At 64.8% G+C, this 57,671-nt stretch carries 51 protein-coding genes and 1 pseudogene (1 of these 52 running past the window's edge); 43 read left to right on the forward strand and 9 right to left on the reverse strand.

The genetic code is table 11. The features are described 5' to 3' along the window. Nucleotides 1-252: 252 nt before the first annotated feature. Nucleotides 253-1,236, reverse strand: a complete 984-nt coding sequence (locus F6X40_RS14715; RefSeq protein ID WP_184051339.1) for a fumarylacetoacetate hydrolase family protein — start codon at nt 1,234-1,236, stop codon at nt 253-255. Nucleotides 1,237-1,382: 146 nt separating this feature from the next. On the opposite strand from F6X40_RS14715, the gene F6X40_RS14720 reads away from it, so the two are divergent. From F6X40_RS14720 to F6X40_RS14750, 7 genes and pseudogenes are all read left to right on the forward strand, one after another. Then, entirely contained in the window at nt 1,383-2,315 is a 933-nt protein-coding gene (locus F6X40_RS14720) for an IclR family transcriptional regulator (RefSeq protein WP_187628326.1), read from the forward strand. 42 nt (nt 2,316-2,357) lie between these two features. Then, nucleotides 2,358-3,677, forward strand: coding sequence for a DUF3108 domain-containing protein (locus F6X40_RS14725; protein ID WP_187628327.1), 1,320 nt, complete (start codon nt 2,358-2,360; stop codon nt 3,675-3,677). A 150-nt stretch (nt 3,678-3,827) separates the two neighbouring features. After that, complete coding sequence (locus F6X40_RS14730) at nt 3,828-4,616, forward strand: alpha/beta fold hydrolase (protein WP_184068629.1); 789 nt, start codon at nt 3,828-3,830, stop codon at nt 4,614-4,616. Between the two features lie 118 nt (nt 4,617-4,734). Beyond that, on the forward strand, nt 4,735-4,992 hold the full coding sequence (locus F6X40_RS14735) for a DUF3567 domain-containing protein (protein ID WP_062125693.1): 258 nt from the start codon (nt 4,735-4,737) through the stop codon (nt 4,990-4,992). A gap of 293 nt (nt 4,993-5,285) precedes the next feature. Further along, nucleotides 5,286-6,356, forward strand: a complete 1,071-nt coding sequence (locus tag F6X40_RS14740; protein ID WP_090802800.1) for a homocysteine S-methyltransferase family protein — start codon at nt 5,286-5,288, stop codon at nt 6,354-6,356. 68 nt (nt 6,357-6,424) lie between these two features. Then, a pseudogene (gene metH, locus F6X40_RS14745) lies at nt 6,425-9,154 on the forward strand (methionine synthase); the annotation flags it as partial. Between the two features lie 189 nt (nt 9,155-9,343). After that, on the forward strand, nt 9,344-9,541 hold the full coding sequence (locus F6X40_RS14750) for a hypothetical protein (protein WP_018419250.1): 198 nt from the start codon (nt 9,344-9,346) through the stop codon (nt 9,539-9,541). Between the two features lie 131 nt (nt 9,542-9,672). Here the strand turns inward: F6X40_RS14750 and F6X40_RS14755 are convergent, their stop codons facing one another. After that, the gene (locus F6X40_RS14755; RefSeq protein ID WP_018419249.1) at nt 9,673-9,999 is read right to left on the reverse strand and encodes a DUF1840 domain-containing protein; all 327 of its coding nucleotides are present in this window, start codon (nt 9,997-9,999) and stop codon (nt 9,673-9,675) included. Nucleotides 10,000-10,457: 458 nt separating this feature from the next. On the opposite strand from F6X40_RS14755, the gene argS reads away from it, so the two are divergent. From argS to F6X40_RS14795, 8 genes are all read left to right on the forward strand, one after another. Beyond that, nucleotides 10,458-12,248, forward strand: a complete 1,791-nt coding sequence (gene argS / locus F6X40_RS14760) for an arginine--tRNA ligase (protein ID WP_187628329.1) — start codon at nt 10,458-10,460, stop codon at nt 12,246-12,248. 79 nt (nt 12,249-12,327) lie between these two features. After that, complete coding sequence (locus F6X40_RS14765) at nt 12,328-13,131, forward strand: SPOR domain-containing protein (protein ID WP_187628330.1); 804 nt, start codon at nt 12,328-12,330, stop codon at nt 13,129-13,131. A 176-nt stretch (nt 13,132-13,307) separates the two neighbouring features. Then, nucleotides 13,308-13,946 carry a thiol:disulfide interchange protein DsbA/DsbL gene (locus tag F6X40_RS14770; RefSeq protein WP_187628331.1) on the forward strand — a complete coding sequence of 213 codons (639 nt, stop codon included), beginning with the start codon at nt 13,308-13,310 and terminating at the stop codon, nt 13,944-13,946. A gap of 15 nt (nt 13,947-13,961) precedes the next feature. Continuing rightward, the gene (locus F6X40_RS14775) at nt 13,962-14,735 is read left to right on the forward strand and encodes an SDR family oxidoreductase (RefSeq protein ID WP_187628332.1); all 774 of its coding nucleotides are present in this window, start codon (nt 13,962-13,964) and stop codon (nt 14,733-14,735) included. A 3-nt stretch (nt 14,736-14,738) separates the two neighbouring features. Continuing rightward, nucleotides 14,739-15,557, forward strand: coding sequence for a helical backbone metal receptor (locus tag F6X40_RS14780; protein ID WP_187628333.1), 819 nt, complete (start codon nt 14,739-14,741; stop codon nt 15,555-15,557). A gap of 281 nt (nt 15,558-15,838) precedes the next feature. Continuing rightward, a complete protein-coding gene (locus F6X40_RS14785) occupies nt 15,839-17,425 on the forward strand; it encodes an ABC transporter substrate-binding protein (protein WP_184026385.1) in 1,587 nt (528 codons plus the stop codon). Between the two features lie 155 nt (nt 17,426-17,580). Continuing rightward, entirely contained in the window at nt 17,581-18,228 is a 648-nt protein-coding gene (locus tag F6X40_RS14790; protein ID WP_316251810.1) for a LysM domain-containing protein, read from the forward strand. A 154-nt stretch (nt 18,229-18,382) separates the two neighbouring features. Next, entirely contained in the window at nt 18,383-18,826 is a 444-nt protein-coding gene (locus F6X40_RS14795) for a lysozyme inhibitor LprI family protein (RefSeq protein WP_187628334.1), read from the forward strand. Nucleotides 18,827-18,894: 68 nt separating this feature from the next. Here F6X40_RS14795 and F6X40_RS14800 read toward each other — a convergent pair whose 3' ends face one another. Next, nucleotides 18,895-19,968 (reverse strand): MBL fold metallo-hydrolase, encoded by a 1,074-nt coding sequence (locus tag F6X40_RS14800; protein WP_187628335.1) that lies wholly within the window; start codon nt 19,966-19,968, stop codon nt 18,895-18,897. Between the two features lie 158 nt (nt 19,969-20,126). Here F6X40_RS14800 and F6X40_RS14805 point away from each other — a divergent pair, with 158 nt between their 5' ends. The 17 genes from F6X40_RS14805 to F6X40_RS14885 all read left to right on the forward strand — a co-directional run bounded on the left by F6X40_RS14805 (nt 20,127) and on the right by F6X40_RS14885 (nt 37,419). Then, nucleotides 20,127-20,531, forward strand: coding sequence for a MerR family transcriptional regulator (locus F6X40_RS14805; protein ID WP_184026376.1), 405 nt, complete (start codon nt 20,127-20,129; stop codon nt 20,529-20,531). 39 nt (nt 20,532-20,570) lie between these two features. Then, complete coding sequence (gene aceK, locus F6X40_RS14810; RefSeq protein ID WP_187628336.1) at nt 20,571-22,388, forward strand: bifunctional isocitrate dehydrogenase kinase/phosphatase; 1,818 nt, start codon at nt 20,571-20,573, stop codon at nt 22,386-22,388. 72 nt (nt 22,389-22,460) lie between these two features. Then, nucleotides 22,461-23,669 carry an acetyl-CoA C-acetyltransferase gene (locus F6X40_RS14815; RefSeq protein ID WP_187628337.1) on the forward strand — a complete coding sequence of 403 codons (1,209 nt, stop codon included), beginning with the start codon at nt 22,461-22,463 and terminating at the stop codon, nt 23,667-23,669. Nucleotides 23,670-23,697: 28 nt separating this feature from the next. Then, nucleotides 23,698-24,375, forward strand: coding sequence for an SDR family oxidoreductase (locus F6X40_RS14820; protein WP_187628338.1), 678 nt, complete (start codon nt 23,698-23,700; stop codon nt 24,373-24,375). Nucleotides 24,376-24,408: 33 nt separating this feature from the next. Continuing rightward, entirely contained in the window at nt 24,409-25,539 is a 1,131-nt protein-coding gene (locus F6X40_RS14825; protein ID WP_187628339.1) for an acyl-CoA dehydrogenase family protein, read from the forward strand. 7 nt (nt 25,540-25,546) lie between these two features. Further along, nucleotides 25,547-26,002 carry a YchJ family protein gene (locus F6X40_RS14830; RefSeq protein WP_187628340.1) on the forward strand — a complete coding sequence of 152 codons (456 nt, stop codon included), beginning with the start codon at nt 25,547-25,549 and terminating at the stop codon, nt 26,000-26,002. Between the two features lie 618 nt (nt 26,003-26,620). After that, complete coding sequence (locus tag F6X40_RS14835) at nt 26,621-27,928, forward strand: dienelactone hydrolase family protein (RefSeq protein WP_187628341.1); 1,308 nt, start codon at nt 26,621-26,623, stop codon at nt 27,926-27,928. 351 nt (nt 27,929-28,279) lie between these two features. Then, nucleotides 28,280-29,641: an adenosylmethionine--8-amino-7-oxononanoate transaminase gene (bioA, locus tag F6X40_RS14840; protein ID WP_184068678.1), complete on the forward strand. Its 1,362-nt coding sequence runs from the start codon at nt 28,280-28,282 to the stop codon at nt 29,639-29,641. Beyond that, nucleotides 29,641-30,825 (forward strand): 8-amino-7-oxononanoate synthase, encoded by a 1,185-nt coding sequence (gene bioF / locus F6X40_RS14845; RefSeq protein WP_187628342.1) that lies wholly within the window; start codon nt 29,641-29,643, stop codon nt 30,823-30,825. The genes bioA and bioF overlap by 1 nt, the downstream gene beginning before the upstream one ends. Further along, nucleotides 30,822-31,562 carry a dethiobiotin synthase gene (gene bioD / locus F6X40_RS14850; RefSeq protein WP_187628343.1) on the forward strand — a complete coding sequence of 247 codons (741 nt, stop codon included), beginning with the start codon at nt 30,822-30,824 and terminating at the stop codon, nt 31,560-31,562. Before bioF ends, bioD begins: the two co-directional genes overlap by 4 nt. A gap of 52 nt (nt 31,563-31,614) precedes the next feature. Next, entirely contained in the window at nt 31,615-32,715 is a 1,101-nt protein-coding gene (gene bioB, locus F6X40_RS14855) for a biotin synthase BioB (protein ID WP_187628344.1), read from the forward strand. 528 nt (nt 32,716-33,243) lie between these two features. After that, nucleotides 33,244-34,185 (forward strand): 2-hydroxyacid dehydrogenase, encoded by a 942-nt coding sequence (locus F6X40_RS14860; protein WP_184062666.1) that lies wholly within the window; start codon nt 33,244-33,246, stop codon nt 34,183-34,185. 116 nt (nt 34,186-34,301) lie between these two features. Continuing rightward, complete coding sequence (locus F6X40_RS14865) at nt 34,302-35,228, forward strand: hydroxymethylglutaryl-CoA lyase (protein WP_187628345.1); 927 nt, start codon at nt 34,302-34,304, stop codon at nt 35,226-35,228. Between the two features lie 34 nt (nt 35,229-35,262). Then, entirely contained in the window at nt 35,263-35,784 is a 522-nt protein-coding gene (locus tag F6X40_RS14870; RefSeq protein WP_187628346.1) for a YbaK/EbsC family protein, read from the forward strand. Between the two features lie 5 nt (nt 35,785-35,789). Then, complete coding sequence (locus tag F6X40_RS14875; RefSeq protein WP_090802758.1) at nt 35,790-36,035, forward strand: DUF1289 domain-containing protein; 246 nt, start codon at nt 35,790-35,792, stop codon at nt 36,033-36,035. Beyond that, nucleotides 36,032-36,505, forward strand: coding sequence for a MaoC family dehydratase (locus F6X40_RS14880; protein ID WP_187612558.1), 474 nt, complete (start codon nt 36,032-36,034; stop codon nt 36,503-36,505). The genes F6X40_RS14875 and F6X40_RS14880 overlap by 4 nt, the downstream gene beginning before the upstream one ends. Beyond that, entirely contained in the window at nt 36,502-37,419 is a 918-nt protein-coding gene (locus F6X40_RS14885; protein ID WP_187628347.1) for an MBL fold metallo-hydrolase, read from the forward strand. Before F6X40_RS14880 ends, F6X40_RS14885 begins: the two co-directional genes overlap by 4 nt. Nucleotides 37,420-37,718: 299 nt before the next feature. On the opposite strand, the gene F6X40_RS14890 is transcribed toward F6X40_RS14885, so the two are convergent. Then, nucleotides 37,719-38,657 carry a DMT family transporter gene (locus tag F6X40_RS14890; RefSeq protein ID WP_187628348.1) on the reverse strand — a complete coding sequence of 313 codons (939 nt, stop codon included), beginning with the start codon at nt 38,655-38,657 and terminating at the stop codon, nt 37,719-37,721. A 112-nt stretch (nt 38,658-38,769) separates the two neighbouring features. Here F6X40_RS14890 and F6X40_RS14895 point away from each other — a divergent pair, with 112 nt between their 5' ends. Then, nucleotides 38,770-39,240, forward strand: coding sequence for an Lrp/AsnC family transcriptional regulator (locus F6X40_RS14895; RefSeq protein WP_187628349.1), 471 nt, complete (start codon nt 38,770-38,772; stop codon nt 39,238-39,240). 49 nt (nt 39,241-39,289) lie between these two features. Here the strand turns inward: F6X40_RS14895 and F6X40_RS14900 are convergent, their stop codons facing one another. Beyond that, nucleotides 39,290-40,180, reverse strand: a complete 891-nt coding sequence (locus tag F6X40_RS14900; RefSeq protein ID WP_187628350.1) for an alpha/beta fold hydrolase — start codon at nt 40,178-40,180, stop codon at nt 39,290-39,292. Nucleotides 40,181-40,497: 317 nt separating this feature from the next. On the opposite strand from F6X40_RS14900, the gene F6X40_RS14905 reads away from it, so the two are divergent. Continuing rightward, nucleotides 40,498-41,457 carry an NAD(P)H-dependent flavin oxidoreductase gene (locus F6X40_RS14905; protein ID WP_184051266.1) on the forward strand — a complete coding sequence of 320 codons (960 nt, stop codon included), beginning with the start codon at nt 40,498-40,500 and terminating at the stop codon, nt 41,455-41,457. A gap of 43 nt (nt 41,458-41,500) precedes the next feature. On the opposite strand, the gene icmF is transcribed toward F6X40_RS14905, so the two are convergent. The 4 genes from icmF to F6X40_RS14925 all read right to left on the reverse strand — a co-directional run bounded on the left by icmF (nt 41,501) and on the right by F6X40_RS14925 (nt 48,210). After that, nucleotides 41,501-44,881: a fused isobutyryl-CoA mutase/GTPase IcmF gene (gene icmF, locus F6X40_RS14910; RefSeq protein WP_187628351.1), complete on the reverse strand. Its 3,381-nt coding sequence runs from the start codon at nt 44,879-44,881 to the stop codon at nt 41,501-41,503. Between the two features lie 118 nt (nt 44,882-44,999). Then, nucleotides 45,000-45,932: a LysR family transcriptional regulator gene (locus F6X40_RS14915; protein ID WP_187628352.1), complete on the reverse strand. Its 933-nt coding sequence runs from the start codon at nt 45,930-45,932 to the stop codon at nt 45,000-45,002. 151 nt (nt 45,933-46,083) lie between these two features. Continuing rightward, on the reverse strand, nt 46,084-47,169 hold the full coding sequence (locus tag F6X40_RS14920) for a porin (RefSeq protein WP_187628353.1): 1,086 nt from the start codon (nt 47,167-47,169) through the stop codon (nt 46,084-46,086). A gap of 504 nt (nt 47,170-47,673) precedes the next feature. After that, nucleotides 47,674-48,210, reverse strand: a complete 537-nt coding sequence (locus F6X40_RS14925; RefSeq protein WP_316251811.1) for a hypothetical protein — start codon at nt 48,208-48,210, stop codon at nt 47,674-47,676. A gap of 229 nt (nt 48,211-48,439) precedes the next feature. On the opposite strand from F6X40_RS14925, the gene F6X40_RS14930 reads away from it, so the two are divergent. The 9 genes from F6X40_RS14930 to F6X40_RS14970 all read left to right on the forward strand — a co-directional run. Beyond that, nucleotides 48,440-48,688 carry a hypothetical protein gene (locus tag F6X40_RS14930; protein WP_187628354.1) on the forward strand — a complete coding sequence of 83 codons (249 nt, stop codon included), beginning with the start codon at nt 48,440-48,442 and terminating at the stop codon, nt 48,686-48,688. A gap of 77 nt (nt 48,689-48,765) precedes the next feature. Continuing rightward, nucleotides 48,766-49,791, forward strand: a complete 1,026-nt coding sequence (locus F6X40_RS14935) for a bile acid:sodium symporter family protein (protein WP_187628355.1) — start codon at nt 48,766-48,768, stop codon at nt 49,789-49,791. Nucleotides 49,792-50,161: 370 nt separating this feature from the next. Next, the gene (locus F6X40_RS14940) at nt 50,162-51,148 is read left to right on the forward strand and encodes a LacI family DNA-binding transcriptional regulator (protein ID WP_187628356.1); all 987 of its coding nucleotides are present in this window, start codon (nt 50,162-50,164) and stop codon (nt 51,146-51,148) included. Next, a complete protein-coding gene (locus tag F6X40_RS14945) occupies nt 51,145-52,446 on the forward strand; it encodes an AGE family epimerase/isomerase (RefSeq protein WP_187628357.1) in 1,302 nt (433 codons plus the stop codon). Before F6X40_RS14940 ends, F6X40_RS14945 begins: the two co-directional genes overlap by 4 nt. Beyond that, nucleotides 52,443-53,351 (forward strand): carbohydrate kinase family protein, encoded by a 909-nt coding sequence (locus F6X40_RS14950; RefSeq protein WP_187628358.1) that lies wholly within the window; start codon nt 52,443-52,445, stop codon nt 53,349-53,351. The genes F6X40_RS14945 and F6X40_RS14950 overlap by 4 nt, the downstream gene beginning before the upstream one ends. A 153-nt stretch (nt 53,352-53,504) precedes the next feature. Continuing rightward, nucleotides 53,505-53,735 carry a hypothetical protein gene (locus F6X40_RS14955; protein WP_018419210.1) on the forward strand — a complete coding sequence of 77 codons (231 nt, stop codon included), beginning with the start codon at nt 53,505-53,507 and terminating at the stop codon, nt 53,733-53,735. Nucleotides 53,736-53,812: 77 nt separating this feature from the next. Next, nucleotides 53,813-54,058 (forward strand): hypothetical protein, encoded by a 246-nt coding sequence (locus tag F6X40_RS14960; protein ID WP_184068734.1) that lies wholly within the window; start codon nt 53,813-53,815, stop codon nt 54,056-54,058. A 235-nt stretch (nt 54,059-54,293) separates the two neighbouring features. Beyond that, nucleotides 54,294-55,271, forward strand: a complete 978-nt coding sequence (locus F6X40_RS14965; RefSeq protein ID WP_187628359.1) for an ion channel — start codon at nt 54,294-54,296, stop codon at nt 55,269-55,271. Nucleotides 55,272-55,514: 243 nt separating this feature from the next. Next, nucleotides 55,515-57,671 carry the 5' portion of an indolepyruvate ferredoxin oxidoreductase family protein gene (locus tag F6X40_RS14970; protein WP_187628360.1) on the forward strand. It continues 1,431 nt past the right edge of the window, so the window shows 2,157 of its 3,588 coding nt (coding positions 1-2,157); the start codon lies at nt 55,515-55,517; the stop codon falls past the right edge of the window.

Consider the following 57,671-nt stretch of genomic DNA (forward strand, 5'->3'; position numbering starts at 1 on the left):
CTTACCCTTACTGGTCGTTTTGACACCGCCACTTTGGCACTCTGATGCCGTCGGGTATAGCGAGGGCTCCGCCGTTCCTACTGCCTCTCCTATCCGACGCGGGAGGGAGGCGTCCATACCATCTCCTCCTCACGTCGGGGTTTTCGTTGTGATGTTTGCCGCAGTGTAGCCGCGCGCGCAAGTGGCGGCATCGGGCGAAACCCTTTCGCGCGTGCCGCCCGCGTCACAGCATTGCCGCGTGAGCGCCGCGCTTCATTCGAGCGGCGCGATGCTCTGCTCGATCGCACCGAAAATCGACTTGCCCGCATCGTCGAACATTTCGATCCTCACGGTGTCGCCGTATTTCATGAACTCCGTTTGCGGCGCGCCGTGCTCGATCGTTTCGAGGCAGCGCTTCTCGGCGATACAGCAGTAGCCGCGTTTCGCGTCCTTGTTCGACACCGTGCCCGAACCGACGATGGCACCAGCACGCAGATTGCGCGTTTTCGCGGCATGCGCGATCAGCTGACCGAAGTGAAACACCATATCGGTGCCCGCGTCGGGCTGGCCGACCTTCCTGCCGTTCCAGTGGACGATCATCGGCCGATGCACGCGGCCTTCGCGCCAGTGTTCGCCGAGCTCGTCGGGCGTCACGGCGACCGGCGCGAATGAGGTGGCCGGCTTGCTCTGGAAAAAGCCGAAGCCCTTCGCGAGTTCGGCGGGGATCAGGTTGCGCAGCGACACGTCGTTGACGAGCATGACCAGCCGCACGCCGCGCAGGGCCTGCTCGGGCGTCGCGCCCATCCGCACATCGCCGGTGACGACCGCGACTTCGGCCTCGAAGTCGATGCCGTACTCTTCCGATGCGCACGCCACGTCGTCGCGCGGGCCGATGAAGTCGTCGCTACCGCCCTGGTACATCAGCGGGTCGGTCCAGAATTCGGGCGGCATTTGCGCGCCGCGCGCGCGCCGCACGAGCTCGACGTGGTTCACGTACGACGAGCCGTCGGCCCACTGGAACGCGCGCGGCAGCGGCGCCATGCACTCTTTGGCGTCGAATGAAAAGCTGTTGCGCGCACGGCCCTGGTTCAGCGCATCGTAAAGGTCGTGCAGTTGCGGCGCGTAGAAGGCCCAGTCGTCGAGCACGCGCTGCAGCGTGGGCGCAATCGCGTCGGCGATGGCCGCCGTGTGCAGGTCGCGGGACACGACGATCAGTTGACCGTCGCGCGTGCCGTCCTTCAGCGAGGCAAGTTTCATAGAGCTGTGAACCGTGTATTAGTGACGATGGAAGGAATGTATTCTACGATGGTGAATCGGCGCGGCCCAATATCTGCGTGTTCGTCGTCGTGTCACCGTAGCCGTCTCATTACGATCACCGAACGCGCTGCCCGCGCCTTTTGCACATGTCCGCCAACGCCCGCTCCGACACGATCCGCATCCGCACCCGCACCGACGCCGCGTCCGCCGACGATCTGCTCGATCCCGCCCATGCAACCGACGCCACCGGCGCCGATGACGAACCCGGCGAACCCGGCGAAGAAAAACTGCGCTCGGGCATCCAGTCGATCGAGGTCGGTTTCAGGCTGCTCGACGTGCTGACCCACGAGCCACGCGCGATGATGCTGCGCGATCTCGCGCAGCGCGCGGGCATGAGTCCGGCGAAGGCGCATCGCTATCTGGTCAGCTTTCTGCGTCTCGGCGTGGTCGCGCAGGACCCGCTGTCGGGCCGCTACGAACTCGGCGGCTTCGCTTTGCAGCTGGGGCTCGCGCGGCTTGCTCGCGTCGACGGTGTGAAGCTCGCGCGCATCGCGCTCGCCGAACTGCGCGACCGGCTCGACCTGACCGTCGGCATCGCGGTGTGGGGCAATCAGGGACCAACGATGGTGCACTGGATGGAGTCGAGCTATCCGGCCAAGGCGTCGCTGAAGCTCGGCGACGTGATGCCCTTGCTCAGTTCGGCGACCGGTCTGCTGTTCGCCGCCTACCTGCCGTCCGGCAAGACCGCCGCGATGCTCGAGCGCGAGCTGGCCGACTCGCGGCGCTCGTCGTATAGCGGCGCGCCACGCACCCGCGAAGAGGTCGACAAGGTGCTCGCCGAGGTGCGCGAGCACGAGGCTGCGCGCGTCGAAGGCATGCTGCTGCCGACGATCCACGCGTTTTCGTTGCCGGTGTTCGATTCGACCGGCGAACTCGCGCTCGGTCTCGTCGCGCTCGGCCATGAAGGCGCCTTCGATATCCGCTGGGGCGGCGAGATCGATACCGCGTTGCGCGAATGCGCGCGCAAGCTGTCGTACGAACTCGGCTATAGCGCGACGCCGCGTGGTGACAACGGTTGATACGCACCGTATCCTTTCACGCTCTCACCGATTCAAGCGCCGATGGATTTTGCTTCCGCCAACCGCCGTCATGATCGCCTGCCCGCTTTTGGTAGCGGGCCGGGACGCGGCGCGCGCGCGTGGCGCTGGATCGCCGTCCTCGCGGCCGTCGCGGTTGTGCACTGGATCGCGGCGCAATGGTTCGAGCGCAATCGCGTGGATCTGAATCCGGCGAATCGCGAGCATGTGCCGGTGCAGGTCGTGCTGCTGACGCCCGAAAGGGTCGAGCGTCAACCCGCGCCACAGCCCGCCGTGCCGGCACCGCATCCGCCCGCGCCTGCACGCAAGCCCGCGGCGAGGCCGCCGCGCGAGCAGCATGTGATGACCGCGTTGCAACCGGCCAAACCGGACGAGCCCGCGGCCACGCCGGCATCGGAGGTGGCGGCTAGCGCGCCACCCGCCATCGCGAACGCGAATGCATCGGCCCATGCGAATGCCAGTGGCGCCGTCGCGAGCGCCCCTGCCGCGGCCAGCGCGCCGCAAGCGTCGCAGGGCGTGAAGTTTTCGGTACCGCCGTCGGCCGAACTCGACTACGACACGTTCTACAACGGCGTGCGCAACGCGCCCGGCACGATCCATTGGGCGAGCGACGGGCAGGGCTACGAAATGGTCGTATCAGTGCCGCTGCCGTTCGTCGGTCCGTTCGTGTTTTCGAGCCACGGCGGCATCGATGCCTTTGGCCTCGCGCCGGCGCAGTACAGCGAAAAGCGTGGCCGTCGCGCCGAAGACATCGCGATCTTCAATCGCAACGACAAGAAGGTTGGCTTTACGCGCACGCCCGCCTCGTTGCCGTTGCCCGACGGCGCGCAGGATCGCTTCAGTGTCGTGATGCAGCTCGCGAGCCTCGTGCGCGGCGATCCTGACGCCTATAAGCCTGGCGTGACACGACAGTTTTTCGTCGTCGATACCGATAGCGGGGAGAATTGGCCGATCGAGACGATCGGCGACGAAACGATCCGCGCCGCGCAAGGCTATCTGGAGACGCGTCACTTCAAACGTCTGCCGCGCCACGATGGCGACCAGCGCCGCGTCGATGTGTGGCTCGCCCCGTCCCTTGGCTGGCTGCCGGCGCGCATCCTGCAGACGGAGCCGAACGGTACCCAGTTCGAACTGGTGTGGCGCGGCAAGCTGAATGTCGATGGCACGTCGCCGGATGACCGCGGCAATGGTGGCGCGCCGGCCACGCCTGCTGCACCCGCAGCCCCCGCTGCCACGGGCCTTGCAACGCCCGCGCCAGCACCGGCCGACGCATCGGCAGTAACACCCGAGGCCGCCCCAGCTGCAGCGGTCGATTCGACCGCTCCGACCATCATCAAACCGTGACACTTTTCGTGACACAGTGTCACGAGCAAATCCGCACGAGATCGGCGAAACTTCCTTTGCAACGCTGACTCGCACGTCAATGGAGCCTCGTTCGCGCGAACGAGGCGACCCACCGCGCTTTTTCACTGCGTTTCCTTCAAAGGAGTCCACATGCAAGTGAACATCAACGGTATCGACACCCGCTACGTGCTGAGCAACGAAGGCGGCGGCCCGTGGCTCACGTTCATCCATCAGTTGGGCGGCGATCTTTCCATCTGGGATCAGATGGCAGGCTATTTCCGCGACGATTACACGGTGCTGCGCTACGACGTGCGCGGCCACGGCCACAGCGCAGTTGCGCGCGAGCCGTTCGCCATGCACGATCTGGCCGACGATCTCGCCAAACTGCTCGATGCCCTCGGCGCGCGGACGACGCACCTGGTCGGCCTGTCGCTCGGCGGCATGATTGCGCAGCAGTTCGCGCTCGACCATCCATCGCGCATCGACACGCTGACGATTGCCGACAGCACCGGCGGCACTCCGCCCGAGAACCGTGAGTTGTGGAATCAGCGCGCCCACACCGCGCGCAGCGACGGCATGGAGGCGCTGTTACCGTCGACGATCGCGCGTTGGCTCACGCCCGACTTTCAGGCCGGCCATCCCGAAGCGGTCGAGCCGATCCGTGAGACATTTGCGCGCACCTCGCCGGAAGGTTTTGCGATGGCCTGCGAGGCACTGCGCGATTTCGACCTTCGCGGCCAGCACGGCGCAATCCGCTCGCCGACGCTGACGGTGGCCGGACGTCACGACACTGGCACGCCCCCTGCTGCTACGCAGGCAATAGCGGAGGCGATCGAGGGCGCCCGCTTCGAGTTGCTGGACGCCGCGCATCTCGCGCCAATCGAGCAATCACAGCGTTTTGCCGCCTTGCTTGAATCGTTTCTGGAGCGGCGAGTCTAACCGTCAGGTCCGGAGTTTTTACTTGCGTCGTCCGGACCCACCCCTTGAATTCCATCCCACATGCTCCACCTACGGTGCAGAAAAGGGCAGGAGCCCAACGGAAATAAGGAGTGTCGCCATGCAAATGATCTATAACAGCCCTAACTACTGTGTCGTCGAGTTTCCTCCGCAGGAAGGTCTGCTTGCCATGAAGTCGGGCGGCTACGAGATTGTCGACAAGAACATGCAGCGCGAAATCTACATCGATGGGGCAATGGCGGCGCGTTTTCGCGAGCATGTGCAAAAGCTGATCGAAGGCGAGCCGACGCTCGACGAGGTTGATGAATTCCTCGGTCAATTCGACAGTCTGATGCATCAACCGGTGGTCCTGCATTGACCGGAGGTGTTCAGCTGGCGCTCTGGCGACATCGATCGACCGCACCGCGCGGCTTTGGCGGCGGGTTCCATCAAGCGGTCGGCGGCAGCGAAACGGCCCGGCAGGCTTTGGCTTGCCGGGCCGTTTTTTATTGCATCGTTTGTTAGCGCGTTTCTGAATTCCCGGCGCGGCGCGTTCGTATCGGTCGATTTTGCCGGCCGCGCCTCGCACTCTCCTCCGCGGCGGGCGCATCCGCCCGGCTGCGGCTACAATGACAGGTTTTCCGCCAACGCCGGCGCAAGCCCTCGTCCGCCATGACCCAGCCTGCTCAATCCATCACGCCAGTCCGTTCGGAGCCCGCCTACACCCGCGGCGCAGCGCTGCCCGCGCTGCTGAACTCGCGCATCCTGATTCTGGACGGCGCGATGGGCACGATGATCCAGCGCTACAAGCTCGACGAAGCCAGCTATCGCGGCGAGCGCTTCAAGGACTACGCGCGCGACATCAAGGGCAACAACGAACTGCTGTCGATCACCCAGCCGCAGATCATCGCCGAGATTCACGAGCAGTATCTCGCGGCGGGCGCGGACATCATCGAGACCAACACGTTCGGCGCGACCACGGTCGCGCAGGCCGACTACGGCATGGAATCGCTCGCCGTCGAGATGAACATCGAATCGGCGAAGCTCGCGCGCGCCGCGTGCGACAAATACGCAACGCCGGACAAGCCGCGCTTCGTCGCCGGCGCGATCGGCCCGACGCCGAAAACCGCCAGCATTTCGCCGGACGTCAACGATCCGGGCGCGCGCAACGTGACCTTCGACGAACTGCGCGCCGCGTACTACGAGCAGGCGAAAGCGCTGCTCGACGGCGGCGCGGACCTGTTCCTCGTCGAAACGATCTTCGACACGCTGAATGCGAAGGCCGCACTGTTCGCGCTCGACGAGCTGTTCGAAAACACCGGCGAGCGTCTGCCGATCATGATCTCGGGCACCGTCACCGATGCGTCGGGCCGCATTCTGTCGGGCCAGACCGTCGAGGCCTTCTGGAACTCGCTGCGTCACGCGAAGCCGCTCACGTTCGGCCTGAACTGCGCGCTCGGCGCGGCGCTGATGCGTCCGTACATCGCCGAGCTCGCGAAGCTGTGCGACACCTACGTGTCGTGCTATCCGAACGCCGGCCTGCCGAACCCGATGAGCGACACCGGCTTCGACGAATTGCCCGCGGATACCTCTGGCCTGCTGAAGGAATTCGCCGAAGCGGGGCTCGTGAACATCGCGGGCGGCTGCTGCGGCACGACGCCCGAGCACATCGCGGCGATCGCGAAGGCGCTCGCCGAGCTGAAGCCGCGCAAGTGGCCGAGCCAGTATCGCGACGCGGCCTGAGCCCGCCTGCAACACTTCGCCCCGACGCGCTGCACGTCCTGCACGTCCCTTAACGCACGCACCCGACTCGCACACACGCCATGACCGATCACACCATGCGCCTTGCCGGCCTCGAGCCGTTCAACGTCACGTCCGGGACGCTCTTCATCAACGTTGGCGAACGCACCAATGTGACCGGCTCGAAAGCGTTCGCGCGAATGATCCTGAACAATCAGTTCGACGAAGCATTGGCCGTCGCACGCCACCAGGTCGAGAACGGCGCGCAGGTAATCGACATCAACATGGACGAGGCGATGCTCGATTCGAAAGCGGCAATGGTCCGCTTCATGAATCTGATCGCGTCGGAGCCGGACATCGCGCGCGTGCCGATCATGATCGACTCGTCGAAGTGGGACGTGATCGAGGCGGGTCTCAAGTGCGTGCAGGGCAAGGCGATCGTCAACTCGATCTCGCTGAAGGAAGGCAAGGAAGCGTTCGTTCATCATGCGAAGCTGATTCGCCGCTATGGCGCGGCTGCGGTCGTGATGGCGTTCGACGAACAGGGCCAGGCCGATACGTTCCAGCGCAAGACCGGGATTTGCAAGCGCTCGTACGACGTGCTCGTCAACGAAGTCGGCTTTCCGCCCGAGGACATCATCTTCGATCCGAACATCTTTGCGATCGCGACCGGCATCGAGGAACACAACAACTATGCGGTCGACTTCATCGAGGCGACCCGCTGGATCAAGCAGAACCTGCCGTACGCGAAGGTGAGCGGCGGCGTGTCGAACGTGTCGTTCTCGTTCCGCGGCAACGATCCGGTGCGCGAGGCGATTCACACCGTGTTCCTCTATCACGCGATCCAGGCGGGGATGGACATGGGCATCGTCAACGCGGGCCAGCTCGGCGTGTATGCCGAACTCGATCCCGAACTGCGCGAGCTCGTCGAAGACGTCGTGCTGAATCGCCGTCAAGACGGCACCGACCGCCTGCTCGAAATCGCCGACAAGTTCAAAAGCGGCGCCGCGAAGAAGGAAGAGAACCTCGAGTGGCGCAAGCAGCCGGTCGAGAAGCGTCTCGCGCATGCGCTCGTGAGCGGCATCACCACGTTCATCGTCGAAGACACCGAGGAAGTGCGCGCGAAGATCGCCGCTGCAGGCGGCCGTCCGATCAACGTGATCGAAGGTCCGCTGATGGACGGCATGAACATCGTCGGCGACCTGTTCGGCCAGGGCAAGATGTTCCTGCCGCAGGTCGTGAAGTCGGCGCGCGTAATGAAGCAGGCGGTCGCGCATCTGATCCCGTTCATCGAGGAAGAAAAGCGCCAGCTCGCGGCGGCCGGCGACGACGTGCGCGCCAAGGGCAAGATCGTCATCGCGACCGTGAAGGGCGACGTGCACGACATCGGCAAGAACATCGTGTCGGTCGTGCTCCAGTGCAACAACTTCGAAGTGGTCAACATGGGCGTGATGGTCCCGTGCAGCGAGATCCTCGCGAAGGCGAAGGTCGAGGGCGCGGACATCATCGGGCTGTCGGGCCTGATTACGCCGAGTCTCGAAGAAATGGCCTACGTCGCATCGGAAATGCAGCGCGACGACTACTTCCGCGTCAAGAAGATTCCGCTCCTGATCGGCGGCGCGACGACCTCGCGTGTGCACACGGCGGTGAAGATCTCTCCGCACTACGACGGGCCGGTGGTCTACGTCCCGGACGCGTCGCGCTCGGTATCGGTCGCCTCGAGCCTGCTGTCCGACGAGGGCGCCGCGAAGTACATCGACGAACTGAACGCCGACTACAACCGCATCCGCGATCAGCATGCGAACAAAAAAGCACAGCCGATGGTCACGCTCGCGCAAGCGCGCGCCAATAAGACGAAGATCGACTGGGCAGGCTATCAGCCGGTCAAGCCGAAGTTCATCGGCCGGCGCGTGTTCAAGAACTTCGATCTGAACGAGCTCGCGAACTATATCGACTGGGGTCCGTTCTTCCAGACGTGGGATCTCGCCGGCCCATATCCGGCGATTCTCAATGACGAGATCGTCGGCGAATCGGCGCGGCGCGTGTTCTCCGACGGCAAGTCGATGCTCGCGCGCCTGATTCAGGGCCGCTGGCTGCAGGCCAACGGCGTGATCACGCTGTTGCCGGCCAACACGGTGAATGACGACGACATCGAAATCTACACGGACGAATCGCGCACCGAAGTCGCGCTGACGTGGCGCAATCTGCGTCAACAGAGCGTGCGGCCGGTGGTCGACGGGGTGATGCGGCCGAACCGCTCGCTGGCCGACTTCATCGCGCCGAAGGACTCGGGCGTCGCCGACTACATCGGCATGTTCGCGGTGACGGCGGGTCTTGGCGTCGACGTGAAGGAGAGGCAGTTCGAGAAGGATCTCGACGACTACAGCGCGATCATGCTGAAGGCGCTCGCGGACCGGCTCGCCGAAGCATTCGCCGAAGCGTTGCACGCGCGCGTGCGGCGCGACCTGTGGGGCTACGCGAACAGCGAAAACCTCTCCAGCGACGAGCTGATCGCCGAAAAATACCGCGGCATCCGCCCGGCGCCAGGCTATCCGGCCTGCCCCGACCACCTCGTCAAGCGCGACATGTTCGACGTGCTGCGGGCGAACGAAATCAACATGAGCCTGACCGAATCGCTGGCGATGCTGCCGGCGGCGAGCGTGTCGGGCTTCTACCTCGCGCATCCGGACAGCACCTATTTCTCGGTCGGCAAGATCGGCGCGGATCAGCTCGACGACTACGCGCAGCGGATGTCGCTCACGAAAGCGGACGCCGAGCGCGCGTTGGCGCCGTTGCTTTGAGCGTGAAGCGATACGTGGCCGGGCCGTGCGGCCCGAGCCGCGCGTGCGCGACTATATCGAGTCCGAAAGACAGAATATTTGGCGCCACGGCAATTTCGGCTTTGTAGACTGAGTCGGCTTTCATCCCGTCAGGCGCGAGCACAACGCGCCGGCTCACCGAAATTGCAACCGTCAACGGAGAAAAATCGTATGAAGAAGCTGACACTGTTATTGACCGCTGTTTCGCTGGCCGCGGGCGCTTCCGTGGCGCTCGCACAACCCGCCGCGCCGGGCGGATCGAGCGCGGTCAGCTCCTACTCGCCCCCCACCGAGGCGCATGTCAAAAAGGCGAAGAAGCAAAAGATGAAGAAAGGCGCGGCAGCGTCGGCGGCCCCCGCGAGCCAGTGAGCGGCGAGGCGGACAAGCCCTCTGAATGACAAAGAGCCCGCGTCAAGCGGGCTCCTTTCTTTGAGTGCGCCCCAAAAGCGCTTATGAAGGCCTTCTGAGACCGGGCCGCGGCGCTCGGGACCCAGCAGAAATCAAAGCCCCCAGACGATATCCGCGTTTTCCTTCTGCGCCGCGCGCAGCATGTCGAGGAACGGATACGCGCGCTGCGCGAGACCGGGCGGAATCTCGTGACGATCGCGGCCGTCTTCGCCCTCGTGGAAATGGCCCTCGTGCTCGGCGCGCTCCTGCTTGTCGGAGGTGATCGCCGCTTCGAGCTTCTCGATGGCCGGGCCCAGTTCGTCGTGAGTAATGACGCCCCGCTGCCCAAGGCGTTTGCCGACAATGCCGACCAGATACTGCGCCAGATTCTCCAGCATCATCACGTCCGGGCAGGCGTGGCACTTGAAAGTAATCAGCATGACTGTTCCCTTTTTCGTTATGTCGGGTTAACGCATGAGCGTCCCAAGGGCTGCAACAGCGTGCGCCTGACGTGGCGCCGGCAAGGCGCGGCGGCCCCAGCCCCTCGTGGGCAACTCATTGAACATATTAGCACCTGCTAAAATCCGTCTGAACGGAAAAGCGCGCCGCCCAGCGCCACGTATGGCAAGGCTCGACGAGCATCGCACACGTGGGCCAAACGGGGGCGTCGAGCCATCGGCCGCGATCCGCATGCCGCGCGAGCCTGCGTGCCGGCGGGCCGCCGAGCGGAGTCCACCGCGTTGCGCTGCTCGCGTCTCGTCGCATCGCCTGGGGGACAGTCTGCCGGCGGCGCAGCCATCGGCGCCGCAAAGCGCTGCCGCGTTCAACGCTTGCGACACCGGCCTCGGCCGGCGCCTCTTCCGCCTTACCGGATTGCCTCACTGGACTCGCAACAAGCATGCTGCCCGCACACAAACACACACTCGAAACACTGCTCGCCGAGACGGTGAAGCAGGTCGCGACTGCCACCCAAGGCGCGACGGAAGCCGCCTTCGTCTCGCCCGCCATCGCGCTGGAGCGCCCGAAAGTCGCCGCGCACGGCGACGTCGCGTGCAACGTCGCGATGCAGCTCGCCAAGCCGCTGCGCGCCAATCCGCGCCAGCTCGCGCAACAGATCGTCGATGCGCTGCTCGTCAATCCGCAGGCCAAAGGCCTGATCGACACCGCCGAAGTGGCGGGCCCCGGCTTCATCAACCTGCGGCTCACGGCCGTAGCCAAGCAAGGCGTGATCGCCGCCGTGTTCGCCGAGAAGGACGCGTACGGCCGCTCACGGCGCGACGCCGGCAAGCACGTGCTGATCGAGTTCGTGTCGGCCAACCCCACCGGCCCCCTGCACGTCGGCCACGGCCGCCAGGCCGCGCTCGGCGACGCGCTCGCGAACGTGCTCGCGTCGCAGGGCTGGGACGTGCACCGCGAGTTCTACTACAACGACGCCGGCGTGCAGATCCACACGCTCGCCCTGTCGACCCAGGCACGCGCACGCGGCCTCGCCCCCGGCGACGAAGGCTGGCCCGCGTCGGCCTATAACGGCGAGTACATCGCCGACATCGCGAAAGACTATCTGAACGGCATCACGGTCGAGGCGAGCGACGGCGAGCCCGTCACCGGCGCGCGCGACGTCGAGGACCTCGAGGCGATCCGCCGCTTCGCGGTCACGTATCTGCGTCGCGAGCAGGACATGGACCTGCAGGCGTTCGGCGTGAAGTTCGACCAGTACTACCTGGAATCGTCGCTGTACACGGAAGGCCGCGTCGAGAAAACGGTCGACGCGCTGATCGCCGCGGGCAAGACCTACGAGCAGGAAGGTGCGCTGTGGCTGCGCACCACCGACGACGACGACGACAAAGACCGCGTGATGCGCAAGACCGACGGCACCTACACGTACTTCGTGCCGGACGTCGCCTATCACGTCGCGAAGTGGGAGCGCGGCTTCACCAAGGTCATCAACGTGCAGGGCTCGGATCACCACGGCACGATCGCGCGCGTGCGCGCAGGTCTGCAGGGTCTCGGCATCGGCATTCCGAAGGGCTACCCCGACTACATCCTGCACAAGATGGTCACGGTCATGCGCAACGGCGAAGAGGTGAAGATCTCGAAGCGCGCGGGCAGCTACGTGACGGTGCGCGACCTGATCGAATGGTCGGGCGGCGCGACGCCGGGCTCGGAAGCGGCCGTCGATCTGATCGACGAGGAAACCATTCGCCGCGGCCGCGACGCGGTGCGCTTTTTCCTGATCTCGCGCAAGGCGGACACCGAGTTCGTGTTCGACATCGACCTCGCGCTGAAGCAGAACGACGAGAATCCGGTGCACTACGTGCAGTATGCGCACGCGCGCATCTGCTCGGTGATCGCCGAGTGCAACGCGCGCTACGGCCTCGACGAGAACGCGCTCGCGAGCGTGGACTTCGCGCCGCTGACAAGCGAGCGCTCGATGGCGCTGCTCAACAAGCTCGCCGAATTCCCGGACATGCTGCAGCACGCCGCCGACGAACTCGCGCCGCACGCGGTCGCCTTCTACTTGCGCGAACTCGCCGGCGAATTTCACTCGTTCTACAATGACCGTGCCGAGCGCGTGCTGGTCGACGACGCGGCCGAACGCAACGCTCGCGTCGCGCTGCTCGCGGCCACGCGCCAGGTGCTGGCCAACGGTCTCGCGACGATCGGCGTCTCCGCTCCCGTCAAGATGTAACTCCTCCAGCGTAATATGCGCGCGGCCGTCGTTATAATCGGCGGCCGTTCCTGGATTCTTTTTGCAGGTGATTCGTACGATGGCAAAACCACGCCGCACAACAAAGCAATCGAAGCAAACCGGGGGCACTTTTCTCGGCATCGTGCTGGGCCTGATCGTCGGCCTGGCGATCGCGGTAGTGGTGGCGCTGTATATCACCCGTGCACCTACGCCGTTCGTGTCGAAGGTCGCGCCGCCAGCGGCGACCGACAACGGTGCGAGCCAGGCGCAATACGATCCGAACCGTCCGCTGCAAGGCAAGACGCCGGGCCAGCCGGTGCCGCAGGCCGCGCAACCGGCTCCGCCGAACACCGCGCCGGGCCAGACCAACGCCCAGACCCAGTCGGGCATGCTCGAAGAACCGCAGATCGTCGAAGTGCCGCCGTCGGGCGGCAACGCGAATAACAACGGCACGGCGGTCGCGCCGAATCCCGCGCAGGAGAACGGCACCGGCGGCATCGTCGCGCCGGCGCCGGCGAAGAAGCCGCAGACCTCGAGCGCGCCGGCCGCCACCGCGGCAGGCTCCGTGCCTAAGAGCACGAGCGCGACCACGGCCGCCAACGCCAAGCCGGGCTCGGCCGCCGCTCCGGCGCCGGGCGAGGCGAACACCGGCTATTTCCTGCAGGTCGGCGCGTACAAGACCTCCGCCGATGCCGAACAGCAGCGCGCGCGCCTCGCGTTCCAGGGCTTCGAATCGAAGGTCACGCAGCGCGATGCCGGCGGCGTCACGTACTACCGCGTGCGCATCGGGCCGTTCTCGAAGTTCGAGGACATGAATTCGAGTCGTCAGCGTCTGTCGGACGCGGGTGTCGATACCGCGGTGATCCGCTTCACCAAACAATAAACAAACGGTAATGCCGGCCCGCACGGCGCGTCGAACTATCGGCGCGGCGCGCGGGTCACAAGCACGATGGCCGCTTCGACCTGTATTGTGGCGGGCGGCCACACCGAATCCGACCAGCGGCGACGGGCCCTTAGCATGGCGTCGCCGCGCTACCGCCTTATCTGGGTCTACACAACATGAAAAAGCTGCTGAGCATCCTGTTTCTCTCGCTAGGCCTGATCGCGGCCAGCGCGCATGCGTCGCCGACCGCGCCGGTTGCCGGCAAGGACTACACCGTGCTGGCCTCGCCGCAACCGACCGACGTGCCGGCCGGCAAGATCGAAGTCATCGAATTCTTCTGGTACGGCTGCCCGCATTGCAATGAATTCGACCCGTTCCTCGAAGCCTGGGTCAAGAAGCAGGGCCCGGACGTCGTGTTCCGCCGCGTGCCGGTCGCCTTCCGCGACGACTTCATTCCGCACTCGAAGATGTACCACGCGCTCGACGCGCTCGGCGTCGCGAACGAACTGACGCCGAAGGTGTTCAACGAAATCCATGTCAACAAGAACTATCTGCTGACGCCGGAAGACCAGAGCAAATACCTCGCGACGCTCGGCGTCGATCCGAAGAAGTACATGGAAGCGTACAACTCGTTCTCGACGCAAAGCGCGCTGCAGAAGGACAAGAAGCTGCTCGACGACTACAAGATCGACGGCGTGCCGACGCTCGCCGTGCAGGGCAAGTATGAAACCGGCCCGGCCGCGACCGGCACCCTGCCGGGCACGGTCCAGGTGCTCGACTACCTCGTCTCGCAAGTCCGCGCCAAGAAGATGTAATCACGAGGCGCCGGTATGACCTCTCCGCTGAAGGTTTTCATTACCGGCGCTTCGAGCGGCATCGGCCTCGCGCTCGCCGGCGAATACGCACGGCGCGGCGCGATTCTCGGCCTCGTCGCCCGCCGCGGCGACGCGCTCGCCGGGTTCCAGCGGTCCCATCCCCAGAACACCGTCTCGATCTATGCAGTCGACGTGCGCGACGCGGAAGCGCTCGCCGATGCGGCCGCGCGCTTCATCGCCGCGCACGGCCTGCCGGACGTCGTGATCGCCAACGCCGGCATCAGCCGCGGCGCGCTAACGGGTCACGGCGATCTGCGCACGTTCCGCGAGGTGATGGACATCAATTACTTCGGCATGGTCGCGACGTTCGAGCCATTTGCCGCCGCGATGGCCGCATCGAAGCGCGGCACACTGGTCGGCATTGCGAGCGTCGCGGGCGTGCGCGGCTTGCCCGGTTCGGGCGCGTACAGCGCGTCGAAATCGGCGGCCCTGAAGTATCTCGAGGCCTTGCGCGTCGAGATGCGGCCGTTCGGCGTCGGGGTCGTCACGATCGCGCCCGGCTATATCCGCACGCCGATGACCGAGCACAATCCGTACAACATGCCGTTCCTGATGGACCCCGACCGTTTCGCGGCGAAGGTCGCGCGGGCGGTCGAACGGCAGACGTCGTTCGCGGTGTTTCCGTGGCAGATGCGCGTGGCCGCGTTGCTGCTGCATGTGCTGCCGCGCTGGCTCTACGACCGGGTGTTCGAACGCGCGCCGCGCAAGCCGCGCGCCGCCACCGAGTAAGCCATGCAGTCCCGTGCGGTCGATGCAGCCGGCGTCGCGCACGAATCCGCGGGCACCGACGCGCGCATCGTGTCGCTGGTGCCGAGCCTCACCGAAACGCTGTTCGCGCTCGGCCTCGAACAGCAGATCGTCGGGCGCACCGGCTTTTGCGTGCATCCGCGCGACAAGGTCCGGGCGGTGCCGAAGGTCGGCGGCACGAAGGCCGTCAAACTGGACGCGATCCGCGCGCTGCGCCCCACCCATCTGATCGTCAATGTCGACGAGAACGAACGCGACACCGTCGAGCAATTGCGCGCGTTCGTGCCGCACATCGTCGTCACCCATCCGCAGACGCCGCACGACAACCTCGCGCTGTTCGCGCTGCTCGGCGCGATCTTCGGGCGTGAAGAAGAAGCGCGGCGCTTGAGCAACTCGCTCGAAGCGCGTCTGCGCGAAGCCGGCGCTCACGCCTTCGCCGCGCAGAGCGTGCTGTACCTGATCTGGCGCGAACCGTGGATGAGCGTCGCACGCGACACCTACATCGCCGCGATGCTGCGCCTCGTGAACTGGCATACGCTGCCCGACGTGCGCGGCGGCAGCGCGGGCGCCGCGCGTTACCCCACGCTCGACTTCGACGACGCGCCGTGGCTCGCGCAGGTCGAGCGCGTGCTGCTGTCGAGCGAGCCGTACCGCTTCACGGCCGCGCATCGCGATGCGCTCGCGCGCGATCCGCGTCTCACCGGCAAGCGCATCGATCTGATCGATGGGGAAATGACGTCGTGGTACGGCGTGCGCGCAATAAGTGGCATCGGCTACCTGCTGCGTCAGGCCGCCGCAGCGTGAGGCGGCAGCATGGCCGCGCCGCCCCCATATGGATATGTCAATTAAATTGTTGTCGCCAAAATGGCCCTTCGATAAGCTTTCGCGAAGGCGCGCCGCCGGCCAGGCCTCGAAGGCCGGCCCCCAGGCCTCAGGCCGGGATCGCCCGACCTGTACGACGGCGCCGGGAACGTATCACAATCGTGGCGACGCGCGCGCCGGGACCGCTGACCTGCCCGCTCACGCATCGCCGCCATAAACACAACCAGACGCACTGCCTGACTGCGCTCGTTACCGGAGATCCTATGCGCTTCAAACTGCTCGCAGCCGCCATCCTGCTCACTGCGCCCGCGCTCGTGCTCGCCAAACCGTTGACCGTCTGTACCGAATCGAGCCCCGACGGCTTCGACGTCGTGCAGTTCAATTCGCTCGTCACGACGAATGCATCGGCCGACGTGATCTTCAACTCGCTGGTGTCGTTCGACGAAGCCGCGAAGAAGGTCGTGCCCGCGCTCGCCGACAAGTGGGAAGTGAGCCCCGACGGCCTGACGTACACGTTCCACCTGCGCCCCAACGTGCAGTTCCAAACCACCGACTACTTCAAGCCCACCCGCGCGCTCAATGCCGACGACGTGATCTTCACGTTCGACCGCATGCTCAACGACAGCAATCCGTGGCACAAGGTGGCGGGCGCGAGCGGCTTCCCGCATGCGCAATCGATGGGGCTGCCGAAGCTGATCAAGTCGATTACCAAGGTCGACGACAACACGGTCAAGTTCGAGCTGAACGAGCCGAACGCGACGTTCCTGTCGATCCTGACGATGGGCTTCGCGTCGATCTATTCGGCCGAGTACGCGGACCAGTTGCTGAAGGCCGGCAAGCAGGTCGATCTGAATGCGAAGCCGATTGGCACCGGCCCGTTCGTGCTGAAAAGCTATACGAAAGACGCGGTGATCCGTTATGACGCGAACCCGACCTACTGGGGACCGAAGCCGAAGATCGAGCGCCTGATCTACGCGATCACGCCGGACGCGACCGTGCGCGCGCAGAAGGTGAAGGCTGGCGAATGCGAGATCGCGCTGTCGCCGAAGCCGCAGGATCTCGCCGACGCGAAGAACGACAAGTCGCTCGCGATCGTGCAGACGCCCGCGTTCATGACGGCCTTCGTCGCGCTGAACACGCAGCAGAAGCCACTTGAAAACCAGAAGGTGCGCGCCGCGCTGAACATGGCGTTCGACCGCACGACATATCTGAAGACCGTGTTCGACAACACCGCGACGCCGGCCGTGAACCCGTTTCCGCCGAATACGTGGAGCTACAACCATTCGATCAAGGGCTGGCCGTACGACCCGGCGAAGGCGAAGAAGCTGCTCGCCGACGCGGGCTATCCGAACGGTTTTGAAACGACGATCTGGGTGCGTCCGAATGGCAGCGTGCTGAATCCGAATCCGAAGGCCGGTGCCGAACTGCTGCAGGCCGACTTCGCGAAGATCGGCGTGAAGGCGGACGTAAAGGTGATCGAATGGGGCGAGCTGATCAAGCAGGCGAAGCAGGGTCAGCATGACACGCTGTTCATGGGCTGGGCCGGCGACAACGGCGATCCGGACAACTATCTGTCGCCGCTCTTCAGTTGCAACGCGGTGAAGTCGGGCATCAACTTCGCGCGCTTCTGCGATCAGGACCTCGACAAGCTGATCGCCGACGGCAGAGCGACGTCCGATATCGCCAAGCGCACGAAAGCGTATGAAGCCGCGCAGCAGATCATCCACGACGAAGCGCTGTGGATTCCGCTCGGCTATCCGACCGCTGCCGCGATCACGCGCACGAACGTGAGCGGGTATCACGTGAGTCCGTTTGGTCGGCAGAATTTTGGGGCGGTGGTGGTGCAGTGACTGCGGGCTGCGGTTGACGCGGCCGGAACTGCAAGAAAGCCCGGTTTTTGAACCGGGCTTTTTTTATTCAACGCGCGAATTGGCTGGTTGCATTTGACACTGCGTAACCTCTTTCCGACGTGATCTCGGGCCTTTGGCCGCCAGACCGATTCCTAATGCAATTTTCCTCAGGCAAGAAGCTGATAATTGCCTGCAAAGTAGCCGCCCACACTTTGACAGAAGGAATGGTTATGGCAATGCAAGCTCCAACGAGGACAGGTTTTGAACGGTGGCAGGATGGCGTTAGCAAGGCTGTAAGCGATGCCAAATGGAATTCCTGGGACTGCGAGATCCAGACGGCAGTCCATGAGTACCACCGCCATCTCTGCGGCACTTCCGGGTACGTGTCCCTGGACTGGCAGCTTATCAAGGCGATGTTGTGGGTCGAAACAGGTGCCCACGATCCTGAGTGGAACGCCAAGCCGATGCGAATTGGGGTTGCAGGCGATCCTGGATTAGCATCGCTGCTTTCAGGTAATGAAGGCGGCGATTTGATTGTGCCGCCAGCCTGGATAGGACGGCTGACAATGGCCTCAGTCAGAACGATACCGGCGTATAACATCCGTGCTGGTATTGGTTATTTGCTGATGCGCATGGCACATTTTAAGTACCGAAGCGTATTTCGTGCTGACCCTAAGGTTTACAAAATCGCCGTCAGGCCAGGAGACAGCCTCGACAAGATGGCGAAGGCTCAGGGCACGACGATTGACACGTTAAAAGAGCTGAATCCCCCGCCACCGTTCTGCGACCCGGACAAGTGTTGAAGTACCGGAAGGCTTCAGTTCAAAAGGCTATTACGAGCTGGCGCCCCTTCTCCGCGGCATTGATAGCGGAGCGTTATAACGGAGGCGGTGACCTCAACTACGCCAGAAAGCTTGATTACGCTTTGTCAATGGTGCGTAAAGGAAAGGTGGCCCTATGCGCGCGATAAAGCTGATCTGTTTAGGCCTGGCCGCCTGCCTGCCAACGTTGGTCCTTGCGGCCTCAACTGCTCTCGTTGCAAGCGAGCGGGCTTTACGCGAAGAATGCAGTGCATTCTCGCAATCGGGAATGCGGGACTGTCTGGCAGAAAAAGCAGAGGCCAGTCAGAAGGCCCTCAGACGAGCCGAGGAGAAGATGGCTGGCACCCTCTCCAAATGGGATGAAGACAACAAGTACGTGAACCAGGCCAAGGCAAGACTCGTCGCATCAAACAGCAAATTCGCTAAGTACCGCGAGACTCAATGCCAGTTCGCAGCTTCGCTAAGCGGTGGTGGAGCCGGCAGTGCACGCGAAGTGCGCAGTTTGGCTTGCGTTGCGGAACTCAACAACCGGCGTGCCCAGCAACTTCGCGACGCTGCATCTGACTTGCCGTTGAAATAGTTCGAATGAACACACCCAGCACCGTTGCGCCGCTGAGTGCGCTCATATAGCGCATCGAATCGAAAAGATCACACCGCCGCAAACCGAATCACCCCATCTGCATCCTGCGTCCGCTTCAAATCCCCCGCCCGCCACAGCAGATGCAAATGCGCGAGCGCCTCACCCATCGCGAATGTCATCTGATGGATATCGAGCTGGCGCTTGAACATCAGCGGCACGATATCGGCGGCGCTGCGCGGCCTTTCCGCGCATGCTTCGCGGACTTCGGCGAGCCGCGCGTCATGATGCTCGCGCAGTTGCTGAATGCGCGTGCGCACGCCGCGAAACGGCTTGCCATGCGACGGCAGCACGAGCGTAGCTTCAGGCATCGTCTCGTAGCGGCCGAGCGACTCCAGATACAGTTCGAGCGGTGAACCCTCAGGCTCGATATCGAACACCGACACGTTGGTCGAAATGCGCGGCAGCACCATGTCGCCGGAAATCAGCGTGCCGGTTTCCGCGCAGTGCAGCGCACAGTGTTCCGGCGAATGGCCGAATCCCGTCACCACGCGCCACGTCCTACCGCCAATCCTCACGTCCTCGGCTTCGCGCAAACGGCGGTATTGCCCCGGAATCGCCGGCACGAGGCTCGCGTAGTAGCTATTGCGATTGTGCAGTTTTTCGAGCGATTCGGCGTCGGTCAGACCGTGCCGCGCGAAGTGCCGCGCCGCGGCCTCGCCACCCGCGTTCGAGCCGTCGCCGGTCGCCATCACGCGCGCCTGCATGTATTCGCCGAGTGTCATCCACAGTCGCGCGTCCCAACGCTTTTTATCGCCACCGCCGCACACCCAATGCGCGAGGCCGATGTGATCCGGATGGCAATGCGTGACGATCACGCGCAGCACCGGCAGGCCGTCGAGCACCGATTCGAACACGCTCTCCCAATTCGCCTTGATCGTGTCCGACGTGATGCCGCAATCGACCACGGTCCAGCCTTGCTGGCCGTCGATCTCATCGCGCAGCAGCCACAGGTTGATATGGTCGAGCGCAAATGGCAGCGGCATGCGCAGCCAAAGCACGCCGGGCGCGACTTCCATCGTGCGGCCCGCGTCGGGCATCGTGTCGTTGAAGGGGTATTCGAGCTGGTGTTCGAGTGCATTCATGGGGACTGTCTTCCTCCGACGACCCTCCGGCATGGCGAGGTGTGCGATGCCGGTCGGCCGGGTTGTGGTTGCTTTCCGCTCAGGTTGACGATAACGTAAACGTCGATTCTATCGTCCAATCCGGTTTTGTGCCGACCAAGCGGCCACGAGATGTCCCGATGAATACGCAATACACGATCACCGAGCTCGCGCGCGAATTCGACGTCACGCCGCGCGCGATCCGTTTCTACGAAGACCAGGGTTTACTCTCACCGAGCCGCGAGGGTTCGAGCGGCTTGCGGCGCGTCTATTCGGGCCGCGACCGCACGCGTCTGAAGCTCACCTTGCGCGGCAAGCGGCTCGGCTTCACGCTGTCGGAGATCCGGGACCTGCTCGACGTCTACGAATCGCCGACCGATACCGTGCCGCAGTTGCACGCGTTCCTCGCGACGGTCGCGCGTCATCGCGAAGTGCTCGAACGTCAGCGAGAAGATCTCGACGCGACGCTCGAAGATCTCGCGCAGTATGAAGCGCAGGCGCGCGCGCTGCTCGATGGCGCGAGGCACGAAGCGAAGCCTGCCTGAAGCTGACTGACTCTGACCGGCGTTTGCGGAGCGCGCGTGATGAATCACTTCCCCAAGCTGTTATCGTCGCAAATCGGTTTCGACGTCGCGCAGACGATGCTCGAAGGGTTCGACCGTCACTACCGGATCTTTCGCGACGCGGCGATCCACGCGAAAACGCTGTTCGAAGCCGGCGACTGGCACGGCCTGCAAAAGCTCGCGCGCGACCGCATCACGTCGTACGACGATCGCGTGCAGGAATGCGTGCAGTTGCTCGAAGACGAGTACGACGCGGAAAACATCGACAGCGAAGTGTGGCAGCAGATCAAGCTGCACTACATCGGCCTCCTGACCACGCACCGTCAGCCGGAATGCGCGGAAACCTTCTTTAATTCGGTTTCCTGCAAGATTCTGCATCGCTCGTACTTCAACAACGATTTCATTTTCGTACGCCCGGCGATCTCGACCGAATACATCGAGAACGACGAACCGGCCGCGAAGCCGACCTACCGCGCGTATTACCCCGGTACTGATGGACTTGCCGCAACGCTCGAACGGGTCGTCACGAACTTCCAGCTCGATCCGCCGTTCGAGGATCTGACGCGCGACGTCGCCTGCGTGATGCAGTCGATTCACGAAGCGTTCGGCGTGTTCGACGAAGCGCCGAACTTCCAGATTCACGTGTTGTCGTCGCTGTTTTATCGCAACAAGGCTGCATATATCGTCGGGCGCATCATCAACGGCGAGGCGCTGCTGCCGTTCGCGGTGCCGCTGCGTCACGTGAAACCGGGCGTGCTCGCGCTCGACACCGTGCTGCTCAAGCGCGAGCAGTTGCTGATCATCTTCAGCTTCTCGCACTCGTATTTTCTGGTCGACATGGAAGTGCCGTCCGCGTATGTCGAGTTTCTGCGCACGGTCATGCCGGGCAAGCCGAAGGCGGAAATCTATACGTCGGTGGGTCTGCAGAAGCAGGGCAAGAATCTGTTCTATCGCGATCTGCTGCATCACCTGAAGCATTCGAGCGACCGCTTCATCGTCGCGCCCGGCATCAAGGGGCTCGTGATGCTGGTGTTCACGTTGCCGTCGTTCCCCTACGTGTTCAAGCTGATCAAGGACAACTTTCCGCCGCCGAAGGAAACCACGCGCGCGCAGATCCAGCAGAAGTATCTGCTCGTCAAACGTCATGACCGGCTCGGCCGGATGGCCGACACGCTCGAATATTCGAGCGTCGCGCTGCCGCTCGCGCGGCTCGACGAAACGCTGTTGCGCGAACTCGAAAAGGAAGTGCCGTCGCTGATCGAGTACGACGGCGACAACCTCGTGATTCGCCATCTGTACCTCGAGCGACGCATGGTGCCGCTCAATCTGTTCCTGCAGAACGGTAACGACGACGACGTCGAGCACGGCATCAAGGAATACGGCGACGCGGTGAAGGAGCTGATCCAGGCGAACATCTTCCCCGGCGACATGCTCTACAAGAACTTCGGCGTCACGCGACATGGCCGCGTCGTGTTCTACGACTACGACGAGATCGAATACCTGACCGACTGCAACGTGCGTGCGGTGCCGGCGCCGCGCAACGAGGAAGACGAAATGTCGGACGAGCCGTGGTACGCGGTAGGCCCGCACGATATTTTCCCGGAGACGTACGGCACTTTCCTGCTCGGCGATCCACGCGTGCGGCGCTCGTTCATGCGGCATCACGCGGATTTCTTCGAGCCCGAGCTGTGGCAGCGATACAAGGATTCTCTGCTAAAGGGCGAACTGCCCGATTTTTTCCCGTACGACCGGAGCGTGCGCTTTTGCGTGCGTTATCCGGAGCGGTTCGCCGGAGCGCCCGATGCGCAGGCGGACGAGCCAAATGTGCGCGTGGCTTGATGAATCCCACGAGGGTTCGCATCAGGCAACGCGCGGCGGTAGCCATCCAAGCTATGACCAAGGAGCTCGAACATGAGTGACGCAAACCACAGTGGTATCAACGCCGATCCAATCGTAATCGTCAGCGCGGCGCGCACGCCGATGGCCGGCTTTCAGGGCGACTTCGCGTCGCTGAGCGCGCCGCAACTCGGCGCGGTCGCGATCAAGGCGGCCGTAGAACGAGCGGGTCTGAAGCCCGAGCAGATCGACGAGGCGGTGATCGGTTGCGTGCTGCCCGCCGGCCTCGGCCAGGCGCCCGCGCGCCAGGCCGCGCTCGGTGCGGGTCTGCCGCTCGCCACCGGCTGCACGACGGTCAACAAGATGTGCGGCTCCGGCATGCGCGCGGCGATGTTCGCGCACGACATGCTGGCCGCGGGCTCGCTCGACGTGATCGTCGCGGGCGGCATGGAGAGCATGACGAACGCACCCTATCTGCTGCCGAAGGCGCGCGGCGGCATGCGCATGGGCCACGGCCAGGTGCTCGACCACATGTTCTACGACGGCCTCGAAGACGCCTACGACAAAGGCCGTCTGATGGGCACGTTCGCCGAGGAGTGTGCGGCGTCGTTCGACTTCACGCGCGAGGCGCAGGACGCGTTCGCGGTCGAGTCGCTGAACCGCGCGAAGCGCGCGAACGAGGACGGCTCGTTCGACTGGGAAATCGCGCCGGTCACCGTAGCGGGCCGAAAGGGTGACGTCACGATCGCGCGCGACGAGCAGCCGTTCAAGGCCAACCTCGACAAGATCCCCACGCTGAAGCCCGCGTTCAGCAAGACCGGCACCGTGACGGCGGCGAACTCGTCGTCGATCTCGGACGGCGCAGCCGCGCTCGTGATGATGCGCGAGTCGACCGCGAAACGGCTCGGCGTGGCGCCGCTCGCGCGCGTCGTCGGTCATTCGACGTTCGCGCAGGCGCCCGCGAAGTTCACCACCGCGCCGGTCGGCGCGATCCGCAAGCTGCTTGGGAGGAACGGCTGGCGCGCCGGCGACGTCGATCTGTACGAGATCAACGAAGCGTTCGCGGTCGTCACGATGGCCGCGATGAAAGAGCACGATTTACCGCACAACAAGGTCAACGTGAACGGCGGCGCGTGCGCGTTAGGCCATCCGATCGGCGCCTCGGGCGCGCGCATTCTCGTCACGCTGATCGGCGCGCTGAAGAATCGCGGTCTGAAGCGCGGTGTCGCGACGCTGTGTATCGGCGGCGGCGAGGCGACCGCGATGGGTGTCGAACTGATCTGACGCATCCACAAAATCTTCGAGGAATACGATGAAAACAGTGTTGATCGTCGGTGCATCGCGTGGCATCGGCCAGGAATTCGTCCGGCAGTACAGAAACAGCGGCTGGCGCGTGCTCGCGACCGCGCGCGACGGCGCCGCGCTCGACGCGCTCAACGAACTCGGCGCCGAAACCTTCGCGCTCGACGTCACCGCGCCCGAAGACATCGCGGCGCTCGGCTGGAAGCTCGACGGCGAACGGCTCGATGCCGCGATCCTGGTGTCGGGCGTGTACGGCCCGCGCACCGAAGGCATCGAAACGATCACCGCCGAGGACTTCGATCACGTGATGCACACGAACGTGCGCGGGCCGATGCAGCTGCTGCCAATCCTGCTGCCGCTCGTCGAGGAAACGGACGGCGTGCTCGCGGTGATTTCGAGTCGCATGGGCAGCATCGCCGATGCAAGCGGCACGACCGGCTGGCTGTATCGCGCGAGCAAGGCGGCGCTGAACGCCGTGCTGAAGCTCGCGTCGCTCGACGCGCAGCGCGCGACCTGCGTGTCGCTGCATCCCGGCTGGGTGCGCACCGACATGGGCGGCGCGCAGGCCGCGCTCGATCCCGCGCGCAGCGTGGCGGGCATGCGCGAGGTGCTGGCGCAGGCGGCGGCATCGCGCGACGCGTTCCACGGCCGCTTCTTTCAGCACGACGGCACGCAGCTCGACTGGTAGACAACTACGTTGCATGGGACCGGAGACACGCTCATGGTGCTTGATCAGGATCACCTGATGGTGCGCGACGCGCTGCGCACCTTCGTGCGCGAAGAGATCACGCCGTACGCGGCGCAATGGGACCGCGAGCGCACCTTCCCGCGCGACGTGCACCGGCAGCTCGCCGAGCTCGGTGCTTATGGCGTGCTGGTGCCCGAAGCGTATGGCGGCGCCGGCATGGACGCGCTCGCGCTCGCGTTGATCCTCGAAGAAATCGCGGCCGGCGACGGCGGCACGTCGACCGCGATCTCGGTGAACAACTGCCCCGTGTGCAGCATCCTGCTCACTTATGGCAACGACGCGCAGAAGCGCGACTGGTTGACGCCGCTCGCGCGCGGCGAGATGCTCGGCGCGTTCTGCCTGACCGAGCCGCAAGCGGGCTCGGATGCGTCGGCGCTGCGCACCACCGCGACACGCGACGGCGACGCGTACGTGCTGAATGGCGTCAAACAGTTCATCACGAGCGGCAAGAACGGCGACGTCGCGATCGTGATGGCCGTCACCGACAAGGCCGCTGGCAAGCGCGGCATCAGCGCGTTCATCGTGCCCACCGGCACGCCGGGCTACGTGGTCGCACGAGTCGAAGACAAGCTCGGCCAGCATTCGTCGGATACCGCGCAAATCGTATTCGAGGCGTGTCGCGTGCCGGCCGCGAACCGGATCGGCGCGCAAGGCGAAGGCTACCGGATCGCGTTGTCGGGTCTCGAAGGCGGGCGCATTGGTATCGCCGCGCAAAGCGTCGGCATGGCACGCGCCGCGTTCGAGGCGGCGCTGACTTACGCAAAAGAACGCGAGAGCTTCGGCGAGCCGCTGTTCTCGCACCAGGCGGTGCAGTTCCGTCTTGCCGACATGGCGACCCAACTCGAAGCCGCGCGTCAATTGATCTGGCACGCGGCATCGCTGAAGGACGCGGGCCAGCCGTGTCTGACCGAAGCCGCGATGGCAAAGCTGTTCGCCTCCGAAGCGGCCGAGCGCATCTGCTCGGCCGCCTTGCAGACTCACGGCGGCTACGGTTATCTGAGCGACTTCCCGGTCGAGCGGATTTACCGCGACGTGCGCGTGTGCCAGATCTACGAAGGCACGAGCGACATCCAGAAGATCCTGATCGCTCGCGGGCTCAACTGAAATTTCAATGAACAAGCCATTATTGTCACTGCAAAGACCTGTCGACTGTCCGTGCGGCGGCGCCGCGCCCGACGCACGCGGGGGCACCGCGACCAAAGCCCCGCGTTTCGCGCAATGCTGCGGCCGCTATATCGACGGCGGCGAAGCGGCGCCGCGCGCGCTCGAACTGATGCGCTCGCGCTATAGCGCGTACGTGCTCGGTGCAACCGACTACCTGCGCGCGACGTGGGACCCCAGCACCTGCCCCGCCGATCTCGACGTCGATCCCACCGCGCCCGACGCGCCCCGTTGGCTCGGACTGCAGATCAAAGGCTTCGCCGAAAGCGATGCCGATCGCGCGACCGTCGAATTCATCGCCCGCTACAAAGTGGGGGGACGTGCTTATCGGTTGCATGAATCGAGTCGATTCGTGCGCGGCGATGATGGCCGCTGGCGTTATGTCGATGGCGCCGTCAATGAGTAAATGAAGAGCACGCGCCGATTAAGTAATCGCTGCATTACACGCCGAAGCTTTCTCGTGTCTTTCACTTGCCCTCGACAAACTTTATAAAGGCCTTTGCATAGGCCTTTTTTCGTTCCTTTCACGCGGGCTTCTTCGTTGGTCTCGCACCACAGCACTTACACGATATTTACTCGCCGCTTCCCGCCATATGTCCCCGGCCCTTGCCCGGCAAGGCTTTGAAGCCTCGTTCGCACATGCAGCAATTTTTTCGTCGCGGGTTCTCCTTGATTGCACAAAACAAAATTGTCGTGCCAGGATGAGTCCGTAGTTTCATGACGTCACATTGCGAGAGCGGGTCATACCGGCTCCGCAACATGCAAAGGAAGGCTGACCGGCCGCTGATCGAACGCGAGCCGCGCGGACTCCGACAGCATCAAGTGACGTTCATCCTCGACGCGTGGGGTCGCGTCGGCCGTTGGGTTCATCCCGTGCAATCTCAATTTGCGAGCGTGCGCTTCCCGCAACGCTCGCGAGTGAGTCTGTTTGTGTCGAAATCGCGAACGAAAGCTGAATGTCAGCCGCGTTTTGCGCAACCGGACAGCACGGAGTTCAGGACACGTCTTTAAAGCAGGTGCGTCAATGGTGTTGAGCAAGGTTCTGACGAAGTGTGCGGCGATCTGCGCCGCGGCCACGTGTGCTGTCACGATCGCGCATGCCGATCCGCTCGCCTACTCGTCCCTTTCCGCACACGACGCGACGCCGTCGAGCGACATCCAGGGACCGCTGTCGCGCGCCCGCGTGCCGCGCCTCGCGCTGGACGACGACGTCTACCTGCCCACCGCTCACCTGAACGAAAAGATCATCCGCGTGCCGGTCGACGCCACCGGCACGGTCACGCTTGAAACCACGATCTACAAGCCGGACGGGCCCGGCCCGTTCCCGATGATCGTCTTCAACCACGGCAAGATTCCGGGCGACCCGCGCACGCAGGAACGCAGCGACCCGCTGCCGTTCGCGCGCGAATTCGTGCGCCGCGGCTACGTGGTCGTCGCGCCGAACCGCCAGGGCTTCGGTCGCTCGGACGGCGTGTACGAGCAGGACGGCTGCGACGTCGAGCGCAACGGCCTTGGCCAGGCCGGCGACGTCGCAGCGACGATCGATTACATGTCGAAGCAACCTTATGTCGACGCGACGCACATCGCGGTGGCCGGCACCTCGCATGGCGGTCTTGCGACGATCGCATACGGCACCGAAGCGGCGCCCGGCGTGCGCGCGCTGATCAATTTCTCGGGCGGGCTGCGCCAGGACGCCTGCGAAGACTGGCAAGGCAATCTGACGCGCGCATTCGGCGCGTACGGCGAGAAGACTGCGGTGCCGTCGCTGTGGCTCTATGGCGATAACGATTCGGTGTGGAACGCGCCGCTCGTCGCGGGCATGTATGCCGCGTACGGCGCACATGGCGCCAGCGCGAAGATGGTCGACTTCGGCCACTACAAGAACGACGCGCATCGGCTGGTCGGCGACCGCGACGGCGTGCACGTATGGTGGCCGGCCGTCGAAGCGTTCCTCGCTCGCGCCGGTATGCCGACTGCCGTGCAGTATCACGTCGCCGATCCGGCCGCGCCGAAGGCAACCGGATTCGCCGCGCTCGACGCGGTCGACTCGGTGCCGTACCTCGACAACGAGGGCCGCAATGGCTATCGCAACTTCCTGCATCAGTATCCGAGCCGCGCGTTCGCGGTGTCGGATTCGGGCGCGTGGTCGTGGGCCGAGGGCGGCGACGATCCGATGTCGGTGGCGGTGAAGAATTGCCAGAAGCAGAGCTCCGCTCCGTGCCGGTTGTATGCGGTCGATAACGCGGTCGTGTGGGGCGATCAGAACTCGCAGACGGCGGATGCAAGCGATGCCGATGCCAATGGCCGGAAAGCGATCGCGAGCCGGGAGTGAAGTACGAATAGAGGCGTGAGTCGAGCCGTGAATCGCGCCTGATTCTGATGTGCCGCAAGCCCGCCGTATCGGCGGGCTTTTTCTTTTGCGCTCCGTTCCCCCGCAAAAAATACCTCGTCACCCCAATTCTGGCCAGTAACAGCCCATTACTTTGACGTCGCTATCTCCGTCGATTGGCGAGCTTCCCTCACGAAATCGAACGAGCTGCATCGAACGATGCTAAACCTCGACGCCAGCGCGAAAAACGAGCATTTCGCGGTTGATGCGCGCGACCAAATAAACCGCTAATCTCGACCCCGCGCACTCGCCGAGGCTTGCGTGCGTGGCAAAAAAGCACCCTGGAGTACCTCTTTGGAAAAGTCAGCAGTCCCCCCGGTCGCCCCTGAAGATTGGGTCGCCCGCAGCCTGCGCGCGGTGTGGCATCCGTGCACGCAGATGAAGCACCACGAACGTCTGCCGCTGATCCCCGTCGCGCGCGGTCAAGGCGCGTGGCTGTACGATCGCGCCGGTCATCGCTATCTCGACGCGATCAGTTCGTGGTGGGTCAATCTGTTCGGTCATGCGAACCCGCGCATCAACGCGGCGCTGAAAGATCAGCTCGATACGCTCGAACACGCGATGCTCGCCGGCTGCACGCACGAGCCCGCCGTCGAACTCGCGGAACGTCTGCACGCGTTGACCGGCAACACGCTCGGCCACGCGTTCTTCGCGTCGGATGGCGCGTCGGCGGTCGAGATCGCGCTGAAGATGAGCTTTCACAGCTGGCGCAACCGGGGCTACGCCGACAAGCAGGAATTCGTCTGCATCGCCAACAGCTACCACGGCGAGACGATCGGCGCGCTCGGCGTGACCGACGTCGCGCTGTTCAAGGACGCGTACGATCCGCTGATTCGTCACGCCCACGTCGTCGCCTCGCCCGATGCGCGGCTCGCGCAAGCGGGCGAAACCGCCGCCGACGTCGCGCGCCGCGCGCTCGACCATGTGCGCGCGCTGTTCGAGGCGCGCGCGAACCGCATCGCCGCACTGATCGTCGAGCCGCTCGTGCAATGCGCGGCCGGCATGGCGATGCACGACGCGTCGTACGTCGCCGGATTGCGCGCGTTGTGCGACCGGTACGGCGTGCATCTGATCGCCGACGAAATCGCAGTCGGCTGCGGCCGCACCGGCACGTTCTTCGCGTGCGAACAGGCGGGCGTGTGGCCGGACTTCCTGTGTCTGTCCAAAGGCATCAGCGGCGGCTATCTGCCGCTGTCGATCGTGCTGTCGCGCGACGAGATCTTCGCGGCCTTCTATCACGACGACACCGCGCGCGGCTTCCTGCACTCGCACTCGTACACCGGCAATCCGCTCGCGTGCCGCGCCGCGCTCGCGACGCTCGATCTGTTCACGAGCGACGACGTGCTCGCCGCCAACGCACGCAAATCGGCGACCCTCGCGGCCGCGCTCGCGCCGCTCGTCGAGCACGCGCAGGTGCGCAATCTGCGTCAGCGCGGCACGATCTTCGCGTTCGACGCAATGATCGACGATCCTCAGCAAGCCAAAACGTTCTCGCGCCGCTTCTTCGAAAACGCGCTGCAACGCGAGCTGTTGTTGCGCCCGATCGGCACCACCGTGTACCTGATGCCGCCGTACATCCTCGACGACGAAGAACTCGCGCTGCTCGCCACGCGCACGCGCGACACCTTCGACGCCACGCTCGCGGAGGCACGCTGATGCACCTGCTCGACACACTCGCCGAAGGCCTGAAGGAAATCGACGCGCGCGGCCTGCGCCGACGCCGGCGCACCGCCGACACACCATGCGCCGCGCACATGACGGTCGACGGCCGTGAAATCATCGGCTTCGCGAGCAACGACTATCTGGGTCTTGCCGCGCATCCGCAATTGATCGACGCGATCGCCGAGGGCGCGCGCCTGTATGGCGCGGGCAGCGGCGGCTCGCATCTGCTCGGCGGTCATTCGCGTGCGCATGCGCAACTCGAAGACGATCTCGCCGAATTTGCCGGCGGCTTTCTCGACGATGCCCGCGCGTTGTATTTCAGCACCGGCTATATGGCGAATCTCGCGACGCTGACCGCGCTCGCGGGCCGCGGCACGACGCTGTTCTCCGATGCGCTCAATCACGCTTCGCTGATCGACGGCGCGCGGCTGTCGCGCGCGGATGTGCAGATCTATCCGCACTGCGACGTGGATGCATTGAGCGCGATGCTCGAAGCGTCGGAGGCGGACGTCAAGGTGATCGTGTCCGACACGGTGTTCAGCATGGACGGCGACATCGCGCCGCTGCCGCGTTTGCTCGAACTCGCCGAGCGGCACGGCGCATGGCTGATCGTCGACGATGCGCACGGCTTCGGCGTGCTCGGTCCGCAAGGCCGTGGCGCGATTGCGCAGGCCGCGCTGCGCTCGCCGCATCTGATCTCGATCGGCACGCTCGGCAAGGCGCCGGGTGTCTCCGGCGCGTTCGTCGTCGCCCATGCGACCGTGATCGAATGGCTCGTGCAGCGCGCGCGTCCGTATATCTTCACGACCGCGTCGGTGCCGGCAGCCGCGCATGCGGTGTCGGCGAGTCTGCGCATCATCGGCGGCGTGGAGGGCGATGCGCGCCGCGCGCATCTCCAGCAACTGATCGAACGCACGCGCGCGATGCTGAAGGCGACGCCGTGGCTGCCCGTCGATTCGCATACGGCCGTGCAACCGCTGATCATCGGCGCGAACGATGCGACGCTCGACATCGCCGCGTCGCTCGATCGCGCGGGGCTGTGGGTGCCCGCGATCCGTCCGCCGACCGTGCCGACCGGCACGTCGCGTCTGCGCATCTCGCTGTCGGCCGCGCACTCGCACGCGGATCTCGACCGGCTCGAGGCCGGCCTGCAACAGGTCGGAGCGCGCGCGGCATGAGCAACATGATTAACGATGACGGCGCGCTGTCGCTGTTCGTCACCGGCACCGATACGGAAATCGGCAAGACCTTCGTGTCGTCGGCGCTATTGCGCGGCTTCGTGCGCGAAGGCCTGCAGGCAGCAGCGATGAAGCCGATCGCGGCGGGCGCGTTCGAAGTGAACGGCGTGCTGCACAACGAGGACGCGGATCAGCTCGATGCCGCGTCGAGCGTGCTGCTGTCGCCCGCCATGCGCACGCCGTATCTGCTGAAGGAACCGGCCGCGCCGCACATCGCGGCGGCGCTGGAAAACGTCTCGTTCGATCTCGAGCACATCGTCGCGTGCCATCGCGAGGCGTTGAAGCTCGCCGAGGTGGTCGTTGTCGAAGGTGTCGGCGGCTTTCGTGTGCCGTTGACCGCGACGCAGGACACCGCCGATCTCGCCGTCGCGCTGAAGCTGCCGGTGGTGCTGGTGGTCGGCATGCGGCTCGGCTGCATCAGCCACGCGCTGCTGACTGCCGAAGCGATTGCCGCGCGCGGTCTAACGCTCGCGGGCTGGGTCGCGAATCGCATCGACCCGGACATGACGTTTCCCGACGAAAACATCGCGTCGATTCGCGTGCATTTCGCGCAAGCGTACGACGCGCCGTTGCTCGGCGTCGTGCCGCATATCAGCCCGCCGTCGCCGGAGCTTGCAGCGCAACAGCTCGACATTCGACGGCTTCTGCAAACGCTGCGCCAATTGCGCGCGGCATAGCGCTGCCCCGCAGCGCCGAACCCAAATTCATCCGTTTACGAGGATCGATCACATGACACAACTGAATATCGCAGCGGGCACCGCCGAAGCGAGCGCCGCCAACAGCAATCCGACCGCAGCCGCTACTGAAGCGAAGCCGCTCGCGCGTTGGCGCGTCGCCGATATCGTCGCGTTGTACGAACTGCCGTTCAACGACCTGCTGTTTCGCGCGCAGCAAACGCATCGCGAGCATTTCGACGCCAATGCGGTGCAACTGTCGACGCTGCTGTCGATCAAGACCGGCGGCTGCGAAGAGGATTGCGCATACTGTCCGCAATCGGTGCATCACGACACGGGTCTCGTCGCCGACAAGCTGATGCCGGTCGACGAAGTGCTGGCCGCCGCGCAGGTCGCAAAGCAGAACGGCGCAACGCGCTTCTGCATGGGCGCCGCGTGGCGCAATCCGAAGGACCGCCACCTGGAGCCGATCAAGGACATGATCCGCGGCGTGAAGGCGATGGGCCTCGAAACCTGCGTGACGCTCGGCATGCTCGAAACGCACCAGGCACAGGCGCTGCGCGATGCGGGCCTCGACTACTACAACCACAATCTCGATACGTCGCCGGAGTTCTACGGCCAGATCATTTCGACGCGCACGTACCAGGATCGCCTCGACACGCTCGAACGCGTGCGCGACGCGGGCATCAACGTGTGCTGCGGCGGCATCGTCGGTATGGGCGAATCGCGCCGCGAACGCGCGGGGCTGATCGCGCAGCTCGCGAACATGGAGCCGTATCCGGAATCGGTGCCGATCAACAATCTGGTGCAGGTGCAAGGCACGCCGCTGACCGGGACCGAAGCGATCGATCCGTTCGAATTCGTGCGCACGATCGCGATTGCGCGCATCACGATGCCGCGCGCGATGGTGCGTCTGTCAGCCGGCCGCGAGCAGATGGATGAGTCGTTGCAGGCAATGTGCTTCCTCGCAGGCGCGAATTCGATTTTCTACGGCGATCAGTTGCTGACCACGAGCAACCCGCAGGCGGAAGCGGATCGCAAGCTGCTCGCGCGCCTGGGGATTCGCGCTGAGGCTGCGCAGCAGATGCCGGTCGAGCAGAGTGGGGGCGAGCATGGGTGTGCGCATGGGCATGGGGATCACGGCGTGGCGAATTGAGTCGCGGAACCGCTGAGCCGCATGCGCTGCGTGCGCGAACCAATGGTCTGCGTCGCCGCATAGTGGCGAAATTCACCCCGAAAGTCGGACGTTGATCCAATCTTCGGGGTGTTTTTCATGGCGAAGCTTTGATCACCAATTCTAGAAACCTAATCAATATACAACTTGCGTCAAATTAGGAATTGTCGCGATCGGTCGCGTGCATGAAAGCATGTGCGTGCCTCGCTGCGCAAGGAATCCAGGCAATCATTGTCCCGCTCGGTCGCGCATCGATGAACCAGGTTTTTGTGCTTTGGTTATCGGACAAACGAAGAAATGCGCGGGTACGCGCGAACTCGACGCCCACCACGGCATGCATCTCGAAGCGCACGTCCGTGCGCAAACGCGCGCGATTTGCGTCGAAAAAGTAGAATGAAGCCTGTTCATACCGGGAGGAGACCCGATGCCGCACGCGTCGTCCGATTGCCGTCGCGCGCTCCGGGTCCGTCCCGCTCATGCCCACATCGACGCCGACGCATTCCGGACCGCATGAAAATACTCTTCTACGCACCGCACACCGAAGCCGCCGCGTGGCTGCACGACTTTGCGCGCGCTCTGCCCGCCGCCGAGCTGCGCGAATGGAAGCCCGGCGATACCGGCCCAGCCGATTTCGCGGTGGTCTGGCGTCCGCCGCGCGAGATGCTGGCCGGACGCAATACGCTGCGCGCGATCTTCAATCTCGGCGCTGGCGTCGATGCGATTCTCGCGCTCGAACGCGCGCATCCGGGCACGTTGCCGCCCGAGGTGCCGTTGATTCGCCTCGAAGATACCGGCATGGGCGCGCAGATGGCCGAGTACGTGACGCATGCGGTGCTGCGCTATCTGCGCCGCTTCGACGAATATCAGGTGCTGCAAGGCGAGCGCCGCTGGAAAGTGCTCGAGCCGCATCCGCGCGCAACGTTCACGGTGGGTGTGCTCGGGCTCGGCGTGCTCGGCACGCAGGTCGCGCAAACGCTCGCTTCGTTCGGCCTGCCGGTGCGCGGCTTTACTCGCGGCGAGAAGCAGATCGATGGCATCGCGACGTTCGCCGGCGACGCGCAATTCGATAGCTTCCTCGACGGCGCGAAGGTGCTCGTCAATCTGCTGCCGCATACACCCGACACGGAAAGCGTGCTGAATGCGCGAGTCTTCGCGAAGCTCGCGCGCGGCGCATATCTGATCAACGTCGCGCGCGGCGCGCATCTCGTCGAAGCGGATCTGCTCGCTGCGCTCGCGAGCGGCCAGCTCGCCGCCGCGACGCTCGACGTGTTCCGCGAGGAACCGCTGCCCGCCGATCATCCTTTCTGGCGCGAGCCGCGTGTCACGATCACGCCGCACACGTCGGCGCTGACGTTGCGCGAGGACAGCGTCGCGCAGGTCGCGGACAAGATCGGCGCGATGATGCGCGGCGAGCAGGTGAGCGGCGCAGTGCAACTGGAACGTGGCTACTGAGTGAAACCCGCGCCCGCACGCGTCGCAGGCGTGCGGGCTGACTTGAATTGCAGCAACGCGGTAGCACCCATCCCGGATGGGACAGCGATCAAACCGCATCGGATCGGAGACACATCATGGCCTTACCGAAGCAAGTGAAAATCGTCGAAGTGGGTCCGCGCGACGGGCTGCAGAACGAGAAGGAATTCGTGCCGACCGCGACCAAGATCGAGCTGATCAACCGTCTGTCGGCGGCGGGCTTCCGCAACGTCGAGGCAGCGTCGTTCGTGTCGCCGAAATGGGTGCCGCAGATGGCCGACGGCGCCGACGTGATGGCCGGCATCGAGCGCCGCGACGGCACGATTTACTCGGTGCTGACGCCGAACCTGCGCGGTTTCGAAGGCGCGCTCGCCGCGCGCGCCGACGAGATCGTCATCTTCGGCGCGGCGAGCGAGGCGTTCTCGCAGAAGAACATCAACTGCAGCATCGCGGAGAGCATCGAGCGATTCGCGCCAGTCGCCGCGGCGGCGAAACAACATAAGCTGCGGATTCGCGGCAGCGTGTCGTGCGCGCTCGGCTGTCCGTACCAGGGCGAAGTGCCGGTCGCGTCGGTCGTCGACGTCGTCAAGCGCTTCGCGGCGCTCGGCTGCGACGAGATCGATATCGCCGACACGATCGGCGTCGGCACGCCGAAGCGCACCCGCGAAGTGTTCGAGGCCGTGACCGACGTGTTTCCGCGCGAGCATCTGTCGGGACACTTCCACGACACCTATGGCCAGGCGCTCGCGAACATCTACGCGGCGCTGCTCGAAGGCGTCGAGATTTTTCATGCATCGGTCGCGGGGCTCGGCGGTTGCCCGTATGCGAAGGGCGCGACCGGCAACGTCGCGACCGAAGACGTGCTGTATCTGATGAACGGCCTCGGCATCGAGACCGGTATCGACCTCGCGCAAGTGGTCGAAATCGGTGACTTCATTTCGAACGCGATCGGCCGGTCCAACGTGTCGCGCGCCGGCAAAGCGCTGCTCGCGAAGGCGCGCAGCGAAGCAAACACCTGCGTATAACCGCAGCATCCATTTTCATTCAGGGTCCCAAACAATGAACGACCTCGCGTCCTTCGACTCCGACGATCTCGCCGCGCTGCCCGACTCGGCACGCCGCGTCGCGCTGCTGCTGCGCGAACGCGGTCACGCAGGGCGAATCGTGATGCTGCCGGAAACCGGCAAGACTTCCGCCGAAGCGGCCGCCGGACTCGGCTGCTCGGTCGCGCAGATCGCGAAGTCGATCCTGTTCCGGCGCCGCGAAGACGACGCGCCGGTGCTCGTGATCGCGAGCGGCGCGAATCGTGTCGACGAAAAGAAAGTGGCCGAGCAGGTCGGCGAGATCGGCCGCGCGGACGCGAAGTTCGTGCGCGAAAAAACCGGCTATGCGATCGGTGGCGTGTGCCCGGTCGGTCACGCGACCGAGCCGGTCACGTTGATCGATGCGGATCTGCTCGAACTGGAGAGCCTGTGGGCGGCCGCCGGTCATCCGCACGCAGTGTTCAATCTGACCGCGCATGAGCTGATCTCGCTCACAGGCGCGCCGGTCGTCGATGTCGCGTTGCGCGAGCCGGCCTGAACACGATGGCGAGCGGCAACGATTACGACGACAGGGACGACGGCGGTTGCGTGCCGTCGCCGTGCATCAGCGTGTGCAGGATGGATGCATCGACCGGCTGGTGCGAAGGATGCCTGCGCACGATCGACGAAATCGCCGGCTGGTCGACGCTCGACAACGACGCGAAGCGCGCGGTGTGGGACGCGATCGAAGTGCGCCACGCGACGTTAATGGCGCTGCGCACGACATCGACGACGAAGGAGAAGCAATGAACGCCGCGCCGCGCATCGTGACGCCCGGTGAGACGTTCAGTTCGACGCTCGAGTTGTCGGTGGATTCGATCAAATCGTTCGCGACGCTCGTCGTCGATCTGAACCCGTTGCATCACGATGAAGCGTATGCCGCGCAAAGCCGCTTTGGAGGCTTGATCGCGTCGGGCACGCAACCCACCGCGTATTTCATGGCGCTGCTCGCCACGCATTTCTCTACTTACGCGCAACCGCTCGGCCTCGAATTCGATATCAAGCTGAAGAAGGCAGTGCAGGCGCACGACACGCTGACGATCACGTGGCGTGTGCGCGACGCTCACTGGAAGCCGAGCCTGAACGGCGATCTGACCTATCTCGAAGGTTCGGTGGTCAATCAGCGCGGCGAGCTGATGTTGACGGGTACCTCGACGATCCTCGTGATGCCGAAGCCCGACGCAGTCGCAAACGCGCACGCGAGCACGGCCACGCCATGATCGCGCTGCCCGCATCGATCCGGGTTTTCGAACGCGGCTGGCTGTCGTCGAACAACGTGCTGCTCATCGACGACACATGCGCCGCGCTGGTCGATACCGGCTATGCGACGCACGCATCGCAAACGGTCGCGCTGGTACGCAATGCGTTGCGCACGCGGCCGCTCGATCTGATCATCAACACGCATCTGCATTCGGATCACTGCGGCGGCAACGCGCTGCTGCAGGCTACGTGGTCGTGCCGCACGCTGATTCCGTCATCCGAAGCCGATGCCGTGCGCGGCTGGGACGAAACGCGCCTCAGCTTTCGCGCGACTGGTCAAACCTGCGAGCGCTTCGGCTTCACCGGCACGCTGGCACCCGGCGCACGTTTGCGGCTGGGCGCGCTCGACTGGCAGGTGCTCGGCGCGCCGGGCCACGATCCGCATTCGCTGATGCTCTATTGCGCGGACGAACGCTTGCTGATCAGCGCGGATGCGCTGTGGGAAAACGGCTTCGGCGTGATCTTTCCCGAACTCGAAGGCGAAAGCGGCTTCGCCGAGCAGCAAGCCGTGCTCGATCTGATCGCAACGCTCGACGTGCGCGTCGTCATCCCAGGCCACGGCGCGCCGTTCACGCAGGTCGAACCGGCGCTCGAACGCGCGATGTCGCGCGTCGCCTGGTTGCGCGCCGAGCCCGCGCGCAACGCAAAGAATGCGCTGAAAGTGCTGATCGTATTCAAGCTGCTCGAAGTCCGCGAGATGAGTGTGGACACGCTGCTGCGCATGCTCGACGACGCGGCCGTGATGCGCGCCGCCGCGTCGATGCTGAAGCCGCGCGGCGAATGGCCCGCGTTGCTGAAGGGAATGATCGAGGAGCTCGCGGCGAACGATGGACCGCTCGAAGTGGACGGCACACGCATTCTCGCGCGGCGTTGAACTGTGATGTGACCGGTTCGACCGGCGCGGTGGAAAAGCGCACCGGAACGCAAAACCGTGCTCCCAAAAAGAAAACCGCTCGACGAAGCGAGCGGCGGAACATCTGTTGGACGTGATCAGCGTCGCTGTCGATGATACGCGTGTGGGTTTTTGCATCGCATCGGTGATTTCCCTACAGAAATTTGACGCCACGTTTTACGAATGCATACATGATCTGTCATCAAACGGCGTTAGGCGCTTGAACGCTTGCGCGTTATTCCGGGATCCGTAGCAATATCCGATTGAATGTCGAATCGGCATCACGTGGACGATAAGCGCTTTCTCTGCGGCACGATCCGCCACCCGAGATTGACGCCCGCCGCCGCCAGCAGAATCAGCGCGGCGCCGAGTACCTGAATCCATGCGAGCGTCTGTCCGAACGCGAGCCGGTCGACGATGATCGCGACCACCGGATAGATGAACGACAACGCGCCCGTCATCGACGTCGGCAGCTTCTGGATCGCGCCATATAGCAGCACGTACATGAGCCCGGTATGGACGACGCCGAGCACGATCAGTTCGAGCCATTGCGCGCCGTTTGCCGGCAACGCGTCGAAGCGTACGAACGGCGCGAGCAACAGCACGCCGAGCGATACCTGGATCAGCGCGAGCAGATGCGGCGGCGTGCCCTTCAGCCGCTTCGTGATGATCGACGACACCGCGTACATCGCCGCCGCGCCGACCGCATACGCGACGCCGACCAGATACTGCCCCGGCACCGCGAGCACGGCCGGCTCGACCTTCACGACGAACACGAGCCCGACGAACGCGACCACGAGCCACGCGATCGTCGATGCGCTGATGCGCTCGCGAAACACCAGCGCGCCGAGTCCGACCAACATGAACGGCTGCGTGTTGTAGACGGCCGTCGCCATTGAGATCGACGCGCGTGAATACGCGGCGAACAGCAATACCCAATTCACGACGATCGCCGCGCCGCCGAGCAACGCGAGGCCGAGCATCTTCCACGAAAACAGCTCGCGGCGGAACAGGCCGAGTACGGCGCACACGAGCGCGAGCGTCGCGCCGCCGAAAATGCAGCGGAAAAACACCACGTTGAAGGGGCTTTGCTGCGACGACACGACAAGCCAGCCGATCGTGCCCGACATCAGCATCGCGACGCTCATCTGCGCCGCGCCACGGCGGATGTCGCTGGGCGAACTGCTCGAGGTCGTGACGGAAGCCTTGTTTGAAGCCATGATTCGATCCCGGATTGTGCCTGCATAACTGGCAGTGTAATTAATCCACCCGCGCGAATACATGGCTAGACTTAAGCGTTACCGCATTTTCACCTCATAAACGAAGGCCATCATGAGCAAACGCCTTGCATCGATCACGCCGGTCGCACTCGACGACACCGACCGCACACTGCTCGCCGCGCTCGCGCAGGACGCGCGCCAGCCGGTCAGCGAACTCGCGCGCGTCGTCGGCTTATCGGCGCCCAGCACGGCCGAACGCGTGCTGCGGCTCGAAGCGCAGGGCGTGATCGAGCGCTTCACCGTGCAGATCGATCCGCGCGCGCTCGGCTTCACGCTGCAGGCGGTAGTGCGCGTGAAGCCGCTGCCCGGGCAGCTGCATCTGGTGGAGGAAGTGATCCGGCGCATTCCGGAGTTCGTCGAATGCGACAAGGTGACCGGCGACGACTGTTTCATCTGTCGCCTGTACCTGCATTCGATCGAGCAGCTCGACGAGATCCTGTCGAAAGTGACCGAGCGCGCGGAGACCAGCACGGCGATCGTCAAGTCGACGCCGGTCGCGCGACGGCTGCCGCCGCTCGGCTAACGAAGGTCCATCGCAGGTCAAACGAAGGTCGCGCGAAGCAGCCCGGCGCTTATTGTTCGAGCGCCTCGAAAAACGACAGCATCTCGGCGACCAGTTCGTCCGGCGCTTCCTCGGGCAGATAGTGCCCGCACGATAGCGCGCGGCCGCTCACGTCGCGCGCGACATGCCGCCATTCGTCGAGCGCATCGAAGCATTTTTCGATCACGCCCTTGTCGCCCCACAGCACCCGCAGCGGACAGCCGATCTTGTTGCCGCGCTCGATATCGGCGCGATCATGTTCGAGGTCGATGCTCGCCGACGCGCGATAGTCCTCGCACATCGCGTGCACCGCACCCGGTTGCGCGAGCGCCGCCCGATACGCGTCGAGCGCGGCGGGATCGAACGGTGCGAGACCCGCGTGACGTCCGCCCATCACCGCGTCGACATAGGCGGCCGGATTTGCGCCGATCAACGTTTCGGGCAGCGGCTCGGGCTGGATCAGGAAGAACCAGTGGAAGTAGTGCGTTGCGAACGCGCGGTCGGTGGCTTCGTACATCGCGAGTGTCGGCGCGATATCGAGCAGCATCAAACGCTCGACCGCGTCGGCGTGATCGAGCGCCATCCGGTGCGCGACGCGCGCGCCGCGATCGTGCGCGCAGACGAGGAAGCGCTCGAAGCCGAAGTGGCGCATCACCGCGACCTGGTCGGCGGCCATCACGCGTTTCGAATACGGTGCGTGCGCGGCATCGCTCGGCGGTTTGCCCGACGCGCCATAGCCGCGCAGATCGGTTGCGATCACCGTGAAGTGCTGCGCGAGCGGCGCGGCGCAGCGTTCCCAGATCAGATGCGATTGCGGATGGCCGTGCAGCAGAAGCAGAGGCGGCCCGGCGCCGCCCTTCACTCCGAAAATGTCGACATCGCCCACGGCGACGCGAAAAGACGTGAAATTTTCGAAGGCCATGACGTCTCGATGATCGTTTGAGGTCCGTGCATTGTAGAAGGCCAACAGGTCCGTGCGAGGTGGGATATCCCACGCAGACATGGAACCTGAATACTCCTTCGAACCGTTCCAAACGGGCCTACCGCGCGCGGGTCGCCCACTTCGCCTATAATCGAACGACCGTTCTTAAATGTTTGGCGCGACTTCGGCATGCCGGTTTCGTTCGATTGCCACACGCATTCGCCGGTCAACACGCCGCAAGCCGTGTGCCGCTAAACTCATTCATCTATTTGCCGGGCGCACGTCGCACCGGTTGGCCCAACCTGGAGACTCGCACCATGGCATTGCCCGCCGTTCTGCAAAACCTCGCGCTACCCGTCGTCGCTTCGCCGATGTTCATCGTCAGCTATCCCGAACTCGTGCTGGCGCAGTGCAAGGCCGGTATCGTCGGCTCGTTCCCTGCCCTCAACGCGCGCCCGGCCGAGCTGCTCGACGAATGGCTGACGCAGATCCAGGCGCAACTCGCCGGGCACAAGGCCGCGAACCCGGATGCGGTGATCGGCCCGATCGCGGTCAATCAGATCGTTCATCAGTCGAATGCGCGGCTCGAGCACGACGTGCGCGTCTGCGTCGAGCACAAGGTGCCGATCTTCATCACCAGCCTGCGCGCGCCGGCACGCGAGATCGTCGATGCGGTGCATAGCTACGGCGGCATCGTGCTGCACGACGTGATCAATCTGCGTCATGCGCAGAAAGCGCTGGAAGCCGGCGTCGACGGGCTGATTCTGGTCGCATCGGGCGCGGGCGGCCACGCGGGCACCACCTCGCCGTTCGCGCTGGTCGGCGAGGTGCGGCGCATTTTCGACGGCCCGATCGTGCTGTCGGGCTCGATCGCGAACGGCGGCTCGATTCTCGCCGCGCAGGCGATGGGCGCGGACCTCGCGTACATGGGCACACGCTTCATCGCCACCAAAGAAGCGCACGCGGTCGACAGCTACAAGCAGGCGATCATCAACGCGAAGGCGTCGGACATCATCTACACGAACCTGTTCACCGGCGTGCACGGCAACTACATCCGCGAGAGCATTGCGAACGCGGGGCTCGATCCCGACGCGCTGCCCGAATCGGACAAGACCAAGATGAACTTCGGCGGCGACAAGGCGAAGGCGTGGAAGGACATCTGGGGCGCGGGCCAGGGCGTCGGCCTGATGGACGACGTGCCGGACGTCGCCGAACTCGTGCGGCGTCTGAAGAAGGAATACAACGACGCGAAGGCGCGGCTCGGCATCGCGCGCTGAGGTGAAGAACGGGGCGGGCCGGGCCGGGCCGCCCGCTCGCGGCCTACATATTCCGCCGATACTGCCCGCCTACCTCGAACAGCGCGTGGGTGATCTGCCCGAGCGAACACACGCGCACCACGTCCATCAGCACCGCGAACACGTTGCCGTCGTCGATCACCGCGCGCTTCAGGCGTTCGAGCGCCTCGGGCGCGGCGTCGCGGTGGCGCGCCTGGAAGTTGCGCAACCGCCGCAGCTGACTCTGCTTCTCCGCGTCGGTGGAACGCGCGAGCACCAGCGGCCGCGGCGCTTCATGCGGATGCGCGCTCAGGAACGTATTGACGCCAACGATCGGATACGAGCCGTCATGCTTGCGATGCTCGTATAGCATCGACTCGTCCTGAATCCGCCCGCGCTGATAGCCGGTTTCCATCGCGCCGAGCACGCCGCCGCGCTCTGTCAGCCGCTCGAATTCGGCTAGCACCGCTTCCTCGACCAGATCGGTCAATTCGTCGATCACGAAGCTGCCCTGATTCGGATTCTGGTTCTTCGCGAGCCCCCATTCGCGATTGATGATCAGCTGGATCGCAACTGCGCGGCGCACCGATTCCTCGGTCGGCGTCGTGATCGCTTCGTCGAACGCATTGGTGTGCAGCGAGTTGCAGTTGTCGTAGATCGCGATCAGCGCCTGCAGCGTCGTGCGGATGTCGTTGAAATCGATCTCCTGCGCGTGCAGGCTGCGGCCCGACGTCTGCACGTGATACTTGAGCTTCTGACTACGCTCGTTCGCGCCATAGCGCTCGCGCATCGCGACCGCCCAGATGCGTCGCGCGACGCGGCCGAGCACCGTGTACTCCGGGTCCATGCCGTTCGAGAAGAAGAACGACAGATTCGGCGCGAAGTCGTCGATCGACATGCCGCGTGCGAGATACGCCTCGACGTAGGTGAAGCCGTTCGCGAGCGTGTACGCGAGCTGCGAGATGGGGTTCGCGCCGGCCTCGGCGATGTGATAGCCGGAAATCGACACCGAATAGAAATTGCGCACGCCGTGTTCGACGAAATACGCCTGGATGTCGCCCATCACCTTCAGGCTGAATTCGGTCGAGAAGATGCAGGTGTTCTGCCCCTGGTCTTCTTTCAGGATGTCGGCCTGCACGGTGCCGCGCACGTTTTCGAGCGCGGCGCGGCGCGTTGCGGCGAGTTCGGCTTCGGTCAACGGGCGGCCTTGCTGTTGCTCGCCCAGCGCGATCCGCTGCTCGATCGCGACGTTGAAGAACATCGCGAGGATCGTCGGCGCGGGGCCGTTGATCGTCATCGAGACCGACGTATCCGGCGAGCACAGATCGAAGCCGTCATACAGCGTCTTCATGTCGTCGAGCGTCGCGACCGACACACCCGAATTGCCGACCTTGCCGTAGATGTCCGGGCGCTCGTGCGGCTCCTCACCGTAAAGCGTCACCGAGTCGAACGCGGTGGATAGCCGTTTGGCCGGCATGCCTTCCGACAGCAGCCTGAAGCGACGATTCGTGCGCTGCGGATCGCCCTCGCCCGCGAACATGCGCGTCGGGTCCTCGTTTTCGCGACGAAACGGAAACACGCCAGCGGTGAATGGGAAATAGCCGGGCAGATTGTCGAGCATCAGCCAGCGCAGGATCTCGCCGTGATCGACGAATTTCGGCAGCGACACTTTGCGGATTTCGGAGCCGGACAGCGTCGTGACCGTCAGCGCGGTGCGGATTTCGCGCTCGCGGATGCGCACCACATGTTCGTCGCCCGCATAGGCGGCCACCGTTTGCGGCCACGCGTCGAGCAGCTTGCGTTCGCGCTCGCCGAGCGCGGCGCCGCGTTGGTCGATCAGCGCATCGAGCGACGAGGCGTCGCTGCCCGCCTCGCCGAGCATGCGGCGCGTCTCGACGATCTGCCAGCGTTCCCGCGCGATTTGCGCCTGCGCGTCGGCCCGCGCTCGATAGCCGCGTACCGTCTGCGCGATATCGGCCAGATAGCGCACGCGCGCGGGCGGCACGATCGCGTGCAGGTTGCTCGAAAAGCGCAGGCCTTCGGTCGCGCCGAGCCGTGCGCCGCCCTCGCGCAGGCCATGCGTGCGCAGCGCATTAGCGATGCGCCGGTACAGCGCGGTCACGCCGTCGTCGTTGAAGCGCGACGCGATCGTGCCGAACACCGGCATCGCGTCGGGCGATGTCGCGAAGTCCCCGCGATTGCGCTGCACCTGCTTCGCGACGTCGCGCAGCGCATCCTGCGCACCCTTGCGATCGAACTTGTTGATCGCGACGAAGCTCGCGAAGTCGAGCATGTCGATCTTCTCGAGCTGGCTCGCGGCGCCGAACTCCGGCGTCATCACGTACAGCGATTCGTCGACGAACGGCACGATCGCCGCATCGCCCTGACCGATCCCCGACGTCTCGACGACGATCAGATCGAAGCCCGCCACCTTGCACAGCATCAGCGCGGCGGGTAGCGAATCGGAGAGTTCGGTCGATGCCTCGCGCGTCGCCATCGAGCGCATATAGATGCGGGCGCCGCCGCCCCAATCGCCGATCGCATTCATGCGGATGCGGTCGCCGAGCAGCGCGCCGCCGGATTTTCGGCGCGACGGATCGATCGCGAGCACGGCGATGTTCAGCGTGTCGCCGTAGTCGAGCCGGAAGCGGTGGATCAGCTCGTCGGTCAGCGACGACTTGCCCGCGCCGCCGGTGCCGGTGATGCCGAGCACCGGGATGCGTGGCGCTTGGGCGAGCGTCGCTAGCTGGTCGCGCGCCGCGGCGTCGGCGCTGTTCGTTTCGAACGCGCTGATCAGTTGCGCGAGGCGGCGGAAGATCGGCGCGGCGGGATCGGCGGGGTGCGAGCCAGCAGCAGTGCCAGCGTGCGGGGCATGGGCCTCACCGCAACGCGGCAACGGCCGCCCGGCCAGCTCGGCGAGCCATTCGCGCACCGGCGTCGGCCGCGCCGCGTCGGCCGCGCGCGCCCCTTCGACGCAGCGCGCGATCATGTCGTCGATCATGCCTTGCAGACCGAGCCGCTGACCGTCGTGCGGCGAGTAGATTTTTTCGACGCCGTCGCGTTCGAGCGCGGCAATTTCCTCGGGGACGATCACGCCGCCGCCGCCGCCGAACACCTTGATGCGCTCGCCGCCGCTTGCACGCAGCAAATCCACCAGGTAGCGGAAGTATTCGTTGTGGCCGCCCTGATAGCTCGACACGGCGACGCCGTCGGCGTCCTCGTTGAGCGCGGCGGTCGCGACTTCGGCGACGGAGCGGTTGTGGCCGAGGTGGATCACCTCGACGCCGCTTGCCTGCAGGATGCGCCGCATGATGTTGATCGACGCGTCGTGGCCGTCGAACAACGCGGCGGCGGTGACGAAGCGCAGGCGCCGGCCCGCGGGCAGCTCGTGGCTGTCGGCACGCTGCGGCGTGGACAGATCGGTCATGTCTCCCCCAGATCATTTAACTGATGGGTGTTCACAATCAGTATATAGAAACGGGGTAACACGGCGCCGGGGCGCGGGGCGGGCGATTGGCGACGTATGCTCGGTGCTTCGCGAAACGCTATCGCACCGCCAACGCCTTGATCTCGTCGAGCGACGGCCACAGCGATTCGTTTGCGAACCGCGCCGCCAGAAAATCGACGAACGAGCGCACCTTGGCCGATAGATGCCGTCGGCTCGTGTAGACGACGTGGATCGGCAGCTCCCGCGGCGGTACCTGGTCGACGAGCAGCGGCACGAGCCGCCCTTCGGCGAGATCGCTGCCGATCACCTCGGTACCGAGCATCGCGATGCCCGCGCCATGCAGCACGACCACGCGCTGGGCCTCGAGCTGATTGACGATCAGGTTGCCCGACAGGCGCACACGCGAGCCCGCGTCGCCGGTCGCGACTTCGAGCGCCGATACGCCCGCGTACTGCAGATAGTTGTGGCGCGCGAGATCGTCGACGCTCTTCGGCGTGCCATGCTTGCGCAGATAGGCGGGCGATGCGCACAGCACCAGATGCGCGGTCGCGATCTGCCGCGCGATCAGCGACGATGACTTGAGCCCGCCCGGCGACGCGCGGATCGCGACATCGAAGCCCTCGTCGATCAGCTCGACGACGCGGTCGGACAGTGTCATATCGACGGTGACCTGCGGATACTGCGCGGCGTAGTCCGCGACCGCGGCCATCACGTGATTCAGGCCGAACGCCGACAGCGACGACACCCGCAGCCGCCCGTGCGGCACGACGCTTGCCGCGCCGACCGCCTGGCCGGCTTCGTCGAGCTCGGTGAGCGCCTGACTCAGCCGCTCGTAGTACTCGCGGCCTGCCTCGGTCGGCGCGACGCGACGCGTGGTGCGGTTCAGGAGCCGCGCGCCGAGCTGCTGCTCCAGACGCATCACATGCTTGCTCGCCATCGCCGCCGACATCTCCATCTTCTCCGCCGCGCCGACGAAACTGCCGGCTTCGACCACGTGGCGAAACACTTTCATGCTGACGAGGGTGTCCATCTCAGTCGCTCGCTTCAGGAATCAATCGACGTCATTTTGCCGGGTTTATCAAAAGGACGGCAGCAAACGCTCGTATTCGACGGCACCCGAAAACGACAAAGCCCGCGTTCCGGGCGGAACGCGGGCTTTGCGGTGACACCGTGGGCCGAGCTCAGAACTTCGCGCGCAACCCCGCGCCATATGTATTGCCGCTCGACTGACCGGTGATGTGGTCATACAGGTACGCGGCATAGACATCGGTGCGCTTGGATAGCGGATAGTCGTAGCCGACCGCCGCCGTCTGGCGCGTCTGGTTCGAACCGCCGCCGTTACGCGAATACGCATACGACGCCATCACCGTGCCCGGCCCGAACGGCACCGTGACGCCGCCCTGTCCCGTGTTGACGTGCCAGCTCGTGACCTGCTGGTAGTTGTACGTGTACATGTACTGGCCGTACAGCTTGACGAACTTCAGGTCGTACGACACGCCCGCCTGCGCGACGCTCTGGCTGCGTAGACCCGGCACGCCCGACGTTTCGAAGCTGCCGAGGTCGCCCGGCACGTTGTTGAAGTTCACGTACTGGTACACCGCGGTCGCCGCGAACGGCCCGTGGAAGTACAGCACCTGGCCGCTCCACTTCTTCGCGCCGTTCTGGGTCGTGTTGCCGAGCGCGTACATCGCCGTCGCCGACAGACCGCTGAAGTTCGGCGTCGCATACGACACCGCGTTGTTCCAGCCGGAGTCGCCGGTCACGCCCTGGTCGGTCGTGTAGGTCGGGAAGGTGCCGAGGCCGAGGTACGTGTGATAGACCATCGGCGAGAACACGTACGAATCGACGAACGGGTTGAACAGGATCGTCGACACGAACAGCGGCGTCGTCAGGCGGCCGGCGGTCACCGTGCCGTACGGCGATTCGATGCCGACGTACGCATTGCGCGAGAACGTCGTGTCGCCGGTGAAGCGGCCGTACTCGCCGGTTTGCGCGCGGAAGAAGCCTTCGATCGTGAAGATCGCCTTGTAGCCGTTGCCCAGATCCTCGGTCCCCTTGAAGCCCCAGTACGACGTCGACATACCACCGCCCGACACGACCACCGCGGTCTGGCCGCCCGGAAACTTCTGCGAGCCGACCCATTCGTCGACCTGGCCGTAGAGCTGCACGCTCGATTGCGCGAACGCCGACGACGCGCCCGCCAGCGCGGCGACGCATGCGGTGGCCTTGAGAGTAGTCTTCAGCGCGCTGCTGAGGCTTGTGTTCATGGGTTCTCCAATCTTTGTCAAAAGGGTGTGGCTGTGCGAAAGGGGGCGCTCGCGCGAAACGTCGTTGTTATCCGTTCGATCGTCGAGTCAATCTGGGCGGGTCCCATCTTTGCGGACCATTTTTATAAACAAAAATATCGCTGCTTATTGCGGGTATATCGGTCTGATTAGTTTGGTCGGTTATCGGCCTGATACGACGCTTCAGAGCGGACTGGCGCCGACTCCTGGACGCAATGCGGCATGCGGCGAACGGCGCGCCACGGCGTGCGTGAACGCCTTAAATGACGGGCCGATGACGCGACGCGGCAGAATGCCAGGATTTGACGCTGACCGGTACTTCGATGCCGGGTGTTTTCAAAAAAGTGTGGCGTCGAAACGTCAGATTCGGGGCTACAGCGCGGAGGAAGGCGCGCGAAGCCGCGCGCGGGATCGCGGGAAGGACCTGGAAGACGGGTTTCGGGACTGCGGTGGGGGCGGTGCGGTGGTTTGCGAAATCGCGCTCAGCTAATTCCGGTACGGTGAACCGCCCGGCTGACGCGGATCGTCGGCTGGGCGTTGCAGCGGGCGCGCTGCGCCACGCTCTTCGTTGTAGCGGGCGACGTCGGCGCGGATCGAGCCGTTGCGCATCGGCATATTGGACGGGGGATGCGGCACCGGACGCGACTCCGCGCTGACCGGCGTGATCGCGCCCGCATAGCCGGACGGATCGCCGACACGGCGCATGCCGGACTTGTAGCTGCCGAAGCCATAACCGAAATTGGCGTCCGCGATATTCGGGTTGCCGCGCTGCGCGCGTGCGTCACGAGAAGCCATCGCATTGCGCGAGCCGCGCGGAGCAGGTGCGCCGCCCGCACCGGCATAACGGCCGTCGCCACGCATCTCCATGCGCGGCGCGCGCCCGGCAGTGTCGCGCGAATAAGCGCCGCCCGCGGCGGCACCGCCGCCATGCGGCCCACCCGGCTCCTTCGCATAGGCGAACGAGCACAGCACGGCGATGACCGCGCCCCACGCCCAGTGCCTCGTTCTCGACAACCCGTCCACCTGTGACTCTCACGCCCGAAGACTTGCCTGAAATCCACCGTTCGAGCTGCGATGGACCTGTTGCGGGAGGAGAAAAGCGCCGCGTTCCTGTCGCGGCGCAGGGCATCCCTGCGGCCTTTGAACGAGTAATTTATGGTCGGGGGCAGAGGGTGTCGAGCCAAAAAGTGTTAGGTCTCGTCGGTGGATGTAACACCCTGTTACTGCGGCGTTTTTTCGCGCCGGAGCCCTTGTGCGCACGCGCCTCGGCGGCTTGCTGGCCGGCGTTTTCGCCGGGTCCGCGCGGGCGCCGTTTGTTGCAAATAAACGCCGCTTGCAACGTCAATGGTTAAACGGTTTGTCGCGAGAAAGCGCCTCGTCAATACTGAAACCTGGCGCGTCGCACGAATGGGCTCGGCCTGATTGGGGAGTCAATGCGCAAACTTCATTAATCGATTCGGCAAATGAATTTGCGTTTTCAATCGGCTTTCGACAACAATAGCCGCTTTCCATTGGCATGGACCACGCCTGACAGACCCGTCCCATGCTTACACCGCGTCATTGAATCGAGATTGCGACATGGCCCGCCCGAAATTCCTGCCCGATAACTTCACCCTGTGCCTCGTCGGCACCGTGATCCTCGCCAGCTTCCTGCCCGTTCATGGACAGGCCGCCGTGGGGTTCAACTGGGTGACGAACATCGCGGTCGGCCTGCTGTTCTTCCTGCACGGCGCCAAGCTGTCACGCGAGGCGATCATTGCGGGCGCGACGCACTGGCGCCTTCACCTCGTGGTGCTGCTGAGCACGTTCGCGCTGTTTCCGCTGCTCGGCCTCGCGCTTAAACCGGTCCTTTCGCCGCTGGTCACGCCGTCGCTCTACGCCGGCGTCCTCTTCCTCTGCACGCTGCCGTCGACGGTCCAGTCGTCGATCGCGTTCACGTCCATTGCCAAGGGCAACGTGCCGGCCGCGGTATGCAGCGCGTCCGCCTCGAGCCTGCTCGGCATCTTCGTCACTCCAGCACTCGTCAGCGTCATCGTGACGAGTCAGGCCGCGAGCGGCGGTGCGTCGCCGTGGCATACGATCGGCAACATCGTGCTGCAACTGCTCGTGCCGTTCGTTGCCGGCCAGCTGCTGCGCCCGCTGATCGGCAAGTGGATCGAGAAGAATCGCGGCGTGCTGAAGTTCGTCGACCAGGGCTCGATCCTGCTCGTCGTCTACGGCGCGTTCAGCGAGGCCGTCACCGAAGGTCTCTGGCACACGATTCCGCTGTCGGCGCTCGGCGGCCTCGTCGTGGTGAGCGCCGTGCTGCTCGCGCTCGCGCTGGCCGTGACGATCTTCGCGAGCAAGCGGCTCGGCTTCAGCCGCGCGGACCAGATCACGATCATCTTCTGCGGCTCGAAGAAGAGCCTCGCCGCCGGCGTGCCGATGGCCAAGGTGATCTTCGCGTCGCATGCGGTCGGCGCCGTGGTGCTGCCGCTGATGCTGTTCCACCAGATCCAGCTGATGGTCTGCGCCGCGCTCGCGCAACGCTGGGGCGCCCGCGACCTCAGCGGCGAGAGCGATGCCGCCGCGCGGCGACCCGCCGCCGCCGTCGCGCGCCGTTGAAAACACACGCAATGCAAACAGGACATTCATAAGCGCCCTCCCTGAGCGTCGTTTTGATCGTGTGAAGCAAGCCGCCTTCGGGCGGCTTTTCTTTTGGCTCTTCACTGGCCTTTGTCGTTATTTCACGCGCAAACGCTCTCGCTGTCGCCTCGGCCGGATGGCATAGGACGATTCTCGAACCGTCTCGAAAACGGCGGGCCGCCTGCTGTTTAGGCATTTTTACTAAACAACCTAATTTCCAACAAGTCCATAAAATACGGGTATTTACTGGTGTCATGCTGGCGTTTTGCGGGCGGCTTTAGCTGCGTTTTACTATACAATCGCCCGACCTGAACCCGTGCTGCCTCGCCTCGCGCGGCAGCTTCATTCGATGGCCACAACCATCCGCGACGTCGCCCGCGCCGCCAGCGTTTCGATCGGCACCGTGTCGCGCGCGCTCAAAAATCAGCCGGGCCTTTCCGATGCCACGCGCGAACGCGTCGTCGAAGCGGCGCGCCAGCTCGGCTACGACTCGGCGCAGTTGCGTCCGCGCATCCGCCGGCTAACTTTCCTGCTGCATCGTCAGCACAACAACTTCGCCGCGAGCCCGTTCTTCTCGCACGTGCTGCACGGTGTCGAAGACGCGTGCCGCGAGCGCGGCATCGTGCCGTCGGTGCTGACCGCCGGGCCGACCGAGGACGTGATTCACCAGATGCGCCTGCACGCGCCCGACGCCGTCGCGATCGCCGGCTTCGTCGAGCCCGAAACGCTCGCCACGCTGGTCGCGATGCAACGCCCGCTGGTGCTGATCGATCTATGGTCGCCCGGCTTGCGCTCGGTCAATCTCGACAACGCCGGCGGCGCCACGCTCGCAATGCGCCATCTGTTCGCGCAGCAGCGCAAGCGCGTCGCGTTCATCGGCGGCTCGCTCGCGCACTTCAGCATCGCCGAGCGCGCGCTCGGCTATCGGCGCGCGTTCTTCGAAGCGGGGCTGCTGTTCGATCCGTCACTCGAAGTGAACATCGGCGCCGGGCTCGATCCCGACACCGGCGCCGCGCGCGCGATGCAGCGCCTGCTCGACGCGCCGGGCCCGCGCCCCGACGCCGTATTCGCGTTCAACGACGCCGCCGCGCTCGCCGCGCTGCGCGTGTGCCTCGCGCGCGGGCTCAGCGTGCCCGACGACATCGCGATCATCGGTTTCGACGACATCCCCGCCGCCGCCCACGCTACCCCGCCGCTATCGACGATCGCGGTCGACAAGGAAGCGCTCGGCCGGCGCGGCGTCGAACTGCTGCTCGAAGACTCGCCCGCCGAACTCGAAGTCCGCTTGCCCGTTCAACTCGTTGCCCGTGCCAGTACTTTGGTGAAAACGCCATGACGCTAACCGATCCGCTTCAACTTTCCACCGACGCGGCGAAGGCGCCGCCGGTCGCCGGCTTCCGCAAGTGCGAGTTTCTGCTCGCGCACATCGAAGACACGCTGCGCTTCTACGCGCCGAACGTGCTCGACCCGAGCGGCGGCTTCTACCACTTCTTGCGCGACGACGGTTCGATCTACAACCGCACCACGCGCCACCTGGTCAGCAGTTGCCGCTACGTGTTCAACTACGCGATGGCGTACCGGCAGTTCGGCGACCCGAAGCACCTCGAATACACGCGCCACGGCCTGCGCTTTCTGCGCGACGCGCACTGGGACTCGCAGCACGAGGGCTACGACTGGGAAATCGAATGGCGCGACGGCAAACAGCGCACGCTCGACGCGACGCGCCACTGCTACGGCCTCGCGTTCGTGCTGCTCGCGTACTCGCACGCGGCGATGGCCGGCATCGAGGAAGCGAAGCCGATGATCGGCGCGACCTTCGAGCTGATGGAGCACCGCTTCTGGGACGCCGCCGCCGGCCTCTATGCCGACGACGCGTCGGCCGACTGGCGTGTCAGCACGTATCGCGGGCAGAACGCGAACATGCATACCACCGAGGCGCTGCTCGCCGCGCACGAAGCGACCGGTCATCTGGTGTATCTCGATCGCGCCGAGCGCGTGGCGTCGAATATCACGCTGCGCCAGGCGAAGCTGTCGCAAGGACTCGTGTGGGAGCACTTTCACGCGGACTGGTCGGTCGACTGGCACTACAACGAAGAGGACAGCTCGAACATCTTCCGTCCGTGGGGCTTCCAGCCCGGTCATCAGACCGAATGGGCGAAGCTGCTGCTGATTCTCGAACGCTTCCGTCCGCTGCCGTGGCTGCTGCCGCGCGCGATCGAACTGTTCGACGCCGCGATGACGCACGCGTGGGACGAAGACCACGGCGGCCTCTACTACGGCTTCGGCCCCGACGGCACCGTGTGCGATCACGACAAGTACTTCTGGGTGCAGGCCGAAACGTTCGCGACCGCCGCGCTGCTCGGCAAGCGCACCGGCAACGAGCGCTTCTGGGACTGGTACGACGAGATCTGGCGCTATAGCTGGACGCACTTCGTCGACCATAAGTACGGCGCGTGGTATCGCATCCTCACCTGCGACAACCGCAAGTACAGCGACGAAAAGAGCCCGGCCGGCAAGACCGACTATCACACGATGGGCGCGTGCTACGAAGTGCTCGCCCATGCGCTCGGCGAAAACGCTGCGGCTGAATCAGCCGCTCCCGCCGCAGCGGCTTCCGCGGAGAAAGCACAATGAGCGCGACGACCAACCTCCCCGTTTTCGTATCCGCCGGCGACATCCTGACCGATCTCGTGCGCACCGGCGCATCGCACTGGCTGTCGCGTCCGGGCGGCGCGGGCTGGAACGCCGCGCGCTGCGTCGCGCGGCTCGGCCTGCCGACCGCGTGCGCGGGCTCGCTCGGCGTCGATAACTTTTCCGACGAGCTGTGGGTCGCGAGCGTCGCGGCCGGCCTCGACATGCGCTTCCTGCAGCGCGTCGAGCGCCCGCCGCTGCTCGCGATCGTGCATCAGACGCATCCGCCCGCGTACTTCTTCATGGGCGAGAACGGCGCCGACCTCGCGTTCGAGCCGGCGAAGCTGCCCGCCGGTTGGATGAACGCGGTGAAGTGGGCGCACTTCGGCTGCATCAGCCTCGTGCGTCAGCCGCTCGGCGACACACTGGCGAAGCTCGCCGCCCAGTTGCGTTCGCACGGCGTGAAGATCAGCTTCGATCCGAACTATCGCAACCTGATGGAGCACGGCTACGAGCCGACGCTGCGCAAGATGGCCGCGCTCGCGGATCTGATCAAGGTATCGGACGAAGACCTGCGCATGATCTTCAAGACCAGCGACGAAGCCGCCGCGCTCGCGCAATTGCGCGCGATGAATCCCGCCGCCAGCGTGCTTGTCACGCGCGGCCCCGAAGCGGCGATGCTGCTCGACGGCGCCGCGGTGATCGAGGCGAAGCCGCCGCGCGTCGAAGTGGTCGATACGGTCGGCGCGGGCGATGCGTCGATCGGCGGTCTGCTGTTCAGCCTGATGAGCGCGCCGCAACGCGGGTGGCCCGAGCATCTCGCGTTCGCGCTCGCGGCCGGCGCGGCGGCTTGCGGCCACGCCGGCGCGCATGCACCGACGCTCGACGAGGTGGTCGCGCTGCTATAAAACGCGGCGCTGTAATTCTGCTGCCCTGGGGCGCGCGTAGCGTAACGGATGTCGAGCACGTCGCGCGGCGCGAAGCTGCCCCGGGCGGGAACCGATCCCGCCACGCCGTGCTAGGATGAAAACATCGAAACCTTTGCGAAAAGGAGCGAGGCCATGGAGGACGTCACCTACACCAAAGGGCTCTACACGGCCACCGCGTCGATAAGAGAAGTCGCACATGACGCCTGGCAAGGTGTCGTCACCCTCGCGCGCGACGAAGGCGAACCGAGCGCCGATCAGGAAACCACGCTCTACGAAGTCGACTCGACGTCGTCGACGCCGGGAGAAGCGCTCGAAGAAGCCAAAGCGCTCGCACATCGTATCCTCGGGGAAATCGAACTGTAGGCCGAACCAGGGGGCAGCGCGCCGCGCGTCCTCGCGCATCGGCGCGTCGCTGCCGGATCGGCCGGCTGGAGGCGATCATGGCTGAACAGCTGTTCCAATACGGCGTGTATTCGATCCACGTTCGTCCGATTGAACTCAGTGGCGCGCGCTGGGACGCGGAATACGAAATCCGTCATCGCGAGAAGGCCGTCAAGGCGTGGACCACGGTCGGCGGCGACGCGGGTTATGCCGAGCAGGCCGAAGCGGTGGAAAGTGCGCATCGGCAGGCGGTCGACGATATCGAGCATGGCGCGGGAATTCCGAAGCCGCGCGTGTTTCCGTGACGGCGGTTGGGTGCGTGTGGTGCGCGGCTGCGCCCGACCCGCTCGCCGCGCATGATGCGACCTGACCCAGCCTGAAATCCGGGACGCGCCCGGAAGCATTTCAACGACGGCATCGCGCAACCTCGCACCCTGGCGATACATCGCGCCGCGCCGCCTTCGCACCGCGCGGAAACTCACGCAGCGCGCACAACGCGCCATGCTACGCTGTGCACGTCTTCATCCCCACGAGCGCGTGATGGCAAGCGAACCGTCAGACCGTTTTTCCACGCTCGGCGACACCGACACCGACGCGAGCGCACCGAGGCGCCGCGCGCGCGGCAGTCGCGAAATGCGTCTCGACGATCGCGTGGTGATCGCGCACGGCATGCCGACGCCGCTGTGGCAAGACCTGTATCACCGCGCGCTCGGCGTGCGCTGGCCGGGGTTCTTCGTGTCGCTCGCGCTGCTGTTCCTGCTGCTCAACACCGTGTTCGCCATGCTCTACATGCTCGGCGACGCTCCGATCGCGAATCAGTTTCCGAAGGGCTTCGCCGGCGCGTTCTTCTTTAGCGTCGAAACCCTCGCGACGGTCGGCTACGGCGACATGCATCCGCAAACCGTCTACGCGCACTGGATCGCGACGCTCGAAATCTTCATCGGCATGTCGAGCATCGCGTTGGCGACCGGGCTGATCTTCGCGCGCTTTTCGCGGCCGCACGCGAAGATCATGTTCGCGCGCTACGCGGTGATCCGGCCGATCGACGGCCGCATGACGTTGATGGTGCGCTCGGCCAACGCGCGTCAGAACGTGATCGCCGAGGCACGCGCGCGGCTGCGCATCATGCGTCTGGAGACCTCGATCGAAGGCTTTACGCTGCGCAAGCTCTACGACCTCGCGCTGGTGCGCGACCAGCACCCGGTCTTCAAGCTGGGCTGGACGCTGATGCACATCATCGACGAAGCGAGTCCGCTGTTCGGCGAAAACGCCGAATCGTTGAAAGGCCGCGACGTGTCGCTGCTGCTCACGCTCGAAGGCATCGACGAATCGACGTCGCAAACCATGCAGGCGCGCCACATGTGGGCCTGCGACCAGATCGTCTGGCAGTACCGGTTCGTCGACATCATGAGTGAGCGCGACGGCGTGAGCCACATCGACTACGCGCACTTCGACGAAATCGTGCCGCTCGATGCGGCACCGCTCCAACCGGACATCGCGGCGAACACGGCGCAATAGCAATAGCCATCGTCCCATTCGCCGCCTCACGACACCCCAGGGCATACCCGAAGCGCGCCGCCGCGTGGCAAATCCGGCTCAAAAGCGGGCCGAAACGCGCGACTCGTCGCGCCCATTCGCGCACGGCCGATTAAAGAAGAAATAATTCACTCTCACGAGCGCTAAAAAATAGAGTCTCTTTCGCTGCGCGGCATCCGTGACCCCACCGCCCGCGCGCGAAGCCAGAACATTGGAGACTCCCCCATGACCGCTCGCCTGCCCATCGACGGCACGCCCGCACTCGCCGACTACAAGCTTTCCGACAATCTCACCGCGACGCGCGGCCGGATCTTTCTGACCGGCACGCAGGCGCTCGTGCGCCTCGCGCTGATGCAGCGAGCGCTCGACAAGACCCGCAATCTGAACACGGCCGGTTTCATCAGCGGCTATCGCGGCTCGCCGCTCGGCATGGTCGATCAGCAGTTGTGGAAGGCGAAAAAACTGCTCGCCGCGAGCGACATCCGCTTTTTGCCCGCGATCAACGAAGAACTCGGCGGCACCGCCGTGCTCGGCACGCAGCGCGTCGAAGCCGATCCCGAGCGCACCGTCGAGGGCGTATTCGCGATGTGGTACGGCAAAGGCCCGGGCGTCGACCGCGCGGGCGATGCCTTGAAGCACGGCAACGCGTACGGCTCGTCGCCGCACGGCGGCGTGCTGGTGGTCGCGGGCGACGATCACGGCTGCGTGTCGTCGTCGATGCCGCATCAGAGCGACTTCGCGTTGATCGGCTGGCACATGCCGGTCGTGAATCCGTCGAACATCGCGGACATGCTCGAATTCGGCCTGTATGGCTGGGCGTTATCGCGCTTCTCCGGCGCGTGGGTCGGCTACAAGGCCATTTCGGAGACCGTCGAATCGGGCTCGACCGTCGATCTCGACGCGCTGCAAACCGAATGGACACCGCCACCGGAATTCGAAGCACCAGCCGGCGGTCTGCACAACCGCTGGCCCGATCTGCCGAGCCTGACGATCGAAGCGCGTCTGCACGCGAAGCTCGACGCGGTGCGCCAGTTTGCGCGCATGAACAGCATCGACAAATGGATCGCGCCGAGCCCGCACGCCAATGTCGGCATCGTCACCTGCGGCAAGGCGCATCTCGATCTGATGGAAGCGCTGCGCCGGCTCGATCTGACGGTCGCCGATCTCGACGCGGCCGGCGTGCGCATCTACAAGGTCGGGCTGTCGTTTCCGCTGGAGATGACGCGCATCGACGCGTTCGTGTCGGGTCTGTCCGAATTGCTCGTGATCGAAGAGAAAGGCCCCGTCATCGAGCAACAGATCAAGGACTATCTGTACAACCGCACACAAGGCACACGGCCGGTCGTGGTCGGCAAGCACGCCGAAGATGGCACGTTGCTGCTGTCGTCGCTCGGCGAATTGCGGCCGTCGCGCATTCTCCCGGTGTTCGCGAACTGGCTCGCGAAGCACAAGCCGGCGCTCGATCGCCGTGAACGCGTCGTCGATCTGGTCGCGCCGCAGATCCTGTCGAACGCGGCGGACAGCGTGAAGCGCACGCCGTACTTCTGCTCCGGCTGCCCGCACAACACGTCGACGAAAGTGCCGGACGGCTCGATCGCGCAGGCGGGCATCGGCTGTCATTTCATGGCGTCGTGGATGGAACGCGACACGACCGGGCTGATTCAGATGGGCGGCGAAGGCGTCGACTGGGCCGCGCATTCGATGTTCACGAAAACCCGCCACGTATTCCAGAATCTCGGCGACGGCACCTACTTTCACTCCGGCATTCTCGCGATCCGCCAGGCGGTCGCCGCGAACGCGACGATCACCTACAAGATCCTCTACAACGACGCGGTCGCGATGACGGGCGGCCAGCCAGTCGACGGCAGCATCTCGGTGCCGCAGATCGCGCGGCAGGTCGAAGCCGAGGGCGTGTCGCGCTTCGTCGTGGTCAGCGACGAGCCGGAGAAATACGACGGCCATCACGGCCAGTTTCCGCAGGGCACGACGTTTCACCATCGCAGCGAGATGGACGCGGTGCAGCGCCAGTTGCGCGACATCGACGGCGTGACCGTGCTGATCTACGACCAGACCTGTGCGGCCGAAAAACGCCGGCGCCGCAAGAAGGGCGAATTCCCCGACCCGAACAAACGGCTCTTCATCAACGAGGAAGTCTGCGAAGGCTGCGGCGACTGCGGCGTGCAGTCGAACTGTTTGTCGGTGGAACCGGTGGAAACCGCGCTCGGTCGCAAGCGCCGCATCGATCAGTCGTCGTGCAACAAGGACTACTCGTGCGTGAACGGCTTTTGCCCGAGCTTCGTCACCATCGAAGGCGGTACGCTGAAAAAAGCCGCGGGCGACGCGTTCGATCCGCAGGCGCTCGCCACGCACGTCGACGCGTTG

It is taken from the genome of Paraburkholderia sp. UCT31, from assembly GCF_014397655.1.
Lineage (GTDB): Bacteria > Pseudomonadota > Gammaproteobacteria > Burkholderiales > Burkholderiaceae > Paraburkholderia > Paraburkholderia tuberum.

Coding starts and splice junctions, on each gene's coding strand:
- F6X40_RS14755 (WP_018419249.1), bottom strand. CDS start 9,999: ATGCTGATTACTTTCAAGTGCCACGCCTGCCCGGACGTGATGATGCTG.
- F6X40_RS14905 (WP_184051266.1), top strand. CDS start 40,498: ATGGCATTGCCCGCCGTTCTGCAAAACCTCGCGCTACCCGTCGTCGCT.
- F6X40_RS14725 (WP_187628327.1), top strand. CDS start 2,358: ATGGATTTTGCTTCCGCCAACCGCCGTCATGATCGCCTGCCCGCTTTT.
- F6X40_RS14780 (WP_187628333.1), top strand. CDS start 14,739: ATGCAGTCCCGTGCGGTCGATGCAGCCGGCGTCGCGCACGAATCCGCG.
- F6X40_RS14830 (WP_187628340.1), top strand. CDS start 25,547: ATGAACAAGCCATTATTGTCACTGCAAAGACCTGTCGACTGTCCGTGC.
- F6X40_RS14880 (WP_187612558.1), top strand. CDS start 36,032: ATGAACGCCGCGCCGCGCATCGTGACGCCCGGTGAGACGTTCAGTTCG.
- F6X40_RS14715 (WP_184051339.1), bottom strand. CDS start 1,236: ATGAAACTTGCCTCGCTGAAGGACGGCACGCGCGACGGTCAACTGATC.
- icmF (WP_187628351.1), bottom strand. CDS start 44,881: ATGACCGATCTGTCCACGCCGCAGCGTGCCGACAGCCACGAGCTGCCC.
- F6X40_RS14885 (WP_187628347.1), top strand. CDS start 36,502: ATGATCGCGCTGCCCGCATCGATCCGGGTTTTCGAACGCGGCTGGCTG.
- F6X40_RS14835 (WP_187628341.1), top strand. CDS start 26,621: ATGGTGTTGAGCAAGGTTCTGACGAAGTGTGCGGCGATCTGCGCCGCG.
- argS (WP_187628329.1), top strand. CDS start 10,458: ATGCTGCCCGCACACAAACACACACTCGAAACACTGCTCGCCGAGACG.
- F6X40_RS14800 (WP_187628335.1), bottom strand. CDS start 19,968: ATGAATGCACTCGAACACCAGCTCGAATACCCCTTCAACGACACGATG.
- F6X40_RS14960 (WP_184068734.1), top strand. CDS start 53,813: ATGGCTGAACAGCTGTTCCAATACGGCGTGTATTCGATCCACGTTCGT.
- F6X40_RS14790 (WP_316251810.1), top strand. CDS start 17,581: ATGCAATTTTCCTCAGGCAAGAAGCTGATAATTGCCTGCAAAGTAGCC.
- F6X40_RS14740 (WP_090802800.1), top strand. CDS start 5,286: ATGACCCAGCCTGCTCAATCCATCACGCCAGTCCGTTCGGAGCCCGCC.
- F6X40_RS14890 (WP_187628348.1), bottom strand. CDS start 38,657: ATGGCTTCAAACAAGGCTTCCGTCACGACCTCGAGCAGTTCGCCCAGC.
- F6X40_RS14940 (WP_187628356.1), top strand. CDS start 50,162: ATGGCCACAACCATCCGCGACGTCGCCCGCGCCGCCAGCGTTTCGATC.
- F6X40_RS14765 (WP_187628330.1), top strand. CDS start 12,328: ATGGCAAAACCACGCCGCACAACAAAGCAATCGAAGCAAACCGGGGGC.
- aceK (WP_187628336.1), top strand. CDS start 20,571: ATGAATCACTTCCCCAAGCTGTTATCGTCGCAAATCGGTTTCGACGTC.
- F6X40_RS14920 (WP_187628353.1), bottom strand. CDS start 47,169: ATGAACACAAGCCTCAGCAGCGCGCTGAAGACTACTCTCAAGGCCACC.
- F6X40_RS14915 (WP_187628352.1), bottom strand. CDS start 45,932: ATGGACACCCTCGTCAGCATGAAAGTGTTTCGCCACGTGGTCGAAGCC.
- F6X40_RS14825 (WP_187628339.1), top strand. CDS start 24,409: ATGGTGCTTGATCAGGATCACCTGATGGTGCGCGACGCGCTGCGCACC.
- F6X40_RS14805 (WP_184026376.1), top strand. CDS start 20,127: ATGAATACGCAATACACGATCACCGAGCTCGCGCGCGAATTCGACGTC.
- F6X40_RS14950 (WP_187628358.1), top strand. CDS start 52,443: ATGAGCGCGACGACCAACCTCCCCGTTTTCGTATCCGCCGGCGACATC.
- F6X40_RS14895 (WP_187628349.1), top strand. CDS start 38,770: ATGAGCAAACGCCTTGCATCGATCACGCCGGTCGCACTCGACGACACC.
- F6X40_RS14870 (WP_187628346.1), top strand. CDS start 35,263: ATGAACGACCTCGCGTCCTTCGACTCCGACGATCTCGCCGCGCTGCCC.
- F6X40_RS14795 (WP_187628334.1), top strand. CDS start 18,383: ATGCGCGCGATAAAGCTGATCTGTTTAGGCCTGGCCGCCTGCCTGCCA.
- F6X40_RS14735 (WP_062125693.1), top strand. CDS start 4,735: ATGCAAATGATCTATAACAGCCCTAACTACTGTGTCGTCGAGTTTCCT.
- F6X40_RS14935 (WP_187628355.1), top strand. CDS start 48,766: ATGGCCCGCCCGAAATTCCTGCCCGATAACTTCACCCTGTGCCTCGTC.
- F6X40_RS14875 (WP_090802758.1), top strand. CDS start 35,790: ATGGCGAGCGGCAACGATTACGACGACAGGGACGACGGCGGTTGCGTG.
- bioF (WP_187628342.1), top strand. CDS start 29,641: ATGCACCTGCTCGACACACTCGCCGAAGGCCTGAAGGAAATCGACGCG.
- F6X40_RS14815 (WP_187628337.1), top strand. CDS start 22,461: ATGAGTGACGCAAACCACAGTGGTATCAACGCCGATCCAATCGTAATC.
- F6X40_RS14770 (WP_187628331.1), top strand. CDS start 13,308: ATGAAAAAGCTGCTGAGCATCCTGTTTCTCTCGCTAGGCCTGATCGCG.
- F6X40_RS14720 (WP_187628326.1), top strand. CDS start 1,383: ATGTCCGCCAACGCCCGCTCCGACACGATCCGCATCCGCACCCGCACC.
- F6X40_RS14965 (WP_187628359.1), top strand. CDS start 54,294: ATGGCAAGCGAACCGTCAGACCGTTTTTCCACGCTCGGCGACACCGAC.
- bioB (WP_187628344.1), top strand. CDS start 31,615: ATGACACAACTGAATATCGCAGCGGGCACCGCCGAAGCGAGCGCCGCC.
- F6X40_RS14860 (WP_184062666.1), top strand. CDS start 33,244: ATGAAAATACTCTTCTACGCACCGCACACCGAAGCCGCCGCGTGGCTG.
- bioD (WP_187628343.1), top strand. CDS start 30,822: ATGAGCAACATGATTAACGATGACGGCGCGCTGTCGCTGTTCGTCACC.
- F6X40_RS14900 (WP_187628350.1), bottom strand. CDS start 40,180: ATGGCCTTCGAAAATTTCACGTCTTTTCGCGTCGCCGTGGGCGATGTC.
- F6X40_RS14775 (WP_187628332.1), top strand. CDS start 13,962: ATGACCTCTCCGCTGAAGGTTTTCATTACCGGCGCTTCGAGCGGCATC.
- F6X40_RS14730 (WP_184068629.1), top strand. CDS start 3,828: ATGCAAGTGAACATCAACGGTATCGACACCCGCTACGTGCTGAGCAAC.
- F6X40_RS14865 (WP_187628345.1), top strand. CDS start 34,302: ATGGCCTTACCGAAGCAAGTGAAAATCGTCGAAGTGGGTCCGCGCGAC.
- F6X40_RS14945 (WP_187628357.1), top strand. CDS start 51,145: ATGACGCTAACCGATCCGCTTCAACTTTCCACCGACGCGGCGAAGGCG.
- F6X40_RS14820 (WP_187628338.1), top strand. CDS start 23,698: ATGAAAACAGTGTTGATCGTCGGTGCATCGCGTGGCATCGGCCAGGAA.
- F6X40_RS14785 (WP_184026385.1), top strand. CDS start 15,839: ATGCGCTTCAAACTGCTCGCAGCCGCCATCCTGCTCACTGCGCCCGCG.
- F6X40_RS14955 (WP_018419210.1), top strand. CDS start 53,505: ATGGAGGACGTCACCTACACCAAAGGGCTCTACACGGCCACCGCGTCG.
- F6X40_RS14750 (WP_018419250.1), top strand. CDS start 9,344: ATGAAGAAGCTGACACTGTTATTGACCGCTGTTTCGCTGGCCGCGGGC.